45 protein-coding genes, 1 pseudogene and 1 riboswitch are annotated in these 41,923 nt (G+C 39.3%); of the genes and pseudogenes, 28 read left to right on the forward strand and 18 right to left on the reverse strand.

Annotation, left to right across the window (positions count from 1 at the left end; genetic code table 11):
- From hutU to BIV60_RS25655, 3 genes are all read left to right on the forward strand, one after another.
- Window positions 1-957: urocanate hydratase (gene hutU, locus BIV60_RS25645; protein ID WP_071358531.1), on the forward strand; the 957-nt coding region annotated here is incomplete at its 5' end.
- Between the two features lie 27 nt (window positions 958-984).
- Entirely contained in the window at window positions 985-2,283 is a 1,299-nt protein-coding gene (hutI, locus tag BIV60_RS25650; RefSeq protein ID WP_071358532.1) for an imidazolonepropionase, read from the forward strand.
- Window positions 2,255-3,247: an agmatinase family protein gene (locus BIV60_RS25655; RefSeq protein ID WP_071358533.1), complete on the forward strand. Its 993-nt coding sequence runs from the start codon at window positions 2,255-2,257 to the stop codon at window positions 3,245-3,247. Before hutI ends, BIV60_RS25655 begins: the two co-directional genes overlap by 29 nt.
- Window positions 3,248-3,313: 66 nt before the next feature.
- Here BIV60_RS25655 and BIV60_RS25660 read toward each other — a convergent pair whose 3' ends face one another.
- Window positions 3,314-4,222, reverse strand: a complete 909-nt coding sequence (locus tag BIV60_RS25660) for a DMT family transporter (protein WP_141770564.1) — start codon at window positions 4,220-4,222, stop codon at window positions 3,314-3,316.
- Between the two features lie 183 nt (window positions 4,223-4,405).
- Here BIV60_RS25660 and argH point away from each other — a divergent pair, with 183 nt between their 5' ends.
- Complete coding sequence (argH, locus tag BIV60_RS25665; protein ID WP_071358535.1) at window positions 4,406-5,896, forward strand: argininosuccinate lyase; 1,491 nt, start codon at window positions 4,406-4,408, stop codon at window positions 5,894-5,896.
- Between the two features lie 131 nt (window positions 5,897-6,027).
- On the opposite strand, the gene BIV60_RS25670 is transcribed toward argH, so the two are convergent.
- Both BIV60_RS25670 and BIV60_RS25675 read right to left on the reverse strand, forming a co-directional pair.
- Window positions 6,028-6,774, reverse strand: coding sequence for a protein-glutamine gamma-glutamyltransferase (locus BIV60_RS25670; RefSeq protein WP_071358536.1), 747 nt, complete (start codon window positions 6,772-6,774; stop codon window positions 6,028-6,030).
- Window positions 6,775-6,960: 186 nt separating this feature from the next.
- Window positions 6,961-7,941 (reverse strand): CgeB family protein, encoded by a 981-nt coding sequence (locus BIV60_RS25675; RefSeq protein WP_071358537.1) that lies wholly within the window; start codon window positions 7,939-7,941, stop codon window positions 6,961-6,963.
- A gap of 199 nt (window positions 7,942-8,140) precedes the next feature.
- Between BIV60_RS25675 and BIV60_RS31105 the strand changes: the two are divergent.
- Both BIV60_RS31105 and BIV60_RS30700 read left to right on the forward strand, forming a co-directional pair.
- A pseudogene (locus BIV60_RS31105) lies at window positions 8,141-8,503 on the forward strand (polysaccharide deacetylase family protein); the annotation flags it as partial.
- A gap of 33 nt (window positions 8,504-8,536) precedes the next feature.
- Entirely contained in the window at window positions 8,537-8,749 is a 213-nt protein-coding gene (locus tag BIV60_RS30700) for a polysaccharide deacetylase family protein (protein ID WP_256218555.1), read from the forward strand.
- Window positions 8,750-8,813: 64 nt separating this feature from the next.
- On the opposite strand, the gene BIV60_RS25685 is transcribed toward BIV60_RS30700, so the two are convergent.
- The 4 genes from BIV60_RS25685 to BIV60_RS25700 form a co-directional block, all read right to left on the reverse strand.
- Window positions 8,814-9,032 carry a hypothetical protein gene (locus BIV60_RS25685; protein WP_071358539.1) on the reverse strand — a complete coding sequence of 73 codons (219 nt, stop codon included), beginning with the start codon at window positions 9,030-9,032 and terminating at the stop codon, window positions 8,814-8,816.
- 111 nt (window positions 9,033-9,143) lie between these two features.
- A complete protein-coding gene (locus BIV60_RS25690) occupies window positions 9,144-10,235 on the reverse strand; it encodes a glycosyltransferase (RefSeq protein WP_177177402.1) in 1,092 nt (363 codons plus the stop codon).
- Window positions 10,236-10,293: 58 nt separating this feature from the next.
- A complete protein-coding gene (locus BIV60_RS29935) occupies window positions 10,294-10,644 on the reverse strand; it encodes a hypothetical protein (RefSeq protein ID WP_071358541.1) in 351 nt (116 codons plus the stop codon).
- Window positions 10,645-10,776: 132 nt separating this feature from the next.
- Window positions 10,777-11,268, reverse strand: a complete 492-nt coding sequence (locus tag BIV60_RS25700) for a hypothetical protein (protein ID WP_071358542.1) — start codon at window positions 11,266-11,268, stop codon at window positions 10,777-10,779.
- A 360-nt stretch (window positions 11,269-11,628) separates the two neighbouring features.
- On the opposite strand from BIV60_RS25700, the gene BIV60_RS25705 reads away from it, so the two are divergent.
- Window positions 11,629-11,871: a glutaredoxin family protein gene (locus BIV60_RS25705; protein ID WP_071358543.1), complete on the forward strand. Its 243-nt coding sequence runs from the start codon at window positions 11,629-11,631 to the stop codon at window positions 11,869-11,871.
- Between the two features lie 143 nt (window positions 11,872-12,014).
- Window positions 12,015-13,388, forward strand: a complete 1,374-nt coding sequence (locus BIV60_RS25710; RefSeq protein WP_071358544.1) for an MATE family efflux transporter — start codon at window positions 12,015-12,017, stop codon at window positions 13,386-13,388.
- A 98-nt stretch (window positions 13,389-13,486) separates the two neighbouring features.
- Here the strand turns inward: BIV60_RS25710 and BIV60_RS25715 are convergent, their stop codons facing one another.
- From BIV60_RS25715 to BIV60_RS25730, 4 genes are all read right to left on the reverse strand, one after another.
- Window positions 13,487-14,392 carry a DMT family transporter gene (locus BIV60_RS25715; protein WP_371261596.1) on the reverse strand — a complete coding sequence of 302 codons (906 nt, stop codon included), beginning with the start codon at window positions 14,390-14,392 and terminating at the stop codon, window positions 13,487-13,489.
- A 269-nt stretch (window positions 14,393-14,661) separates the two neighbouring features.
- The gene (locus tag BIV60_RS25720) at window positions 14,662-15,396 is read right to left on the reverse strand and encodes a metallophosphoesterase family protein (RefSeq protein ID WP_071358546.1); all 735 of its coding nucleotides are present in this window, start codon (window positions 15,394-15,396) and stop codon (window positions 14,662-14,664) included.
- 148 nt (window positions 15,397-15,544) lie between these two features.
- On the reverse strand, window positions 15,545-15,787 hold the full coding sequence (locus BIV60_RS25725) for a hypothetical protein (protein ID WP_071358547.1): 243 nt from the start codon (window positions 15,785-15,787) through the stop codon (window positions 15,545-15,547).
- Between the two features lie 143 nt (window positions 15,788-15,930).
- Window positions 15,931-16,215 carry a DUF2642 domain-containing protein gene (locus BIV60_RS25730; RefSeq protein WP_071358548.1) on the reverse strand — a complete coding sequence of 95 codons (285 nt, stop codon included), beginning with the start codon at window positions 16,213-16,215 and terminating at the stop codon, window positions 15,931-15,933.
- A 174-nt stretch (window positions 16,216-16,389) separates the two neighbouring features.
- On the opposite strand from BIV60_RS25730, the gene chrA reads away from it, so the two are divergent.
- On the forward strand, window positions 16,390-17,583 hold the full coding sequence (chrA, locus tag BIV60_RS25735; protein ID WP_071358549.1) for a chromate efflux transporter: 1,194 nt from the start codon (window positions 16,390-16,392) through the stop codon (window positions 17,581-17,583).
- A gap of 98 nt (window positions 17,584-17,681) precedes the next feature.
- Here chrA and BIV60_RS25740 read toward each other — a convergent pair whose 3' ends face one another.
- Together BIV60_RS25740 and BIV60_RS25745 are read right to left on the reverse strand one after the other, a co-directional pair.
- Window positions 17,682-18,599 (reverse strand): MBL fold metallo-hydrolase, encoded by a 918-nt coding sequence (locus tag BIV60_RS25740; protein ID WP_071358550.1) that lies wholly within the window; start codon window positions 18,597-18,599, stop codon window positions 17,682-17,684.
- Window positions 18,600-18,749: 150 nt separating this feature from the next.
- Window positions 18,750-19,832, reverse strand: a complete 1,083-nt coding sequence (locus tag BIV60_RS25745) for an AbrB family transcriptional regulator (protein WP_071358551.1) — start codon at window positions 19,830-19,832, stop codon at window positions 18,750-18,752.
- Between the two features lie 342 nt (window positions 19,833-20,174).
- Window positions 20,175-20,218: riboswitch (PreQ1 riboswitch) on the forward strand.
- 51 nt (window positions 20,219-20,269) lie between these two features.
- Here BIV60_RS25745 and queC point away from each other — a divergent pair.
- From queC to BIV60_RS25780, 7 genes are all read left to right on the forward strand, one after another.
- A complete protein-coding gene (gene queC, locus BIV60_RS25750) occupies window positions 20,270-20,929 on the forward strand; it encodes a 7-cyano-7-deazaguanine synthase QueC (RefSeq protein WP_071358552.1) in 660 nt (219 codons plus the stop codon).
- 4 nt (window positions 20,930-20,933) lie between these two features.
- Window positions 20,934-21,416 carry a 6-carboxytetrahydropterin synthase QueD gene (gene queD, locus BIV60_RS25755; RefSeq protein ID WP_071358553.1) on the forward strand — a complete coding sequence of 161 codons (483 nt, stop codon included), beginning with the start codon at window positions 20,934-20,936 and terminating at the stop codon, window positions 21,414-21,416.
- Complete coding sequence (queE, locus tag BIV60_RS25760; protein WP_071358554.1) at window positions 21,409-22,131, forward strand: 7-carboxy-7-deazaguanine synthase QueE; 723 nt, start codon at window positions 21,409-21,411, stop codon at window positions 22,129-22,131. Before queD ends, queE begins: the two co-directional genes overlap by 8 nt.
- Window positions 22,132-22,369: 238 nt before the next feature.
- Entirely contained in the window at window positions 22,370-24,070 is a 1,701-nt protein-coding gene (locus tag BIV60_RS25765) for a pyruvate oxidase (RefSeq protein ID WP_071358555.1), read from the forward strand.
- A gap of 368 nt (window positions 24,071-24,438) precedes the next feature.
- Entirely contained in the window at window positions 24,439-24,630 is a 192-nt protein-coding gene (locus BIV60_RS25770) for a Fur-regulated basic protein FbpA (RefSeq protein WP_071358556.1), read from the forward strand.
- A 314-nt stretch (window positions 24,631-24,944) separates the two neighbouring features.
- A complete protein-coding gene (locus BIV60_RS25775) occupies window positions 24,945-25,238 on the forward strand; it encodes a hypothetical protein (protein ID WP_071358557.1) in 294 nt (97 codons plus the stop codon).
- Window positions 25,239-25,369: 131 nt separating this feature from the next.
- The gene (locus BIV60_RS25780; protein WP_083402466.1) at window positions 25,370-27,019 is read left to right on the forward strand and encodes an AAA family ATPase; all 1,650 of its coding nucleotides are present in this window, start codon (window positions 25,370-25,372) and stop codon (window positions 27,017-27,019) included.
- Between the two features lie 703 nt (window positions 27,020-27,722).
- Here the strand turns inward: BIV60_RS25780 and BIV60_RS25785 are convergent.
- Complete coding sequence (locus BIV60_RS25785) at window positions 27,723-28,238, reverse strand: hypothetical protein (protein ID WP_071358558.1); 516 nt, start codon at window positions 28,236-28,238, stop codon at window positions 27,723-27,725.
- Window positions 28,239-28,452: 214 nt separating this feature from the next.
- On the opposite strand from BIV60_RS25785, the gene BIV60_RS25790 reads away from it, so the two are divergent.
- From BIV60_RS25790 to BIV60_RS25800, 3 genes are all read left to right on the forward strand, one after another.
- Entirely contained in the window at window positions 28,453-28,650 is a 198-nt protein-coding gene (locus BIV60_RS25790; RefSeq protein WP_071358559.1) for a hypothetical protein, read from the forward strand.
- A gap of 691 nt (window positions 28,651-29,341) precedes the next feature.
- A complete protein-coding gene (locus BIV60_RS25795; RefSeq protein WP_141770565.1) occupies window positions 29,342-29,635 on the forward strand; it encodes a hypothetical protein in 294 nt (97 codons plus the stop codon).
- 141 nt (window positions 29,636-29,776) lie between these two features.
- Entirely contained in the window at window positions 29,777-30,439 is a 663-nt protein-coding gene (locus BIV60_RS25800) for a hypothetical protein (RefSeq protein ID WP_071358561.1), read from the forward strand.
- Window positions 30,440-30,660: 221 nt separating this feature from the next.
- Here the strand turns inward: BIV60_RS25800 and BIV60_RS25805 are convergent, their stop codons facing one another.
- A complete protein-coding gene (locus tag BIV60_RS25805; protein ID WP_071358562.1) occupies window positions 30,661-31,542 on the reverse strand; it encodes a PIN domain-containing protein in 882 nt (293 codons plus the stop codon).
- Window positions 31,543-32,202: 660 nt separating this feature from the next.
- Between BIV60_RS25805 and BIV60_RS25815 the strand changes: the two genes are divergently transcribed.
- The 5 genes from BIV60_RS25815 (at window position 32,203) to BIV60_RS25835 (ending at window position 34,851) form a co-directional block, all read left to right on the forward strand.
- Window positions 32,203-32,454 (forward strand): spore germination protein GerPB, encoded by a 252-nt coding sequence (locus BIV60_RS25815; RefSeq protein ID WP_071358564.1) that lies wholly within the window; start codon window positions 32,203-32,205, stop codon window positions 32,452-32,454.
- Window positions 32,455-32,620: 166 nt separating this feature from the next.
- A complete protein-coding gene (locus BIV60_RS25820) occupies window positions 32,621-32,902 on the forward strand; it encodes a hypothetical protein (protein ID WP_141770567.1) in 282 nt (93 codons plus the stop codon).
- Between the two features lie 107 nt (window positions 32,903-33,009).
- Window positions 33,010-34,011, forward strand: coding sequence for an LLM class flavin-dependent oxidoreductase (locus tag BIV60_RS25825; protein ID WP_071358566.1), 1,002 nt, complete (start codon window positions 33,010-33,012; stop codon window positions 34,009-34,011).
- 255 nt (window positions 34,012-34,266) lie between these two features.
- Entirely contained in the window at window positions 34,267-34,542 is a 276-nt protein-coding gene (locus BIV60_RS25830; protein ID WP_071358567.1) for a hypothetical protein, read from the forward strand.
- Between the two features lie 69 nt (window positions 34,543-34,611).
- The gene (locus BIV60_RS25835) at window positions 34,612-34,851 is read left to right on the forward strand and encodes a hypothetical protein (protein ID WP_256218557.1); all 240 of its coding nucleotides are present in this window, start codon (window positions 34,612-34,614) and stop codon (window positions 34,849-34,851) included.
- Window positions 34,852-34,889: 38 nt separating this feature from the next.
- Here the strand turns inward: BIV60_RS25835 and BIV60_RS25840 are convergent, their stop codons facing one another.
- Complete coding sequence (locus tag BIV60_RS25840) at window positions 34,890-35,594, reverse strand: YjjG family noncanonical pyrimidine nucleotidase (protein WP_071358569.1); 705 nt, start codon at window positions 35,592-35,594, stop codon at window positions 34,890-34,892.
- A gap of 225 nt (window positions 35,595-35,819) precedes the next feature.
- Between BIV60_RS25840 and BIV60_RS29940 the strand changes: the two genes are divergently transcribed.
- Window positions 35,820-35,957: a hypothetical protein gene (locus BIV60_RS29940; protein WP_177177403.1), complete on the forward strand. Its 138-nt coding sequence runs from the start codon at window positions 35,820-35,822 to the stop codon at window positions 35,955-35,957.
- Window positions 35,958-36,056: 99 nt separating this feature from the next.
- On the opposite strand, the gene BIV60_RS25845 is transcribed toward BIV60_RS29940, so the two are convergent.
- Entirely contained in the window at window positions 36,057-36,893 is an 837-nt protein-coding gene (locus tag BIV60_RS25845) for an RMD1 family protein (RefSeq protein ID WP_071358570.1), read from the reverse strand.
- Between the two features lie 166 nt (window positions 36,894-37,059).
- Between BIV60_RS25845 and BIV60_RS25850 the strand changes: the two genes are divergently transcribed.
- Window positions 37,060-38,094, forward strand: coding sequence for a threonine aldolase family protein (locus BIV60_RS25850; RefSeq protein ID WP_071358571.1), 1,035 nt, complete (start codon window positions 37,060-37,062; stop codon window positions 38,092-38,094).
- A 234-nt stretch (window positions 38,095-38,328) separates the two neighbouring features.
- Here BIV60_RS25850 and BIV60_RS25860 read toward each other — a convergent pair whose 3' ends face one another.
- The gene (locus BIV60_RS25860) at window positions 38,329-39,108 is read right to left on the reverse strand and encodes a Cof-type HAD-IIB family hydrolase (RefSeq protein ID WP_071358573.1); all 780 of its coding nucleotides are present in this window, start codon (window positions 39,106-39,108) and stop codon (window positions 38,329-38,331) included.
- Between the two features lie 190 nt (window positions 39,109-39,298).
- Between BIV60_RS25860 and BIV60_RS25865 the strand changes: the two genes are divergently transcribed.
- Both BIV60_RS25865 and purU read left to right on the forward strand, forming a co-directional pair.
- Window positions 39,299-40,735 (forward strand): DHA2 family efflux MFS transporter permease subunit, encoded by a 1,437-nt coding sequence (locus BIV60_RS25865; protein ID WP_141770568.1) that lies wholly within the window; start codon window positions 39,299-39,301, stop codon window positions 40,733-40,735.
- Between the two features lie 104 nt (window positions 40,736-40,839).
- A complete protein-coding gene (gene purU, locus BIV60_RS25870; protein ID WP_071358574.1) occupies window positions 40,840-41,739 on the forward strand; it encodes a formyltetrahydrofolate deformylase in 900 nt (299 codons plus the stop codon).
- Window positions 41,740-41,923 lie beyond the last annotated feature (184 nt).

The following is a 41,923-nucleotide window of genomic DNA, read 5'->3' on the forward strand; positions in this document are numbered from 1 at the left end:
ATTGGAAACGCAGCAGAAATTTTACCATTAATGATTGAAAAAGGCTTTAACCCAGATGTATTAACAGACCAAACATCTGCACATGATCCACTCAATGGATATGTACCAGTTGGCTATTCATTAGAAGAAGCTGATAAATTAAGAAACGAAGATCCAACATTATATGTGAAGCTTTCAAAACAAAGCATGGCAACACATGTAAAAGCAATGTTAGAAATGCAACAAAAAGGCGCTGTTACATTTGACTACGGTAACAATATCCGTCAAGTGGCAAAAGACGAGGGCGTTGAAAATGCATTTGATTTCCCTGGATTCGTTCCAGCGTATATCCGTCCATTGTTCTGTGAAGGTAAAGGACCTTTCCGCTGGGCAGCATTATCTGGAGACCCAGAAGATATCCGTAAAATTGACGAAGCATTACTTCGTGTTTACAAAGATGATGAGCACCTTTGCAAATGGGTTAAGATGGCACAAGAAAGAATTGCGTTCCAAGGACTTCCTGCACGTATTTGCTGGTTAGGCTATGGAGAAAGAGCACGTTTTGGTAAAATCATTAACGACATGGTGGCTTCAGGTGAAGTGTCCGCTCCAATCGTTATTGGCCGTGACCACTTAGATGCTGGTTCCGTTGCATCTCCAAACCGTGAAACTGAAAGCATGATGGACGGTTCTGATGCAGTATCTGACTGGCCAATCCTTAATGCAATGATTAACGCAGTTGGAGGTGCAAGCTGGATTTCCTTACACCATGGCGGCGGCGTAGGTATGGGATATTCACAACACTCTGGTATGGTTATCGTTGCTGACGGTACAAAAGAAGCAGAAGCACGCTTAGAGCGCGTATTAACAACTGACCCTGGTATGGGTGTAGTTCGTCACGCTGATGCAGGTTATGAAATTGCAATCAAAACTGCAAAAGAAAAAGGCATCAAAATGCCAATGTTAAAGCAAGACTAAGACCTGACCGAAAGGAATTGAAAACGAATGAGTAAAGCACTTTTTATCAGAAATGCTTCTCAGCTCGTTACCCTACAGGGGAGCTCAACAGCTCCCCTTGTTAAGGGTGCGATGTCTGAGCTTAATATAGTAGAGAACGGTAGTGTTTGGATTGAAGATGGTGTAATCCAAGCGGTTGGAACGGATGAAGAATTGGCTGGTAAATATGCAGCGCGTTTGAAAGAAGCAGAGGTTGTAGATGCAACCGGCAAACTAGTGACACCAGGCCTTGTTGATCCACATACACATGTTGTGTTTGCAGGAAGCCGTGAAAATGAATTTAATATGCGTCTTCAAGGCGCTTCCTATATGGAAATCATGAATGCTGGTGGCGGGATTCATGCGACAACTCGCGCAACACAGGCAGCAAGCCATGAACAGCTTTTTGCGGAAAGCTATGAGCGTTTGAATCAATTTTTACGTCACGGTGTTACGACCGTTGAGGCAAAAAGCGGCTACGGGATGGAATGGGAAACAGAATTAAAGCAGCTTGAAGTAGCAAAAGAATTGAACGAAAAACATGTAATTGATCTTGTGTCGACATTTATGGGCGCACACGCAGTGCCAAAGGAATATAAGGAAAATCCGGAAGAGTTTATTGATTTACTTATTAATGAAATGATTCCAAAAGTGGCTGAGCTCGGGCTTGCGGAATTTAATGATGTTTTCTGTGAGTATGGCGTATTTACACCGGAGCAATCCCGCAGAATTCTTGAAGCAGGTAAGCGACATGGGTTGCTGGCAAAAATTCATGCCGATGAAATTGAGCCATATGAAGGTGCAGAGCTTGCTGCTGAAGTAGGGGCGGTTTCGGCTGACCATTTATTAAAGGCTTCTGAAAAAGGCATGAAGGCTATGGCGGAAAAAGGCGTTGTAGGTGTATTACTTCCAGGAACAGCTTACTTTTTAATGGCCGAGTCTGCAAACGGACGGAAAATGGTTGATCTGGGTGTACCGGTTGCACTTTCAACAGACTGTAACCCAGGTTCATCGCCAACGGTTTCACTTCCTTTCATTATGAGCCTAGGATGCTTGAAAATGGGCATGACTCCAGCAGAAGTAATTACAGCAACGACGATTAATGCGGCCCATGCAATTAATCGTGCAAAAGAAATTGGCAGCTTGGAAGTTGGCAAAAAAGGCGATGTAACAATTTTTAATGTTCCAAACTATATGAAGCTTCAATACTCCTATGGTGTAAACCATGTTGACACTGTTGTGAAAAATGGTGCAGTGGTTGTCAAGGGAGGGCAGCTGCATGAAAAGCTTCTTGTATCCAAAAATTAATCCGACTACTTTTACTTGGGTAAGACCGGAGGGACGTGCTCCGGAAAAGGTTCATGAGTGGATTCAGCCTTTGGCGGCTGATGCTGATCCTGAAAAAAGTAAAGAAGCAGAGATTGTCGTAGTCGGTGTGCCTTTGTCACGGTCATCCATTAGTGCTTCGGGTGCTTCTGAATTTCCAGAAGCCTTCCGACGTGCTTGGAAAGGCTTTGCGACCTACAATCTTGACGAGGATATTGACTTAGCGGAGATGACTGCATTGGACGTGGGGGACGTCCCATTGCATGTCACCGATATTCGCTGCTGCCATGATAATATTATTGAGGCTTCGGAAGCTCTTCACAATCACTTTGTTAATTCAAAGGTTTGTGCAATTGGTGGAGATCATTCGATTACAGCGATGATGGTGAAAGGGCTGCATAAAGCGAAGCCGGGGGAGCGAATTGGGATTCTTCAATTCGATACACATTTTGATTTACGGGATATGAGTGATAACGGACCATCGAACGGGACGCCTATGCGTAATTTAATTGAAAGCGGTGTTGTGAACGGATCGGATATGTACAACATTGGCTTGCATGGATTTTTTAATACTAAGGATTTAAAAGAATACGCAGATGCACACGGCGTTAACTACATCACCCTTCGCAATGCGCGCAAAAAAGGCTTTGAAGCAACTGTTTTAGCATGCTTGGAAGAACTTGCTGCGAAGGTGGATACGATTTATTTGACGGTTGATATGGATTGCTTAGATATTGCCTATGCACCGGGGGTCCCTGCATCAACACCAGGCGGTTTGACGAGCGCCGAATTACTTGAAGGTGTTCTGGCTGCGGGAAAACATCCGAAGGTTAAGGCAATGGACATCGTCTGCCTTGATCCATTAAAGGACTCTTCAGTTCAGCAAACAGTTAAAATGGGAACACACGTATTCCTTACATTCCTAAGCGGAGTTATGTTGAGGTAGTGATGGTGCCTGACACCGTCCGTAGACAAAACAGAAAAATGTCCACCTGAGGTGGACATTTTTCTGTTAAACCATTTTATTCGGTTGATTGAAGATGGTGGGCTTGACGGCAGCGGATGGCATGTTGGCGAGGAAGACTAAGATTCCTCCGAAAATTTGCATTGTTAGTATTCGGTCCCCAAGTATAAAATGGGAGGCGATAATTGCAACAAATGGCTGGATATTCATGAACATCGAAGCCGTTCCGGCACCTACTTTTGCCACACCGCCATTCCACCAAAAGCCTGCCACTCCTTGGGCAATAATACCCGCAGCAATCAATAAAATCCACATCATGGGCGAATGGCTGATTACAGACCCGCTAACAAGGCTTTCCACTCCGGCAGCCGGAATCATCAGGACACTGCCGAGTACAGTGGCATAAACCGTAATAACATAAGAATTCAAGGTTTTCGATAAGCGGCGTATATACAATAGACTAATGGATAAACAGAGCATGGCTACTAAAATATTTAAATCTCCAAAAGATACCGCAAAAGATCCGCTGGCAACACCAATGATAGAAAATACCCCAATCAAACTGATGAGTGCACCCAACGATTTTTTTACGGTTAGTTTCACTTTAAAAATGATCCGTTCCAAAAGAATGGTTGCAATCGGTGACAGTGCAATGATTAACGAAGCATTTGCAGGTGTGGTGTGATGAAGTCCGGTGAAATAAAAGGTTTGGTTTAAAAGTGTACCAAAGATTCCTACACCCATGAGAGTTTTCCATTCGGATGTAGTTGGTTTTCTAATTCCTTTATGAATAAGGGCAACCACAATTAAAAACAGCGAGGTAAAACAAATCCGAACCGTTGATAAAAAAACAGGCGAGAAGCCTCTTAACAAGTAAGCACTAACCGGGTAGTTACAGCCCCATAAAATCGAAACGAGAAACAAGCTGATTAATGCTTTCGATCTATACATAGACATGATGGTGAACACATACCTTTCCACTTTACTTAGGTTATAAACTGCTATTCATTATAGCATGGTATTTCGGGAAGCTAAATAAGATTTTTTTTAAACTTTTGTAATTTATCAAACTGCCAACTTAACCTTTTTTTCATAAAATTAATAGTAGGATAAATCCACTCAATTATGGAGATGAAAAACATGTGCTACCAGGAGGATTTTATAAAGGCAGAAGGAACAGTTTTTCCCGGAAAAACTTATATAGAAGAATTGTTAAAGCCTGTTTTTTATGATCAACGGGATTATTTATTCGATTCAATGTTTGATATTCATCGAGCTCATATTATTATGCTGAAGGAACAACAAATCATTAGCTCTGATGAAGCAAAAAGGATGTTAGAGGGTACGAATATAGTAGCCAAAACAGATCCATCCCTCTTAACCTACAGGGCAGAGTACGAAGATTTATTTTTCATGATGGAGGCGAAAATCGCTGAAGTAATTGGTCCGGAACTAGCGGGGAAAATCCATATAGGCCGGAGCAGGAATGATATGGGAGTGGCGATGTATCGGTTGGTGCTGAGGGAATATTTTTTAAAATTGCTCGACTCCTGTTACCGGTTAAGTGAAATTCTTTTAGGACAGGCCGAGCAGCATGCAGAAACCTATATAACGGGGTACACGCACACACAGCCGGCCCAGCCAACGACACTAGGACACTATTTTTTGGCAATTTATGATGTCCTGCAAAGAGACATCAAACGTCTATTGTCTGCCTATGAAACCGTCAATCGGTCGCCTCTAGGCGCAGCTGCAATGACGACAACTGGATTTCCCATTAGCAGGGTCAGGACATGTGAGCTGTTAGGATTTGAAGGAATTGTCGAAAATTCGTATGATGCGATTGCAGGAGCGGATTATTTGCTTGAAACTTCAGCTGCCATTATGATTTGCATGGTCAATACCGGCCGGTGGATTCAGGATTTCCTCCAGCAAGTAACGAGGGAATATGGAACATTCACGGTTGCGGATCCATACGTGCAGGTGAGCAGTATCATGCCGCAAAAAAGAAATCCGGTTTCGATTGAGCATTCACGAGCGCTTGCCAGCAGCGCTTTTAGCGAGGCTCAGGCGGTCTTGAATATGATTCACAATACACCGTTTGGAGATATCGTCGATACGGAGGACGATTTGCAGCCCCATCTATACCGGGCTTTCAACAAGGCGAACCGTGTGATGAAGCTTTTGCATGCGGTGATTGTCACCCTTAAGGTGAATAAGGGGCATGCGAAGGAAATGGCGGAAAAATCTTGTATTACGATTACGGAATTGGCGGATACGCTTACACGTGACTACGGGATTGGATTTCGTCAGGCACATGAAATTGCGAGCTTCATTGCGAAAAAAACGGCTGAAGAAGAAAAAGAATTGTCGGATTGGAAGGTCGAAGAAGTGAACATAATGCTCCAATCCTTTGTAAATGTAACGCTCACAGAAAAAGCATGGAATAATATCATTTCACCAGTACATTTTGTAAAAATAAGGAGCATTTCCGGGGGACCCAGCCCAAACGAAGTGTTGAGAATGATAGGAGAAAGGAAGAAATGGTTAGTTGCAGAACAAAAGAAATTCGAAAAAATCGTTCAAAAATTAGAAGAAAAAAGGAAATTTCTTTGTGAGTATTCTTTTTAAGCAAACAGAAAAAGCTAGGGCTAGCCTGGCTTTTTTCAACGAGCTTTTAAGGGGAAAATTCGATGTTTATGCAGTTTTGCATAAAAAACAGGAATGTTTTTGCTAAATGAAACGATTCCTGCTTTATGAGATTAATTTTGTAATGTTAATAAAAATAGTGACCGATAAACCGGCCTTGTTATTTGCTGCATGAGATAAGCGGATTGGGTAGGTTCGGGTTTTCTTTTTGTATTCAAGAATTTAATGATTGTGCTGGCATTTCTAATTCCGACACCATGGCCATAATACTTGTCATCACCAAAATAAATGACATTTTCTGCCCGCCAATGGGGCTGTTTTGGATCAAAATCAGGATTATTGAAATGGAGAACATCACCGGGAATGAAGTCATCGCCTTCTTTCGGAAAGACGGGGAGGTCCTCATCAAATTGCCAGTCAAATAAATATAATCGTTTAAAATAAAGATTAAATAATTCCGGTCCTATCGAATAAAGGGTAGCAATGTAAAGGACAATCGCGATCGCAGTCGAACACTCAAAAGCATAAAGCTTCCCGTTTTTTAAAATATCAAGGATTGCAGTAGAGGGTTTTGTGTCGCTCTTTAACAAAAAGCCGCCGTTTGGCAAACGCCGCCAATACTTTTTATTCGGAAATGCATAAGTGAAGGTGGTAAATTTTACTCCACTTTTGTCCAATTGGCTTGCTGCTTTCATTGTGTTGGCCCTAAAGTTTAGTTCAAATATTAATTCATCCATTGACGGATACTCATAGGTGATTGTTTGCTTCACCATCGTTTTCACTATAGCCCGTTGCTCTTTATCCTTAATGATCTTGGAAAGATCCTCAGGTGTGACACTCTGTCCATTTACCATTATCATAAAATATCCCCCTCTCACACAACATCCCTTCCTAAAACATATGAAACTCCAATTCTTAGGGTGCCTGTCACCCAAGAAAGACAAACTAAAGAAAATGTCCACGTAACGTGGACATTTTCTAGGGTATTTGTGTCCGCCTGAAGTGGACAAATTCTACAATTTGTCCACGAACGGTGCCTGTCACTATCATTTGAGTATGCCCTCTTTTATGAGGGTTTTGATGGCTTGTTTGGCGCGTTTTTTGTAGGAGTGGGAGGAGACGGTTTCAATTGCATGCTCGCTGATTTCTTTACATTCTTCAGGATGATTTAAATAGTAGCGGATCAATTCCAGTGTTTCCTCCGGATTTGAAGACACAATGAGGTCCTCACCCGGTGTAAATAATTTTCTCACCGCATCGGTATCGGAGGTGAGTAAAAATCCACCTGAAGCTAATATTTCATAGGTTCTTTGCGTAACTTGTGATTTGTAATTTTGCGGCCCGATAATAATTTGTGCAGAATTATATACCTTATAAGCCTTTTTATATGGTAAATAGCCATGGATCCAATCTTTTGGAATGTCTACCCCGAGAATATCCCCTATTTTGTCCCAGTTTTGACCCCAGAAATCAATGCGAATATTTTCTTCTAATAGTGGTTTGATAAGCGTTCGAAGAGATTGGTTACGATAATGATCCGGGGAATGTTTTAAGACATCCGGATAGCCATTGGCTACGACAGCGATCTTATATTTTAGAGAAGGATTTGAACTAGGATGGTGGACACTCGGTTCATAGCCAAAGTCTAAATGACCTGCGCGAATTCCTAGCTTTTTATAAAACTTAACGAGGGGCTCACTCAATGTAAATACAAAATCTGGTTTCATCCTTAAAATAAGGGGTAAAGAAAAATCTAGTGTGAAGTGAGGGTCTTCAACAGCCCAATAGATATGTGGGATTCCTGAAGCCCTTATCTGCTTCCCAATCAATTCCTGCTTCCAATCGTTGTCATTTTCCTCCCCCCATCCTTCGGAAAAAATAAGATCTGGTTTAAAGTAGGAAATTAAACGGGGAACGGTATTTTCATCTATTTTCCCTGAAACTAAAACTTTATGACCGGCTCTTTTAAAACCGTTGGCTAACCCATACATTAATAATTCATTACTGTCGATAAAAAGAATTCTCAAGTCCGTTACACCGCCTTTTTTTTCTATCAGTATATGTATATTGGACAAACGGGGGACGGCATTTGTGGAAAGTTTAAATGGAATGGGTGAATTTCATCAAACAAATTTCTGCTATTTTCATATAGTAATCTTATCGAGGGTAGAAAGGAACGGTTCGAACCTTCTATTTTCAGTACCTTAAACAGAGGAGGGGAATATAATCGAACATTCAGGTAAAAAACGATACGTAGCATTAACATTTGATGACGGTCCATCGGAATATACTCCTCATATATTAAGGCTTCTAAATTATTACCGGGTAAAAGCAACTTTTTTTATTATAGGAAAGCAAGTCACACAAGCCCGGAAACAAATTTTAAAGCAATTAATTTCAAATGGACACGTTCTTGGAAATCATACTTGGAACCATCCCGACATCACGAATCTTAGCCAAGAGGAAATTATAAAAGAGATAAAAAGCACGAATGAAATTATTAAAAAAGTTACGAATCGGGATGTCGAAATCTTTCGTCCGCCCTATGGAGAGATTACCGATGAGGCCGCAAAGCTTATCTTGGGATTAGGGCTTCAACCTGTACTTTGGAATTTGGATACAATGGATTGGGACCTTTCCATTCAAGAGCCAATTGAAGAACGTGTATCAAGGAAAATTGAAACAAACCATATTATCCTAATGCATGACGGTGGAGGCCGAAGGGAAAAAACGGTCGAGGCTCTTCCGAAAATTATTGAAAATTTTAAAAAACTAAATTATGAATTTTTGACGATTCCTGAATATTTTCAACATGTTTATCACATAAATCTTTAACTCAATTCAAAAATAAAAATGGCTAGAGATTTGCTCTCAGCCATTTTTCATTTTAAAAAACTTCTTACGAAAAGGATAGATAGATAATATAAATAAGAACAACTGCAATGGCGATAATATAGGTAAGAAAAACAGGATTAAGCAGTATAGGATGTCGTCGAATATTATCGTGAATTTCCGAATCAATTTCGCTATTTCTTGTACTGAATGCTCTATGGGTTCTAACTGTATAAAATAACCCGACAACCATGATTAAGGCAATGATCGCTAAAACATAAATCATGATATTCCCACCTTTTTAGCCTATTTTTTGAGAAGGAACAAAATTTTATTCATGAAAGGAGACCAAATATTAAATAAGTTGGGAGGGAAAGATAAATAAAAAAGCACACTTTCACAACGTGTGCTCCGTTTTGGGGTTTTTTACATATTTATCCAAAATTTCCTTGTTTTTTAAAATTAATTCATGCTTAGGGCAGAAGGTTCCAGCGATTTCAATATGATCGAATGCTTTTTGATAATCGCCTAATTGAGCGTAACAAATGCAGAGTTGAAGGTGGGGAATCCAAGTGGAGCAGGCATGATTGGTAATTCCGCCATTGTCAATCGGAGGAAGTTGTGTTGCGAATTGAAACCAATGGACTGCATTTTCAGGGCGATTGATTTTTAAAAAGAAAAATCCTAACTGACAGCAGGACTCGGCACGAGGTGGGCCAAACTTTAATGCATGAAGAGCATGGTTTATGGCATAGTCCATATTTCCCATTTCTGCATAACATTCTGCAATCCTGCCGTGAGCTTGAATTTCATCCTCAATCCAGCGTTTTTCCGTTTGTAAAAATTTATGATAAAACTTGATTGCCTTTTTGTACTGTTGATGGTCATATAATTCATTGGCATAATAATATAAATCCCTTGGGGTAAAAGTGGATCCATTTTTTTGACGCTGTTCGAAAATTTTTAGGTTTCTGTCACTATTTTTATGCATTCTTTTATGCGTAATTGCAATATCGCTGTGAAGCAAATTTCCATGAACCTCAAGATATTCATGTACCGCACCGTGCCATTTGAATTGCTTTTCTCTTTTAACGATTCTCACTTGCCTTAGGCTTACAAGGACATTGCCTGACTCATCAAAGCCGGCAAGATATTTCATGGTAACCGCATCAATGGTAGTGGGCAGGTTTTGTTTTAATTCTTCAAGTTTCCCAATCTCAGCCTCACTAAAAACATCATCGGCATCCATTGTCAGGATATATTCGTTTTGAGCATGGCTAAAAGCAAAATTTCTAGCAGCTGAGAAATCGTCTACCCATTGAAAATGATAGATGTTACAGCCATATTGCTTGGCGATTTCTACTGTTCGATCGGTTGAGCCAGTATCGACAATAATGATTTCATCGACAATATTTTTAACAGAATCCAAACAGCGGTTAAGTGTTTCTTCTTCGTTTTTTACAATCATGCACAAACTAAGGGAAATCATAGGTTTCACCTCCAAAAATCTACCTGTATCTCTTAAAAAGGATGCAGATAGATTCTTCTTAGTTTTCTGGGTCAATATACTTGTTGTATAAAGATCTTACCCATTGAATAGAGTCCGCTGATGTATCAGAATCGGAGGCATATCCATATCCTCCATTTCCTCCAGTAGTGCTGGTAGTACCTGTTGTGCCAGTAACTCCTGTAAGTCCTGTCAATCCAGTTAAACCAGTTAATCCGGTAAGTCCAGTCAATCCAGTCAATCCGGTAAGTCCAGTCATTCCAGTTAATCCCGTTAGTCCTGTTACACCTGTTAATCCGCCAGGACCATTAAGTTCTAATTTTTTAGGCGGAGGGGGTTTTGGCAATTTTCCTCGATGTTTCGGACCTCGTTTAGGTGGCTTTGGTGGCAAATTCATCACCTCCAAGAAATTGATTACTATACACTATTAAATTGTCGGACAAGTTGTTCTAGGTCAAATACTAATAAATGATAATTTTTTTTTATTCATTTGAAAATTAATAAATTAAAAAAGGTTGACTACTCAATCTGTTGAACTCCAAATCGGAAAGAAACCCTTTAATTGGGAAATGATTTTTCTCAAATTCTCTCTTCTTTGTATTAAATAGGTTAAAAGAATTATTAATTCATCCCTGGAAATTTTCCATTCTCCTGGTAATGCCTGGTCAACAATTTCCGCGATTTGTTCATCTGGTATGGAGTCAAGTTTTTCTAATGCTGATTGAAATGGTTGCTTCTGATCGATATAAGGCACAAATTCTTGGTAAACTTGTCCCCATCTGACCTCCATATTATCAATTCTGGAAAATATACTTGTAATATTCCAATTTGACTTTCTGAAGGCATCAGCATGGTCAATCAAAGCAAGAGAGGATGACTGTTTAAACGCTTTTCTACCTAATGGATTTGACATAAATTTGACGACATAGCTATTCCCATCACTGCAACGAAAAAGTTGCGCATGCATTTCGCCAGAACCAATATCTTTGATATGTTCGATAGCATAAATCGTCAATCACATCACCTGCCTTCCTTTAAATAATAGAATTTAGAAGGCTTGACTCTTAAATCCATTAATATAAGATATTATCCTAAACAAGTAATGGTGTAGAATTTTGACCAAATATGAAAAAATATGCGAAAACCATATTAAGAAATATTGTTATATCTAGTCTGACAAAATCGTCCATTTGTACAGAGGTAGAAATCTAAATGGGATGACTCTTACCCACTTCTTCTTTATAATATAAGGGATTAGTTATGACTTAAAATTTCTTGGGAAAGCGCAAAAATAGACATTTCTCGAACTTTTAATCTCGAAAAATGGATTTTTTCGTCGATTTTGAAAATAAATGCTTATTAGGAGAATACCAACATGGATAAAAAAGTTATTGTCTATACAACAAACGATTGTATTGAATGCACGATGGTGAAACAAGTGCTTACACAGGAAGAAATTCGTTTTGAAATTAGGAATATATCGAAGAATACCGAATACCAAAAAGAAGTGGAGAAATTCGGATTCCTAGGTGTACCGGTTACCGTTTTTGAAAATCGTGCTGTTAAAGGGTTTACGAATGAATTGAAGGAAATCATCGAGATGGCTAAGGAAAAGTAATGGCACCATTCGTGGTGTTATTTCGGGCTGGAACATTTGACTCGACAATCGTCCTTTTTTGCAAAGGGGCGATTTTTTTACTTCTTTTTTCCACCAACTAACGGTAAAATAGTCATGGCATTACCAAGAAGGGGAAAATAATTATGAAGCAAACTTTTACGTTAACGGAAAAAACAAAGCAAATCATCATTTTATTGATACCCATTTTAATTACACAGCTTGGCATGTTTTCGATGATATTTTTTAATACGATTATGTCGGGGAGATACAATTCATCTGATCTTGCCGGAGTGGCGATCGGTTCATCGATTTGGAGTCCGATTTTTACCGGGTTAAGCAGTATCCTGCTTGCCGTTTCACCGATCGCGGCACAAAGATATGGTGAAAGGAAAACCAAAGAAGTAGCATCGAGTGTGAAACACGGAATTTATCTATCCGTTATTATCGGTGTGGTAGTCATTGTTCTTGGGGTCCTTTTCCTGGATATCATTCTCGATAAAATGAATCTACAGGCAAGTGTTCGAAAAACAGCCTTTGGCTATTTGGTGGGATTGAGTTATGGAATTATTCCACTATTTCTCTTCAATGTGTTACGGTCCTTTATTTATGCATTAGGAATAACACGTGTAGTGATGGTCATTCTCTTATTATCTCTGCCGATTAATTTCTTTTTGAATTATGTGCTGATTTTTGGTTATTGGGGCTTTCCGGAACTTGGGGGAGCGGGGGCAGGTTATGCAACTTCAATAACATATTGGTTCATTGCCGCAATGACGGTGTTTATTGTAAAAACTCAATTACCATTTTCCTCCTATCAAGTGTTTCATCATTTAAAGGAATTCTCTTGGTCCGAATGCAGGGAAATTTTAAAAATCGGAGTTCCAATGGGGCTTTCCACCTTTTTTGAGACGAGTATGTTTACAGTTGTAACGATTTTGCTTAGTAAATTTAACGTTACTACAATCGCAGCTTATCAATCTGCATTAAACATCGTTTCGTTCCTTTATATGATTCCGATTAGTATTTCAATGGCCCAGACCGTATTAGTTGGATTTGAAGTCGGAGCTGGCCGCTATAAGGATGCGAGGGACTACAGCTGGTTAGGGATTATATTGGCCATTTTGATGGCCGTGGGTACAGGGTTGCTGGTGGTAGCATTCCGCTATGATGTTGCCGGCTTATATTCGAATGAACCTGCCGTGATAAAATTAACTGCTCATTTTCTAATTTTCGCACTATTTTTTCAAATAAGTGATGCCACGCAAGCGACAGCGCAGGCGGCATTAAGGGGCTATAAAGATGTGAATCTTTCCTTTATTATGACCTTGATTGCATATTGGCTCATTTGTCTTCCGGTCGGTTATGTTTTGGCAAATTTTGCAAAGATGGGAGCGGCAGGCTATTGGATCGGTTTAACAATCGGGCTTCTTTCGGCAGGAGTTGCCTTATCGCTTCGTTTAATTTATATTCAAATGCGCAAATATAAAAGTGTCGAAGTTCAGGAAGAACTTGTATAACAGTGAAAAAGCGGTGAATGGGATTCACCGCTTTTTTTATAGCATAAGAATTTATAAATTGCTTTGAGAATGGTCCAGCTCCGGTGCCTGCGCTTTTCTTATGCCGCTTCATTGTATTCTGCAATATTTTGTTTTTGTTTTTGCTGCTGAATCAAAAAGCAAAAGACACCAGCCAGGACAAGAACTCCGCCGAAAATCTGCCATCCGGCAAGACGTTCTCCTAATAACAGCACGGACAAGGCCGTTGCCCCGACTGGTTCTCCCAGGATGCTCATCGAAATGGTAGTTGCATTGACATAGTTTAATAGCCAGTTGAAGATGACATTTGCCAGGTTTGGAATTGTGGCTAATAAAACGAAGATTCCCCATTCGCGTGCATCATAGCCGCCAAGTGGGATGCCAGCCGCAATATTGTAAATCGCTAAAAAAATTGCAGCAATGCCAAATACAGAAAAGCTATAAATCCAATGTGATATTTTTTTCACGATTCTTTGACCAATTAATAAGTACATAACAACCGCAATTACACATAAAAATGAGAGGAAATCCCCTGTAATTGCTTTTTTACTTAAGCCGAAATCTCCCCAGCCAACCATGATGGCTCCAATAACCGCAATGCCCATCATTAAAATTCTTGAAGTGGTGGTTCTTTCTTTAAATAGGAAAAATCCGCCGATCATAGCGATAATCGGCTGTAATGCTAAGATGATCGTTGAGCTGGCAACAGTGGTCAGCTTTAAGGATCCGAACCAGAGTGCATAATGCAGAGCTAAAAATAGCCCTGAAAAAATAAGAAAATACCAATCTTTTTTGGCTATTTTTTTAAATTCTTCACGTTTTCTCCAAGCAAATGGTGTAAGTAAAATACATGCCAGTGCCATCCGATACATACTTAAAATTGTAGCGGGGGCATGGGACCATTTTACAAAAATAGCCGAAAACGAAATGGCGATAATTGAAAAAACTAAAGGAAAAACAATGGATCTAGAGTTGGACTGTTTCACTTTTATCCCCTTATCTATCTATATGATATGAAAATCGTTCATTAAGAAATAATTATAGAACGATATCTATGAATGTTCAATAAAGATTTCTTGAAAGAAAAGCGCAATCGCCTTGATCAGCCCCCGACAAGGCTTTAGGTCCTGGCGGTGAAGTCGTTCTTTGACTTCATCGACAGGAACGAAGCAACCTAGGAAAAAAGCAGTTCATTTTTTCCCTCGAGAGGCTAGGCGCTTGCGCTGGACAATTCTCAAGGACGAAATTTTCTTTCTTATAAATTCAAATGTTGATTCCCATGAAATACCTTTAATATGTAATCAGCATCGGGGACGTTATATTTTTTGTAACCGAGTAAAAACGTTTCATTATCATATGGTACTTCTCTGAAAGACACGTTGGTTGCACCATTTTCCGCTATGATCAGAATGGCATAAGGAGCATAGGGTTTGTGGTTACATCCTAGCGCACCGGGATTCAGGTAAAGACGGTTTTTAGTTTTAAAATGATGGATAACATGATGGTGACCAAAACAAACAATATCCGCTGTCGAGCTGTGGTAAAGCTCATCCAGTTTTTGCTCAGTTGGTTCTTTATCTACTGTTAAAAATTTCTTCGGTTCTTGCAGATGATAGTGTACGCAAAGAAGTTCTTTTTCGTTGTAATTAGTTTGATAGGAGGTGGGAATTCTTTGCATAAATGAGATGAATTTAGGGTCAAGCCGAGCTGCCAGCCATTTATGATGTTCCCTTTCTGCACCACTGCTATAGATATCTCTCCCGGCAATGACATCCAGAATCGCTTCATCGTGATTCCCCATGACATAGGAAATATCCTTTCGTGAACGTAGCAGATCCAAAACCTCATTGGTTTCATAGCCAATTCCGATTAAATCACCTAAACAAAAAATGTGTTCGATTTGAGGATCCCGATCAATATCATCCAAAACCGCTTGTAAAGCAGATACGTTCCCATGAATATCCGAAAAAATTGCAATTTTTTTATCCATATCCATACACTCCAAATTCCGAAGATAAACCTATTCTACCCAAAAACGGTGACAGGCACCATCGATGGACAAAATGGCGAGAATGTCCGTGTGGGATGGACAATGTGTTAAGATTAAGATGGTCTTTTTTAATCTTGATGAATACTGATTACTCTCCATCATCGCTTCCGTCATCCATATCACCATCGGAATTTTTATCGTTGAACAATTTTTGAATGGTCTCCATAATTGTTGGCGGCCGGTCCTCATCAACCAGATGTTCAGGTCTATCTTCCAAAAAGGTTGGAATAGTGAAAGAGTGAATCACATGCTCGCGATTTTTTATCCAAATAACAAAAATAAAACAGATGACAAAAAGTATAAAAATGGTGATGCAGAGAATTTTAAGCATTTGGCATCCCCCTTTTTATACAAATTTATGAAACTTGTCTTTTTATATTCATTTCCAAAATAAGATCTGTAATAAAATGATTTAGAGCTTGGAAGTCACATTTCCAAGCTCTTTTGTCTATTTTTATGTGGTTTTTTTTGGAATTAGTTACTTTCGTGATGGTGCTCATCTTCATGTTCAATCTGAGATTCCAATGGATTAAAGCCAAATGGTCCTCTTGGCACCATCATTTCCACTCGAAAAATGGCCACGATGGTTTCGATGCGAATGGTCAATTCTATCGGAGTCCCTCTACCCCTGCTATGCAAAATTACAACATCCGAACCTACAGCTTTTAACCGACCATTAAAACTTCCTTGAAGAGTAGTAATCTCAACTTCCTTCTTTAATAACTCATTGGCAATTTGATGAAAATTAAAATCTGTCATATCATCAACCTCCTCCTTCCGCTTTACAGTAAATGCAGAACAAGAAAAAAGGTGTATGGGTGAACGGAGGGGGGCTGGTGGTGTCAATTTAAAAATATAGCTTGAATTTTGTATGGGGAATGGTGTAAATATGAATTAAATGATTACGATGACGGATAAAGGGTTTGGGGGGAAATGATGAGCCAAGTCAGTAAAAATAAAGTCCTATTAATATTAGAAGTTTTTTTTGTTTCATTAAAGCTAGGGGTGACTTCGTTTGGTGGTCCGATAGCTCATTTGGGTTATTTCCATGAGGAATATGTACGTAAACGAAAATGGATGGATGAACGCAGCTTTGTCGATCTAGTGGCGTTATGCCAGTTCCTTCCCGGTCCGGCAAGCAGTCAGGCAGGGATGGGGATTGGAATGATGAGAGCGGGGATATTAGGCGGGGTGGCCGCTTTTCTCGGATTTACCCTTCCTTCAATGATTGCACTTACGATACTTGCGCTTCTCCTAAAAGGGGTAAACATTCATGATGCAGGTTGGGTCCATGGACTGAAAATTGTTGCGGTTGTTGTGGTGGCACAGGCAATCATCGGCATGGCGAGGACGCTTACACCGGACCTTAAACGCAAAGGGTTGGCATTAGGTGCATTGGTTGCGACACTACTCATTCCGACTACCTTTACACAGATTGGGATTATCCTGATTTCTGCTTTCATCGGGTTTTTATTTTTCAAGCATACAGACACTCAAGTGGACTTTCCTATCCCTGTACCTATTTCACGAAAGCTCGCAATCGTGTGCCTTACATTTTTCTTCGGTTTATTAATTGTTTTACCTATTCTTCGGGAAGTGAAAGTATTTAATTTGCTCGCATTATTTGACAGCTTTTATCGTTCAGGTGCACTTGTTTTTGGCGGGGGACATGTGGTTCTGCCGTTGTTGGAAAAGGAATTTGTTCCGCAAGGCGTGATTACAAAAGAAAGCTTTCTGGCCGGTTACGGTGCAGCGCAGGCAGTGCCCGGACCGCTATTTACGTTTGCAGCCTATTTAGGGGCAGTGATGAATGGCTGGAAGGGAGCAGTTTTAGCAACTGTAGCAATATTTTTACCGGCATTTTTATTAATCATCGGAACGCTGCCGTTTTGGGATTTGCTTCGCCGAAATCCGAAGCTAAAGGGGGCCATGCTCGCGGTAAATGGTGCGGTAGTCGGGATTCTAATTTCCGCTTTTTACACCCCAATCTGGACAAGTGCGATTCAATCAGCAAAAGATTTTGCACTTGGGTCCATTTTATTCAGTTTGCTCGTCATTTTAAAATTGCCGCCGTGGATGATTGTGATAATTGGAATAATAGGGGGAACGATTCTGTCGTTTTTTTAGTAATTGAAAGGGAAATATTTAACGTAAAAATATTATGTAAACTCAATACAGGTTTAATCAGGGCTGATTTCCTTTTGAAAAATCAGCCCTTCCTTCTGTTAAGAATCGAAAATCGTTTCTCCTATTAACATTACCCTTAACTGTTCAGAAGGCATTTCGCTTATTTCCCAAGTTTTCAATAATCTCTCCAATGCTTCCGGTCCGGTGTCATCCGCTAAACGATAGGCACCGTAATGCATCGGAATAAATCTTTTTGCCTTTAACTCGAGATACGCTTTTACGCTGTCCTCAGGTGAAATATGGGAAACGGCCATAAACCACTCCGGTTCATAGGCACCGATCGGCATCAGGACGGTATTAATGTCAAATCTGCAGCCTATTTCCGTAAATCCGCGAAAATAACCGGTATCCCCGACAAAATAATGTGTTTCATGCTCATTTTGAAAAATCCAGCCGCCCCAATGGGATGTATTAATATCGGATAGAGTCCTCCGCGTCCAATGTTGAGCTGGAACAAAATGGAGGGTAAGTCCCATGAACTCAGTGCTTTCCCACCAATTCATCTCTTTTACACGCTGGAATCCTTTTTTGCAAAAGCTTGCCCCTAAACCAATCGGTACGAAATAATTCGGATTACCTTTTAATTTTTTCAAAGTTGGAAAATCCAAGTGATCATAATGACCATGGGAAATGACGACGATATCGATTTCCGGCATATCTTCGAGGGCAATTCCCGGAGCAGTGAGCCGCTTTTGCACCCCCATTCGTTTCGCCCATACTGGATCAGTTAAGATATTAACCCCATTCATTTGAATCAAAAACGTCGAATGACCAATCCAAGTAAAGGAGGTCCTGCTTTTATTCTCCATTAACTCTTTTATTTGCTTGGTAGGGGATTGCGGAATTTGAGTGGTTAAATCCTTTATTTTGCTTCGCCGTTCTTTCATCCATCGTATCATATCGTTAAACGATTTTTTATTCTGGACATCGTCCATATTGGTATATGTTTTTTTCATGAAATCACCTGTAAAAGTGCATTATTTAGTTAGATTATAGCAATAAATAGGTGATTTCATCAAAAATAAACAATTAGGAATCTGTAAAAATATTATGTAAACTCAATCGAAAAAAAAGTCATAAAAGGAATTCCTTTTATGACGCACGCTTTACGTTGTTATGGTTTCTTTTTTCAAACCAATTTTAAAAATCAAACGTAGAAGCGGGGGAACCACAAAATAGATAAAGAACAACCTGAATAATTGAAAACCGGTGACCATCGATAAATCTGCCTGAACCTCATGGGCAAGGATTCCCATTTGATCCATCCCGCCTGGAGCAACACTTAAAAAGCTGGTCGAAGCTGTAATATGTTCTTGAGAAACAAGCAGGAGGCTCAGTCCCAATGAACCAAGAATCATTACCATTCCGCTAATCAAAGCAAGCGTAATTACTCTTGCTTTGTGCTGTAATTTTTCAGGTTTTAATAACAACCCGATATAACCGCCTATCATAAACTGTGACAAGTCAAGAATCGTGACTGGAAGTGCTGGCCCGTGCAGCCCGGAGATATTCACAATCGCTGTTCCTAAAATCGGTCCCAGCAAAAAGGGGGTGGGGAATTTTAGCCTTTTGGCGAGAATCGCACAAATGACACATATGATGGCCAGCCAAATTATGGATGTATTGGGTGTTTGCACGGTATGTAACAAGCTCTCTGAAGAGACTTTCCCAGTGCCCTGAAAAATTGGTCCAAAAACGAGAAACGGTACGAAGAAAATAATCATCATCAGCCTGGCTACTTGAAGGAAGGTGACAGTTGTAAGGTCGATTCCTTTCACTTCCTCGGCAAAAATAATCATTTGTGACAACCCGCCGGGAATACTTCCAGTCAAAACAGTCGGATAGTCAACTCCTGTTAGTTTCGAAACAACAAAAGCAATTCCGGCACAAAACAGAACAAGTAAAACCGTCATCATCAACATGGTTGGTAATTGTTTTAAGATTTGTATAAGAGCATTTTTTGAAAAAGATAAACCAATGGAATAACCAACAATAATTAGACCTGCATTGCGGAACCAGCTTGGCCAATACAATTGAATTTTTCCCAATCGGGCACCTATTAAAATCGAAGCCATCGGTCCGAGCAGCCATGGTATTGGAGTATGTAAAACCGTGAACAAGATTCCGCCAATAAAGGCAATGGTTATTGACAGCAAAAACCCATACCTTTTGTCATCTGTTTTTATCATTAAATGAAACCCTTCTGTCTATTATTGAATTAAAGTGAGCAGTAACATGATAACATAGGAACGTTGATTTCATGCACTAAAAAGCTAGCGGGATATCTTTGGAATGAAATAATCAGCTAAAATTAAGTTTTTAAACTCATGATCTGCTTTAACATCGTCGAAAAATACAATGGCAGCATCCGTTTTAACAGCAAAAAAGGCGATGAAACTACCGTCATCGTCCGTTTCCCCTATCATTTTAAATAAAAGGCTTGTCTAATCCAAAATTTTCGGTAGTGACATCCGCACTAAAAAATAGTAATATAATTTGGTGAATAATTAATATATACAACTCCGCAAATGGCGGTAGAGGTTCTAGCACCCCTCTTTAAAAAAACTAAGGAAAACAGGTCTTCTTTAGTGGATCTGTTTTTTCTATTTAAAGGAGAGTATTCAACATGAAGAAGGATAAAGCAGTTGTTGTTTTTAGTGGTGGTCAGGATAGTACCACATGTTTATTCTGGGCGTTAGAGCGTTTTGAAGAAGTCATTGCTGTAACGTTTAATTATAATCAAAGGCACAAGTTTGAAATCGAGTGTGCCAAAAATATTGCCAATGAACTTAGTGTAAAACATCATATTTTAGATATGTCATTATTAAACCAATTGGCTCCGAACGCATTGACAAGGGACGATATTGAAGTGAAAGAGGGAGAAGATGGGGGACTTCCGAACACATTTGTTCCCGGTCGAAATCTTTTATTCCTATCCTTTGCAGGTGTTTTGGCAAGTCAAGTCGGAGCGAAACACATCGTAACTGGAGTGTGCGAAACGGATTTCAGCGGTTACCCGGATTGTCGTGATGTATTTATCAAATCATTAAATGTAACACTGAACCTATCTATGGATCAGCAATTCGTCATTCATACCCCATTAATGTGGATTGATAAAGCAGAAACATGGCAGCTGGCCGATGAACTCGGAGCATTGGATTTTGTCAGAGAAAAAACGTTAACCTGCTATAACGGCATCATCGCCGACGGCTGTGGCGAATGCCCGGCATGTAAATTAAGAAAAAGTGGCCTAGATCAATATTTAAGCACAAGAAAGGAGTTATAATCACATGTATGGTTTTCGAATCGTGGATAAACTCCAAAAACTCAACGAAGATATCCAGCCAAATCAATTAAAATATCATTCTAAAAGGGTTCTGGTAAGCAAGGAATTTACCTTTGATGCAGCACATCACCTTCATAATTATGAAGGGAAATGTAAAAACCTCCATGGCCACACATATAGAGTGATTTTTGGATTAAGCGGTTTCGTTGACGAACGCGGTTTAATGATAGATTTTGGCGATATTAAAGAAATTTGGAAAAATGAAATTGAAATTTTCCTTGATCACCGCTACTTAAATGAAACTCTGCCGCTGATGAATACGACAGCGGAAAACATGGTTGTGTGGATCTATGAAAAAATGGCGGAGGCGCTTTTAAAGGAAGAAAGACAGCAAGACTATCACGGTGCAAGAGTGGAATTTGTGAAACTCTATGAAACACCAACGAGCTATGCGGAAGCAAGACGGGAGTGGATGGAGCTTGACTAAACTACCCGTAATGGAAATTTTTGGGCCAACCATTCAGGGCGAGGGAGCTGTAATTGGTCAGAAAACGATGTTTGTCAGAACAGCCGGCTGCGACTATTCCTGCAGCTGGTGTGATTCGGCCTTTACCTGGGATGGATCTGGAAAAAATGATATTCAGATGATGGAACCGGAAGAGATATGGAAGGAACTTAAAGCAATCGGCGGTGATTGTTTTTCATTTGTTACGATTTCAGGCGGAAACCCGGCATTATTGAAAAACTTGGATTCATTGATTCAGATTTTTAAAGAGAATGGAATTAAAATTGGACTGGAAACCCAAGGAAGCAAGTGGCAGGATTGGTTTATGGAGATTGATGAACTTACCATTTCTCCTAAACCTCCAAGCTCGAAAATGGTGACGGACTTTGCCATATTAGACGGGATAATTGAGAAACTGAATGGGTCACCAAACAATGTAAGTTTAAAAGTCGTGATTTTTGATGATCTTGACTATGAATATGCCAAAAACGTCCACCTGCGCTACCCAGATATCCCATTCTTCTTATCTGTGGGAAATGATGACATCAACACATCCGACAATCATTCACTACTTATGCATCTTCTGAAAAAATATGAACTACTCGTCGATAAAGTAATGCTAGACCCAGACCTTAATAACGTAAAAGTTCTGCCACAATTGCATACCCTGCTATGGGGGAATAAAAGAGGAGTTTAAAAAAATCTGCCGTTTTGAGGCAGATTTTTTATTTTCTACTCTGATGGCAATCCTTATTTGGTTTCAAAAATTTTCACTTGATTTCACCCATTCCTAATTTCACTAAAATACTTGCCACTTCCAGACATTTAATTTTCAACCCACTTCATAAATCAGCCAATTCCCGACTTTAGAGAATGGAAATAATGGAAAAGAACCACACTACTAGTATCAATATTAATGAAAAGAGGTATTTTCCATGTTTAAACCAACCGCAGGTGAGAAGTTAGTCGAACTCTTGATTGAATGGGGGGTCGACCATATTTATGGGATGCCGGGAGATTCGATTAACTCCATCATTGAGCCATTACGGAAAGCCAAAGACAAAATTAAATTTATTCAAGTAAGGCATGAGGAAGCAGGAGCCCTGGCAGCTGCGGCCTATGCAAAACTAACCGGAAAAATCGGCGTTTGTACCGCGATAGCCGGTCCGGGAGCCATTCATCTTTTAAACGGCCTCTACGATGCAAAACTTGACCGGGTTCCGGTTCTAGCCATCACCGGCCAGGTCGAATCAGATCTGATTGGAACTGATTTTTTTCAAGAAGTCAATCTGGAAAGAATGTTTGACGATGTGGCTGTCTATAATCAGCGAATCATGTCCGCGGATCAGCTTCCGGCTGTTGTGAATCAGGCCATCCGCACCGCCTATGCCAAAAAAGGAGTAGCGGTACTGACAGTTCCGGATGATATTCCCCGCTTTGAAGTTGGAAAGGAAGCTCGCATCACAACAAGTTTTATAGTAAAGCAAGAAATCCATCCACTTAGCGAAGATTTGCAAAAAGCAAAGGAAATCATTGAAACGGCCGAAAAGCCCATTATTCTTGCAGGGAAGGGACTGCACGGCCATCGCGAAACATTGTTAGCTTTCGCTGAAAAAATCGCCGCCCCAATCATCTTAACCTTACCGGGAAAAGGGGTTATCCCCGACAAGCATCCTTATTGTTTAGGCGGGCTCGGCTTAATTGGCACAAAAGCGGCTTATGAAGCGATACACGAAGCAGATTTACTGATCATGCTCGGTACATCCTTCCCATTCACAGGGTTCTTACCGGGAAAAATAAAAACCATCCAAATCGATATCGACCCATACCAAATTGGAAAACGCTATCCGGTTGATATTGGCTTAGCCGGTGATGTAGGGATTTCCCTCAAATGGCTATCTAAAAATCTAAATGTAAAAACAGACCGTGATTTTTTAGAAAAAAGCCAAGAAACCATGAAAAAATGGTGGGACCGGTTGGAACGGCAAGAAGAGAACGGCTCCGTTCCGCTTAAGCCGCAGCGTGTAATCCGCGCACTTCAAGAAGTAACGAAAGATGATGCGATTTTATCCGTTGATGTGGGGAATGTCACCGTTTGGATGGCCCGCCATTTTCATATGACCAATCAAAAATTTATCATATCCAGCTGGCTGGCAACGCTTGGCTGCGGGCTTCCGGGAGCGATTGCTGGTAGTATAGCATATCCAGAAAAACAAGTGATTGCCGTTTGTGGTGACGGCGGGTTTGGCATGATGATGGCTGATTTTGTCACAGCCGTAAAATATCAAATGCCAATGGTTGTAGTGGTGTTGAATAACCATAAAATAGCAATGATTAAGTTTGAACAAGAGGTAATGGGGAACATAGAATATGAGACTGACCTGACGAATCCTAATTTTGCTCAATATGCAAATGCCTGCGGTGGGATGGGCTATCGTGTGGAACAACCGGATGAACTACTCCCCGCGTTACAGCAAGCCGTACAGCAAAATAAACCATGTATTGTCGATGTAGTTGTCGATGCAGACGAAGCACCATTGCCTGCAAAAATCACCTTCGCACAAGCTGCAGGATATACGAAGCATATGGTAAAAGTGTTATTTGAAGAAGGAAAGCTGGATTTACCACCGTTATAATCGACTGTGTAGGGACCGGTGTTTCATTAACATCGGTTCTTTTTAGCAGTACAGCCTAATATTACCAAAAAAATATTTTTCTTTCTTTTATTAAAGGAATTTAACAATTCCTTTAAGGAAGGGTCCATCTGTCACATATCGACAACTCCCTGCTCCCTTCTCCCTTATAATGGCAAATGGAGAAGGGAGTTGATTTTTGTTCAGCCATTAGCTTTGAATCATGGTCTAATCCTACAATCGCTTTTTGACAGGATTTTTTCTACCTCTTTAACAATTCTGGGTCATATTCGCAACATTTCCAGCTAAATCAATTCGAATTCTATAACGTAAACTGCCGAAAAACCAGTTGATAATTGGAGGTTTTACAAATGAAAAATATCCTTCGAAAAGCAGGACAGGAAAAACGGCAATTCCTGATTGATGAATTATTGAAGTTTGGAATTTATAAGAAGAATAACAAACATCTTTATGAATGGAATTTATGCGAACTTGAAAAAGAATACCAATATATAGTCTCAAATGGTTTAGCTGCAAACAAAAACGATCTTGTACCAGGGTAATACTTAAAAAGCTCCAATCCCGTAGTGGATATGGAGCTTTAACATTATAATTTTTGCAAAAAAATATCCGGCACCAAGGCCGGACCAACAAAAAATATGTTAAAAGGGAGAAAATGAAGAAGAATTTCATTCATTTCTTGTAATTCATTCTACTTCCAAAAAATGAACAAAATATGAAAAAAAGATGAAAGTTGTTTTAAAATGGAGAATTTTTTATCCTGAATTGAATTTTGAAAATTACCAAAAATCAATTAATAATATCATCACCTGTCCTATGCAGACTGCATATTTTGGAGTAAAGGTGGTGATAAAACATGTCGTTTACACTTGCAGATTGGCTGCTTTATACAATGTGGGGCGTTTTTGGACTTATGATCATTGATTTTCTTATCGGATTTTTCCAATCGTTTTGGAAAGGTTCCTTTACTCCTTCCATTGTAACAAATTATTTAAAAGATATTCTTTATCTCGTATTGCCATTAAATATCCTTATCTCAATGTTCTCCATCGATCCAACCGGCTGGATCCTAGTGACTTTCTATTTCATCGGCGGGCTTGGAGTCATCCTCAAATATTTAATGGACATCAAAGGAAAATTCAGTAAGTAATTGTGGAACATTCCTGTGAAACAAGAAAAATCGGGTGGTGCCTGGCATCACCCGATTTTTCTCGACAATAGGCAACTTAAAGGCTTATTCTTCATAAAATATTCTAAATCTTCTGTAAAGGATATGAGACGATGAGGAATTATCGGTGGATTAAGTGGCGTAAAATTATCCTCTGGGTCGCTGCCCTCGTCCTGATCACAGTGTTGATTTGGAGTGGAGGGCCGACAGCCTGGAATATTGCGATTAGTATTCTCAGTTTATTGCTGCAGCTGTTGTTTGCCATGTTATTTATGATTATTCAATTCGTTGCTCTGTTCTGGTTTTTGGCTCGGGGACGGACGTATTGGATTCTGCCCGGGGAAACAGGGGCAACTTGGGATGATTACCGCGGCAACCCTGAGATTGTTGAGAATGCCAAACGGATTGTTACCCTCCTTAAAGGCGTCAAAGAGTTCAAGGAAATGGGCGGTGAGGCGATCCGTGGGCTGCTGCTCTGCGGACCACCCGGTACCGGCAAATCCTATTTAGCACAAGTTATTGCAAACGAAGCGCAGGTTCCTTTTGCCTATGCATCGGCGCCAAGCTTTCAAAACATGTTCTTTGGCGTTGGCAACCTAAAGGTGATGGGCATCTATCGTAAAGCTCGCAAACTCTCAAAGGTATATGGCGCCTGCATCATTTTTATTGATGAAATTGACGCCATCGGAATGAGCCGTCAAGCAGGAGGGGCCGGGGGCGGAATGATGGGTGGTTTAATGGGGATGGGCGGATCCGGGCTCCTCAACGAACTCCTCCTGCAAATGGACCCCCCCAATATTGATAATTCAAAAATAACAAAACTGCTTCGCTCCCTTGGGCTCCGGCGCAAGAAAGCCGATCGTCCTGCAGTATTGACCATAGGAGCGACTAACCTCCCAGACGTCCTTGATCAAGCGCTCCTTCGCCCCGGCCGTTTTGACCGTAAGCTTTGGGTCGATTCCCCAGATTTTGATGGCCGGGTGGACGTCTTTGAATACTATCTTCAAAAGGTCAAGAAAGATCCCAGCATTACTGCCGAAAAAGCGGCACTTGACACCATTGGGTATAGTCCAGCACAAATAAAGCATATCGTGAATGAATCCGTCGTCATTGCCCATCAACGCGGGGCCATGCTTGCGAGTTATGATGACTTCCGAGCAGCCATGGAAACCTATGAGTGGGGGCTGAAACAACCGCTTAGGTCCATGAGTGACGACGAAAAGCGAAATGTCGCGTACCATGAAGCGGGTCATGCTGTTGCACAATATTTATTAAAGGCCCATGAACGGGTTTGGAAGGTGACCATTATTCGCCGGGGCGGGGCATTGGGCCTTGCGGCAACTAAACCGACGCATGAACGGTATAATCGAAGCGATGATGAAATTCTCGCGGAAATCCAAGTTTGTCTCGCTGCCAGGGCCGTTGAAGAAGAGTTTCTTGGAAAAAAATTAAACGGAGTGACCTCGGATTTGCAACAGGCAACATTATTGGCTGGTGCTTATCTCGGTGCAGTGGGAATGGGCGACGAGCTGTTTAGCTTTCTTGCCTTAGGGTCACAAGCCGAGGGGCTTAAGGCGCTTCGGACAAAAATTAATGAATTGCTAAAGGAGCAAATGCTTGAAGCAAAGAAATTGGTTCGCCAACACGCTGATTTCGTCCATATGATCGCGGCGGAACTGCTCAAACAAGGGGATTTAACCGGCGAGGAGATTGAGCAAATTTATATTGGGCTATATGGCCATGGCCGTCCGCAGCCGGCATAGGAAAAAAAGTTCTTATTTTAATTTATTTCAAAAAAACACCTTCGCAAAAAATTTCTAATGAGCGAAGGTGTTTTTTCTTTTTATATTGCCACACTTGACCTTTAACATAGTTTTTTTGCAAAAAAATATCCGGCATATTAGCCGGATCATCAAAAAATATATTAAAAGGGGGGTTATGAAAAGGAATGTTTCCGTTCCATGTCTATATCTTAACCCCGAAAAATGAATAAAATATGAACAAACTTTTAAGGTTCATGTAATTTAGGATCTAATCAATTTCAGTAAGTTCAGATACATGGACAAGCAGAAAATTGTACTTATAACTTTCGTCTTGGATTTCACAAAAATCGGAGGAATATTGATGGTACAGAATATACTTCTTCCCTTGATACAGAACACGTTTATTTTTCAAAATGAACAACACCTTTCTAAAGTTTAAGCGGTTAAACATTACACAATATGTAGAAATACTGTTGAATATGACAAATTTCTACGACTTTTTGACTGAACATCGTCATAATCTGTAATTAAGTAACCTAAGGAAAAAAGGTGCAAACGGCCGACATCACGATCATTCTAAATAGCATCATCATGATTACCCCTTCCAATTTGAAAAACGTTATAAAAATAGCATAGAGTAATTTTGTTAAGATATTATTTTGTTCATGTAAATTTTCGATTAATATATGCTTTCTTAAAAAAGCTACTTTAATTTCTCATAGTGTTCAAAAAATACTTTGAAGAGCTGCTCATCACCGCCGCGATCAGGATGGAGGCATTTGAGCAATTTTTTAAATTCCTTTTTTAATAATGATTTATCAACGGAGTCATCCAGACCAAATAAGGAATTATATGAAAGTGGAGGGGCTGAGGCAAGAGCATACTCTGCTTGTAACATCTTTTTTAGGGAACGAACCTTAGCTTGTTCTATCCGGACGGAAGTTCTAAGCTGTTCGATTTCTTGTTTTAATTTCTGGTTATCATGGAAGGTTTTTTCCCATTGCTGAAAATCGACTCCAAATCGCTTCGTGTTTTCTTCGATTTTCTTTTTAATGATAAATGCTGCTAAATCACCGGGATTTACAAGATAGTCGATTTTAATATTTTTGGCTCTTCTCGCTGTGATTTTTCCCTCTAGAATCCACTGGATCACCATTAATTCACTATCCGTGATTCCTTCTTGTTTTAAGTATTTTGTTACTTCTTTTACATTTAACATAAGACCAACTCATCAATCATTTTCAGATTTTACACGCTAATTTTAATCTACCATACTGAAAAGATTACATGTTTACCAGATTATTTAATTTATATTAAATATTTTTTTCAAAATCAACACCATTTCATTTAGACAAAGGAAGAGCTTATTCCTGCATCGAATAAAAAATATATAATATATTGATTAATTTCTTAAAATATAAGGAGGACGATCAATGATTCCTACCATTTTAATACCTGGAATTCAAGGTACAAAACTTGTGAATACGAACACCCTCAATTTTGCATCGGTATATGAACTCTGTCCTACCTATAAAGACGCCATTGTATTTAAAAACGGAGCGGAATTTAATTTATTTAATCCTGATCATTGTCAATCTAATATATCGGACAGGATGATTATTGTCAGATAAATTGCATGGGGGTCTGCATACCAAATCTTGCATCCCTCACTGCACCCTAAAAAAGAGTTAATAAAAGGTCTTATCTTTAAAAAAGATTGATTATAAAAAACTCTTTAAACAATGATTTCATATTCAATAGATAAAAAAACGACCAACTTTTTGATGGTCATTTTCTACAACTCAAGCACCCGTTATTTGAACAAGACGTAGATCGGATACATAAACATTATTTTAATGATAAACAATACAACTATGAGCAAGGCAATTAAAACATAACACACTTCCAATCGTCATGGCTAACTACAACTGGAAAATTTAAAGCCTTGCTCGAATCAATACCCATTCACCATGTAATAATTAGTGCATATAATTAATTGGGTATATAGTCATATCTGAACCGCTCTTGTTGCGGTTTTTTTCTTGCAACAAAAAAGTACTCACATCTATTGACCACTCTTCTTTTCTTCCTTTTCCATGTCAGCACGGATAAGTTCCGCAAAATGCTCAAATATCCTCATTTCTTCGAATCAAATAAAACGATTGCTATTAATGTTGGTTGTAGTGTTCGCACCGTTCAAAATACTGTCAAGAAAGCGGAACAGCTAAACATCTTTGTCGTGTCTCCTCAAAAGAAATGGACGAGTTGACAGGAAAATTCCGTCAAACTACAAACCTTATTCAATTGTTGGCTTTTGCTCCTTTGAAAAAAGTCAAAAAGGTCATTGTTGAGGCGATTAGAGAGGTTAAAAATAAGGCTCAAATCGTCGCTGAAGAGGTTTCTAATGTAATTGCACCTAAGAAGGAAAACAACCTTCAAAAAAGCACGTATATTCCTAAAAATGGAGGTCAAAACAAGCCTAGAAACGGCTATCAAAAGTCTGTTAGATTTGAGATCATCCCTGACCATATAAGAGAGGATTTTGTCGCACCAGTACCACAAACGACCGCAACCAAGGAAAGCATCCTTGCAAGGTTGAGGAGTGCTGGGTATTAGAGGAGGTAAATAATGCTTTCAAGGAAAATAAAAAAGAGCACCTGAATCAGCCACTCATTCATCTTTAGGTTTTATGGTTAATGCTAATAGAAGGGAAATAACTCCTTTTTGCAGAAATATAAAACGAAAGGAGTTTTGTTAATGCAGTTTGATCTTTTGGATAATGGTATTGATTCACTTAAAGCATCTGGGGACATACTTTTGGATTATTATCTTGATTATGAATTTGAAAGGCACCAAATAAAAGATGCAGTTTTTCACTTTATGCACGGTGTTGAAATAGTAAGTAAATATTTATTAAGCCAGAAAAATGAGGAATTACTATTTAAAAAATTAATTGAGTATCAAGAAGCAAAAAAGAAAATGGAAGACAATAATTTATCTAGTGTATTTGATGCAAATCCTGAAATAAGAACAATTGACGTCATGACTGCATTAAAACGACTAGATAGCCAAACAAAAGTAAAAATTGATGGGGAGTTATACGATTCATTAGATCAAATTAGACTATTCCGAAATCAACTAACCCACTATACAGTTAACTTAGATGATGGAGAATTTGTTTCTTTAGTAACTCTCATAAGGAGAACGTTTGAACAAATATTAACTTTGTTCGAAAAAAATATTCCTCAATTTAAGAATAGGTTTAAGGAATTAGCTAGAGAGGAGCCTGTAACGGAATACGATGAGTATCTTGATAGGTTAGAGACTTTAGCTTTAATGGCATATGAAGATGCAAGGTTAGACTATGAGGCTGACAGGGATGATATATTAGAAAGTCAAGCTATGAGGGATAAAGATTAAGCACTCTAAAGGGGCTGTTGACAAATAATGATTTCAAGCAAAAAGAAGACGAGACTATACAATATATAGCGTTCGTCTTCTTTTTTAATACTTTATTTTGTATCTTAGAGTATGGCGATTTAGTTTGGTAGATTATTACAGATAATCTTCATATGTTTCACCAGTATCCCAAGTGTGCTTACATGTAGGGCAAATCATATGGTAACTCCCTTGCGGTCTAGTTAGTTCTGTAACAATATTCCTGCAATCACCATTTTGTGAACCTCTCCTTCACACTTTGGACATTTCTCAAAATATTTATCACTTAAATATATGGAGCTATTCTGTGCATAAAATTCAAGGTTATAATGCTCTTTAGGATCAACCTCTTTTAGTAGTCTCTCTAAATTATTGTAGTACACCATTCCAATTTCGTCAGCATATGGCTGTAAGTTAGGGTGTAATCTTGAATCATCACCTTTTTTGCAGAAGTCATTTTTGTTGACTGTTATAAAGTAGACCTTCTCAAAGGTGCCTTTATGATTTTTAATAAAATCATAAGCTGTAAAGAAGATTACTGCGTCTGCCATTTCATTTTTGTTAGTTTTATCTTTTAGATTTTCGTCATCAGGACCAAAAAAAGGGGCTCTTTTATTAAGGCTCATTTCTACAACTATGGAATCAACATCGTGGTTCCTTTTAGGTATTGTAGTTAAATGTGGATCCTCAATATGCTCACTTAAATTTCTAGCTCTTATTCCAAAATTGTAACGGTAATTTCTAGCTGCCATTTTTACTAGAAGATCTATTTGGGCATTGAATGATACTTTTTCCTTTTCACCTTCCATATAATTCGAAAGGATTCTATGTCTTTCAATTTCTTTAACAGCATTTCTATGGTACTCAGCATCTTTGTTAGTCTTATGCTTTTCCCACTCATACTTTACTTGTTCGGGAACGATAAGTTTTATTCTCCCCATTAATAGACAACTAATGAATTTATTATAGACTGTTGTTGGAATAACATCGGGTTGAAATAGATAAATTAATAAATTTGTGTCTAATACTACTCCGTATGGTCGATCTAATAAATAACTTGAATCTGGTGAATCTTTCATCTGCATTAACATTCACACCTCACGTATTGGTAATACCTGTATATTCGGCGAGGCATCTCTATATTCCTTCTTGAACTATCCTGTCCCTATAGTTTAAGTACAAACCTTCACAATCTTTATAATATTCCTAAAGTCAATGTATAATGTAACCATCGATAAATACAGGAGGAGAACTCATGAACCAAGAGATTGTGTACAGTGAGGAATTGGACTATATCGAGTGTAAGGGTTGCGGTTGGGACTCGGATATTGGGTTATGTACATGTGAGGAAGAACAGTAATTCAATTTAATGACAATCATTAGCCACCCCTCAAAAGGATGGCTTTATTCATTTGCATCGAGAAGGATCGTGTCTCATGAAATGAAATCTAATTTTGTTGTAGAGGCTCTCAGGAACACTGATATTGTTTTGAGAAATCGAAATAAGATTCCATTTCGGGAAAAAAGTGTGTTCCAAAGTGGGAGCGTGGTCGCGCTGGGGAGAGCCAAAATCATTTGGGAGGTAGGGGGGATGTCCTTCCCCGTATTAAACAATAACTAGCACTAAACAGCTTCAAGTGTCTCCAGAGTGGCGTATGTTCTTAGTTTATACTTGTTCTCCTAAAGCACACCCGTTAAAGGCATAAGAACTGTACCGCCTCATATAATCATAAGGGGTGATTAATGTGAATTTTAAAACTAAATTAGAAATTAAATTGAATTTTTTAAAAATCACCGAAATAGTCAATACTGGAGTTTTGCAAATCGGTAGTTCTGGTCCTATTAAACGGCAAGCAATGTTGCCTGAATGGTATCAAATACATCCACCAGTGGCACCAGGTGCGGGGGTAATATTAGCACCAGCTGTCCCTTTACAATCAGCTGTACGTGCTCCTTTACAAGCACCTGTACTAGAAAAAGATAGTATGAATAAATAGCAAAAGGCTTAAGGGTTTTGTCTCTTTCTATTGGAAAGGATTTCTCATTGAGCCTCAATCGGTTTTTAAGTGTTGGTGGGCATGATAAAAAGACCCCACAGGCTGACCAAAGCTCACAAGGGAGCCTCTCATTAATTATTTGCCAATCATGAAGGCAATTTGTTGCTTGTTCGGAAGTGCAACGTCCATTTCAAGGAAGCTAGCCACACCGATAGCGTATTCAGACGATGGGACCGTTCCGATTGAAAGTGCGGCGATATACAAACAGTCTGTTTTAACCTTGACAGTAAGGAAAAAATGGAGTCAAGTAGCCATGCATCCTTTGTTCTTAAATGACGGAAGAGTGCAAACTCTCATTTCACGATTCTTTTTAAATAATACTTCTGTAAATTCTACTGGTACTCCCTGGTGGTCGGTTATAGATGGCTCGGTCAATCAATTAAAATGATTGGATGCCGAATATTCCTGGTGATGGGGATAAGCATATAAGTTTGTTTTCATAATTTTGATTGATACTATTGTAGTATCATCTTTAACTTGAAAGGACAAAAAGTTATGGCAAACATTCATATACCCTTATCTGTATTAAATTTAGCACCAATCCGTGCGGGACAAACGCCGAAACAAGCTATTGATTCAATGGTAGATCTGGCACAAGCGGTTGAAAAAATGGGCTATCAACGCTATTGGATTGCAGAACATCATAATTCACCGACACTCGTCAGTTCTGCAACCGCTCTTTTAATCAAACATACATTAGAACATACTAACACCATCCGCGTCGGCTCCGGAGGCATTATGCTTCCAAATCATTCTCCGCTCGTCGTCGCAGAACAATTCGGAACGATGGAAACGCTGTATCCAAATCGGGTTGAACTTGGCCTGGGGCGTGCCCCTGGTACAGATATGATGACAGCAAATGCCCTTAGACGATCAAAAAATGATTCTGTCTATACATTTCCGGAAGACGTGCAGGCATTGCTTACCTATTTTGGATCAGAGGAACAGCAAGGCTATGTAAGAGCCTATCCGGGAGTTGGAACCAATATCCCGATTTATATTCTTGGTTCATCCACAGATTCCGCCTATTTAGCTGCAAGTCTGGGGCTGCCTTATGTATTTGCTTCCCATTTTGCACCGACCTTTATGGAAGAAGCAATTTCAATCTATCGACAACGGTTCCAGCCATCTGAATACCTCGACCAACCATATATGATGGTATGTTTAAATCTAATTGCTGCGGAAACAGATGGAGAGGCTGAATGGCTGTCGACAACGATGCATCAATTTTTCCTAAATATTGTCCGTAATACAAGAAATCCATTACAGCCTCCAGTAGACAACATGGACGAGATTTGGACGCCAATGGAGAAAGAAATGGCTGCTCAGCGGACAAATGTGGCATTACTAGGCAGCAAAGAAACCGTTCGCCAGCAGTTGATGAGTTTCCAAGAAAAATATGATGTGCAGGAGATTATGGCGGTTTCTTATATTTTTGATCCTGAAAAACAGAAACGGTCATATGAAATTTTAAAAGAAATTGTTGATGAAAAATAAGAAAAGCGGAAGCGCCTTGCTCAGCCTCAGGCATAGCACAAGCCAATCCGGCCGAAAGGTTGTTCTTTAACCTTTTGGACGGATTGGCTTGTGACCTCGAGGGGCTAGGACGCTTGCGCTGGACAATTCTCGAAGCTGAATTTTCCTTCTTATCTCATAAAGAAAAAACGGCACTTTTTCTGTGTCGTTTATTTTTTGCGTATTCAACTATAAAATCATATAATGAGGACACTTGCTTGAAAGGAAGAGAACGAAATGGATCTTACACTTAATAAACTGCAACAATTGCATCAATCCGTTCAAAAATTGGAAACCGTTCTTCAGGAAGTTTGGACGAATGTGGATGACCTTGAAGAGGACCCTGGTTTCAAGGATTTAAAGAAGAACGCAAAACAATCCCAAAATGGTCTTATGGAGAGACTTATTGAATTTAATCAATTTCTGGAGGAGATTCCTGAAGACGGAACAGCGGCAGTTGATTTTGAAGATGCCATTTCAGAATTGATGGATTGGATTAAAGAATATAAATAAATTAGGGAATAAGCCAGTGAAAAAGGTAAACTCTATACATAGAAAAGAATGTTAGAAGGAGAATACCTTGTGAATCAATATGAATATGAAATAACTGAAATGATTATCGATGATGATTTTACAAGTGAAGAATATGTAACCGTAGAATTTTCTTACGACCAAAAAGAGTATTGTATTACATACAAAAAATCTGACCTCGAGCTAATTAACATCTGGGTTTTTGAAAATGGCACATCCCTTCCAGCAAAAATAACCGAAGAGATGATTGAATCCATTCGGGAAGATGTTCGAGAAAAAATTCAAAAATAAAGGGATAAAACTGGTGATTTTATCCCTTTATCCTTTGATTATTTAGTAAGAACGCCTAAATCCAAAACTTTATACAATTCATCGAGTTTCTGAATTTGATAGGTTGGCAGTATATCCGTTTGATTGGATTGTAAATTTGGGTTAAACCAGCATGTATCAATTCCGGCATTTTTGCCGCCTTTCATATCAGAACTTAATGAATCGCCAATGATTAGACAATTCTCAGTTGAAAAGTTTGGAATTCTTGAAAAAACATAATCGAAAAATCCTTTAAGAGGCTTTTGGAATCCGGTTTCCTCTGAGACAAAAAGATCCTGGAAAAACGGATATAGACCCGAATCACTTAGGCGTTTATGCTGGGTCTCGGAGACACCATTTGTTACAATATATAAATCAAAATGATTTTTTAGCTCGGATATTAATTCCAATGCTCCTGGCATAAGTTGATGACTTTCTGCCAACAAACTGCGGTATTTCTTTTCCAGTAAAGCACCATCTTTTTCAAGGCCGTATTCCTTAAAAAGAAGTGAAAAACGAGAATTCAAAACGCCATCAAGAGTGAGTTTCCCTTCTTCAAAACCCATCCACAATCCAGTATTTATTTTTCTATAACGGTATTCTACCTCGGTTGTAAGAGGAAAATCCTGTTCCTCGAAAAGCTTCCGTAATGCGAATTTTTCCGCTGCATCAAAATCCAATAATGTGTCATCCACATCAAATAATAAAGTTCGATATTTTTTCATAGTAATTTCTCCGTTTAGATAATTTAGAAAATTCTGCTCGTTCCTCTTAACCTATATTAATAAAACTCTATCAAGTGGATTTAGGAATGTCAATGAAAAATGGGGTCTGTGCCCTATGGTTTTCTCCATTAAAGTAAGGAAGACCCCAACGGTGAATACGTCCATAAAAAATAGTTCAAATTAAGAGGGAACAGATATGAATAAAAGTAATGGAGGAATATTTTTATGAAAAAGAGTGAGAGAATATCGGTAAAGATTGTTTCAAATGAGGCTGTTGTTGGTAAACCTTATCTTGATATTGACCGGGTGATTCTTGAAGGTAAATCAGGTCATTCATATAATGATGCAAACAAGCGGAAATAAGAATAACTTGAATTAATAAATGAAGGTTTTATCGGCTTCCATTCAAAAAAATCTTGAGGAGTGCCCGGATTGATGATTTGAACGGAGGCATGTTTCTATTTACGGTATCCACCCATTAATTTGTAAAATCGTCAGCCCAATTTCAATCACAATTAGAATGACAATAATCCATTCCACGAATAGCCCCCTAATCGAGTGACTAATTGTAGAAAAACCATCCATAATATTGTACAAAATCTCCGTTTTGCTTTTCAAAATTTTATAGCGGTCATTTAATTCGAAGAACTCCATCATCTTATCGTAAAATTCATTCGCAGTGATACTGGACCAAGTAATATCAGGCTTATCCAAAATCATGATATAGGCAAGGGTGTTGTACTCATGGCGGACGATTTTCGCTGTCGTTCTGGCTAGCTCCTTATTACCGATTCTTAGCTTTCCTTTTTCAAGCCGGTCAATCATGTTCTCAAGCTTGTCGTGAATTTGTCCAAGCTGTTCTTCCGTTTTTTCAAGTGCTGCCGATTTGGCAAGAACTGTAGAAATTAACTCGGGGTAGAAACTCTCATATTCCGGCACCACTACATATTCGTCGGTCAACTTAACGGTTTCGGTTTCCCAAACGTGCAGGCTGTAATCATCCGTATATTTGTATGCATCAATGAGATTAATATCCGGTTCAAAGGAATGAACAAAATGAAAGAAAAGCTGGATTTCATTGGCGTCCAGATGATTGATGAAAACGACGCTGCCAAATGAAAATACCAGAACCATTTTCGCCTCCTCGACTTCATGTCCAAGGATGAATGTAAGAATATCTCCCTTCAAAATCAAAGGCTCTTCCCAGGTGAATTTTTTCGGAATGCCGCAATGAATGGCGATTTTGTTTAAATCAATTTCATTCGTAATAGCAAATGCTTTAAAGGTAAAGGCCTTCATTTAGATCACTCTTTTCGGTGAAATGGTCATGCTTTTTTATCATTCTATTCATTAAAAAATCAAATTTGACCATTTCTTTTTAAGCAAAGAATTTTCTGATGAAGCGATGTTTATATTTTTTCAATGAGTTGGTACAATGTGATTAAATAAAAAAGGGGGAGAACAGATGTACAGCTTTAAAAATGATTATAGTGAAGGGGCACATCCGAGAATTTTGAATGCGTTCCTAGAATCTAATTTCGAGCAGGAAGATGGATATGGGGAGGATCAATATAGTCGAAAAGCGGCAGGTCTTATTAAAGAAAAAATCGGTACGGCAGAAGTAGATGTTCACCTATTATCAGGCGGGACGCAGACAAATTTGATTGCGATTTCAGCTTTCTTGCGGCCGCATGAGGCAGCGATTGCCGTAAGTTCCGGGCATATTTTAGGGCATGAAACGGGAGCAATCGAAGCGACCGGGCACAAAATCATTTCAGTGGATGCTAGCGATGGAAAAATCACCCCATCTCACTTAAGAGCAGTACTGGACGCTCATCCCGATGAACATATGGTGAAACCAAAGCTTGTGTACATATCGAATTCTACTGAAATCGGGACAATCTATAAGAAAAACGACTTAGTGCAATTGCGGGAATTCTGTGATAAAAACCATCTTATTTTATACATGGATGGCGCAAGACTGGGGTCCGCCCTTTGCGCTGGCGAAAATGATCTCGAATTAAGAGATTTGCCTGCAATTGTTGATGCCTTTTATATCGGCGGAACGAAGAATGGAGCTCTCCTGGGTGAGGCTTTAGTAATTTGCCGTGATTCTCTTAAAGAAGATTTCAGATATCATATGAAACAAAAAGGTGCCTTGCTTGCAAAAGGCAGACTTTTAGGTATACAGTTTTTGGAATTATTCCGGGATAATTTGTTCTTTGAATTGGCAATGCATGCGAACAAAATGGCAGAATTGCTCAAGGAAGAAATGTGCGAGGCAAAAATTTCATTTCTGACCGATTCTCCTACGAACCAAATCTTCCCGATCCTGCCCAATTCGGTGATTTCTGATCTTGAAAAGAAGTATGGATTTCATATTTGGGAAAAGGTGGATGCAGATCACACCGCCATTCGATTGGTAACATCTTGGGCAACAAAAGAAGAGGTTGTTTTGGGATTTATTGAGGATTTTAAAAAGATTATACAAAAAAAGTGAAATCGTATATGTTTTAATGAAAGGTCTTGGGGGAATGCTCACGTTCAAGTCAAATCGGCTGGAGGACAAAGTTTTCGAGATTTCAGGAAAACTGTCTCTCCAGAGCGGTTGGAGGGACAAAATCTACGAGGGTACAAAAAAAACTGTCTCACCCAAGCGGCTTGAGGGACAGAATTTCTGTGATTTCTAGAAAAGCAATCCTTCCAGAGCAGCCTCACCCGGAAGGACTGAGTTTTAAATTAAGCCAAGACGCTTCAAGCCAAAGTGTACTCCATCTTCTTCGGCTGATAAAGTTACCATATTCGCAGCCTGCTTTACTTCATCGCGGGCGGATCCCATCGCAACACCCATTCCCACTAGAGAAAGCATCTCAATATCATTTAATCCATCCCCGAACGCAATCGCTTCGTCCGGAGCAATTCCGAGCTTTTCTAATAATTTTGTCACCCCTACAGATTTGTTGGATTTAGACAAATTCACATCACAGGTTCTTGCACCCGATGTCCATCTTCTAAAATCTAATTCCGGAATCTTCATTTGATAAGTTACCTCATCCTCTAAATCACAATGGAGGAATAATTGATAAATATCTTGTTCCATCCAAAATTGAGGGGGTGCAAGTTCTAGCTTCAATGAATCATGCATGTATGCTTCTTGAACGAATGGATGACTTAAGTCTGAAACCGTAAAATGCGTACCCGCTAAAAAAGTAAGCGGATGCTGATAATCATGAGACATTAAAAGAACTCTTTCTAAAACCTCTTTCTCAATGGCATTCTTGTATATTTCTTTCCCTTCATGATAGGCGTTGGCCCCATTAAAAAAGACCATCGAGTCCACACCTGTATCCTGAATAATAGAATTTGAAAAATAGGGAGCTCTTCCTGTAGCAATGACCACTTTGATATTTTTATCTCTTAATTTCTGGATGGCATCAAATGTTGCAGAACTAATAGTTTTGCCGTGGGGAAGAATCGTTCCATCGATATCTAAGATGACAACCTTGTAATTCATATAATACTCTCCTTACAGTGCTAAATCTTGTAACCTATAGAATAGTATAACATGTTTTGAAAAAGCAACTTCGCAGTTCGTCCAGGCTGATTTTTCTGGAGCAATTAATTGGAATTTAAGGGGAAAATCGGGTAACCTGTAAAAGTACTTTTTTCATGAGAACAAATTTAAATAAATGGGGGATGGATGAATGGCGATATCAGATCATAAACAATCCACGATTGTGGCTCTTTTGCTCGCAGGAACGTTTATTGCGATCTTAAATCAAACTTTGATGATTACAGCAATTCCTCCTGTTATGGATGAAATGAATGTAACTGCCAATAGTGCACAATGGTTGACAACGGTTTTTATGCTGGTGAACGGAATTATGATTCCAGTCAGTGCATTTTTATTGGAGAGATTTACGACAAGACAACTTTTTATATCGGCCATGAGTATTTTTGCTGTGGGGACCTTTGTTGGGGGATTGGCACCCAATTTTGAAATGCTTTTGTTCGCGAGAGTCATTCAGTCTATTGGAGCGGGAGTCATGCTGCCCCTTATGCAAACGGTATTTTTAATGATTTTTCCGGTCAACCGCCGTGGGTCTGCTATGGGTTTGGTCGGACTTGTTATTTCCTTTGCACCGGCAATTGGCCCAGCCTTGTCCGGATGGGTAACCTCGCATTTTTCCTGGAGAGTACTGTTTTTTATCATTTTACCAATTGCCCTAATTGATATTTTTATTGCCTTTATTGCGTTAAAAAATGTAACCGAAATCTCCAAACCAAAGGTCGATGTGATTTCGATTATTTTTTCATCGCTCGGCTTTGGCGGTCTCCTTTATGGCTTTACCTCCGCCGGAAATAACGGCTGGACCAACGCAATTACCATTCTAACACTTGCCATTGGGGCAATTTCATTGGTTCTATTTATCTCCAGACAGCTGCGCTTAAAACATCCGATGCTTGAATTTGGGGTGTTTAAGTATTCCATTTTTCCGTTTGCTATCATCATTGGAATGATTGGTTTCATGGGTTTAATTGGCGCGGAGACGATCATCCCGTTGTTTATGCAGAACATGCGTGGATTTTCCGCTTTCGAAGCCGGCCTTGCCCTTTTACCTGGGGCGTTGGTGAGCGGATTTAGTGCTCCGATTGTCGGAAGAATTTTTGATAAAATTGGGGCAAGATGGTTAGTGATGATTGGTTTAACCATCATGACAGGAGCTTCGTTTGCTTTTACTCGTTTAGGACCTTCGTCGACGATGACCTATATTACCGTCCTATATGGAATCAGGATGCTGGGTCTGTCGATGGTGATGATGCCGGTTGCCACATCTGCCTTGAACCAATTGCCAAAACGATTAATTCCCCACGGAGCCGCTATGGATAATACCATGAAAATGATCGCAGCCTCGGTGGGGACTGCGATTCTTGTTACGGTCATGACGACAACAGCGGAAACAGCAAAACAGCGCACGGAGATTGCACACCCGGATATGTATGGTGCGAATGTAGCTTTTATGGTGGTTTCGATTCTTTCGCTTATCGCGCTTATCCTTTCCTTTTTTGTAAAAAATAACCGACAGCCAGAAGGGGAAATGGGAGGAAAGAACAAAGTAAGTGTTAAAATGCAGGAATAATACTTGAATAGGCCAACGAAATTAAGTATGAATATTCTTAACAATCACAACAAGCTGATGTATAATAATCTTCATTAATAAAATAGGAAGGTTTTAAAAAAATCATGAACTCAAATTTCAAAGAACAAATCGAACAATTTAAACTACGGAACCAAAACCGTGGCCGGTTGCTTGTTAGCTGTCCCGACCAACCGGGGATTGTTTCTGCCATCTCGCAATTTTTATTTTCTTATAATGCGAATATTATTGAATCTAGCCAGTACTCAACCAATCCAGAGGGTGGTGAATTTTTCATCCGGATTGAGTTTGAGTGCCCCTTATTAAAAGAAAAAGCAAATGAAATGAAAGAACAATTTATTGAGATTGCTAACAAGTTTTCAATGAAATGGAAGTTAACACCTGTTTTTAATGTGAAAAAAACGGCAATCTTTGTCTCAAAAGAACTGCATTGTCTCTTGGAGCTTATATGGGAGTTGCAAGCAGGAGATTTAATGACCGATATCGCTCTTGTGATCAGTAATCATGAAGCGGCACGTGATGTCGTCGAAGGTCTTAATATTCCATTCTATTATATTCCAGCCAACAAAGAGATTCGGGAACAGGTAGAAAAAGATCAGCTTAAGCTTTTAAAAGACTATGATGTCGATCTCATCATTCTCGCCCGTTACATGCAAATTTTAACACCGAATTTTGTGGCGGCTAACCCGAATAAAATTATTAACATCCATCATTCGTTCTTGCCTGCTTTTATTGGCGCAAGACCATATGAACGGGCATATGACCGTGGTGTTAAATTGATTGGGGCTACTTCACACTATGTAACCAATGATTTGGATGAAGGGCCGATTATTGAACAAGATATTGCCAGAGTCGACCATCGGGCAAATGTCGAAGCCTTGAAGAAAATCGGTCGGACTATTGAACGAAGTGTCTTGGCTCGCGCTGTAAAATGGCACTTGGAAGACCGAATCATTGTTCATCAAAATAAAACCATTGTTTTTTAACACATAAACTCCCCTCACTCTTCAGTTAGGGGAGTTGTTTTTTATAAAAAAATTCTAGTATGGAATGGTCTGTCCTTTCGGATATCTCTCTTTTTTTCAAAAAAATATTTTATCGACGATAATAATGCAGTATGATTAGATAAGGCTCTTTTCGTAAACTTTGTTGCTTTTGGACCATAATAAG

Origin of the sequence: Bacillus sp. MUM 116 (assembly GCF_001866655.1) — a bacterium.
Taxonomy (GTDB): Bacteria; Bacillota; Bacilli; order Bacillales; family Cytobacillaceae; genus Neobacillus.

Excerpts from the sequence above, each read along its gene's own strand:
- hutI (WP_071358532.1), top strand. The coding sequence starts at position 985 with ATGAGTAAAGCACTTTTTATCAGAAATGCTTCTCAGCTCGTTACCCTA.
- BIV60_RS25655 (WP_071358533.1), top strand. The coding sequence starts at position 2,255 with ATGAAAAGCTTCTTGTATCCAAAAATTAATCCGACTACTTTTACTTGG.
- BIV60_RS25660 (WP_141770564.1), bottom strand. The coding sequence starts at position 4,222 with ATGTCTATGTATAGATCGAAAGCATTAATCAGCTTGTTTCTCGTTTCG.
- argH (WP_071358535.1), top strand. The coding sequence starts at position 4,406 with ATGTGCTACCAGGAGGATTTTATAAAGGCAGAAGGAACAGTTTTTCCC.
- BIV60_RS25670 (WP_071358536.1), bottom strand. The coding sequence starts at position 6,774 with ATGATAATGGTAAATGGACAGAGTGTCACACCTGAGGATCTTTCCAAG.
- BIV60_RS30700 (WP_256218555.1), top strand. The coding sequence starts at position 8,537 with ATGGATTGGGACCTTTCCATTCAAGAGCCAATTGAAGAACGTGTATCA.
- BIV60_RS25685 (WP_071358539.1), bottom strand. The coding sequence starts at position 9,032 with ATGATTTATGTTTTAGCGATCATTGCCTTAATCATGGTTGTCGGGTTA.
- BIV60_RS25690 (WP_177177402.1), bottom strand. The coding sequence starts at position 10,235 with ATGATTTCCCTTAGTTTGTGCATGATTGTAAAAAACGAAGAAGAAACA.
- BIV60_RS25705 (WP_071358543.1), top strand. The coding sequence starts at position 11,629 with ATGGATAAAAAAGTTATTGTCTATACAACAAACGATTGTATTGAATGC.
- BIV60_RS25710 (WP_071358544.1), top strand. The coding sequence starts at position 12,015 with ATGAAGCAAACTTTTACGTTAACGGAAAAAACAAAGCAAATCATCATT.
- BIV60_RS25720 (WP_071358546.1), bottom strand. The coding sequence starts at position 15,396 with ATGGATAAAAAAATTGCAATTTTTTCGGATATTCATGGGAACGTATCT.
- BIV60_RS25725 (WP_071358547.1), bottom strand. The coding sequence starts at position 15,787 with ATGCTTAAAATTCTCTGCATCACCATTTTTATACTTTTTGTCATCTGT.
- BIV60_RS25730 (WP_071358548.1), bottom strand. The coding sequence starts at position 16,215 with ATGACAGATTTTAATTTTCATCAAATTGCCAATGAGTTATTAAAGAAG.
- chrA (WP_071358549.1), top strand. The coding sequence starts at position 16,390 with ATGATGAGCCAAGTCAGTAAAAATAAAGTCCTATTAATATTAGAAGTT.
- BIV60_RS25740 (WP_071358550.1), bottom strand. The coding sequence starts at position 18,599 with ATGAAAAAAACATATACCAATATGGACGATGTCCAGAATAAAAAATCG.
- BIV60_RS25745 (WP_071358551.1), bottom strand. The coding sequence starts at position 19,832 with ATGATAAAAACAGATGACAAAAGGTATGGGTTTTTGCTGTCAATAACC.
- queC (WP_071358552.1), top strand. The coding sequence starts at position 20,270 with ATGAAGAAGGATAAAGCAGTTGTTGTTTTTAGTGGTGGTCAGGATAGT.
- queD (WP_071358553.1), top strand. The coding sequence starts at position 20,934 with ATGTATGGTTTTCGAATCGTGGATAAACTCCAAAAACTCAACGAAGAT.
- BIV60_RS25765 (WP_071358555.1), top strand. The coding sequence starts at position 22,370 with ATGTTTAAACCAACCGCAGGTGAGAAGTTAGTCGAACTCTTGATTGAA.
- BIV60_RS25770 (WP_071358556.1), top strand. The coding sequence starts at position 24,439 with ATGAAAAATATCCTTCGAAAAGCAGGACAGGAAAAACGGCAATTCCTG.
- BIV60_RS25775 (WP_071358557.1), top strand. The coding sequence starts at position 24,945 with ATGTCGTTTACACTTGCAGATTGGCTGCTTTATACAATGTGGGGCGTT.
- BIV60_RS25780 (WP_083402466.1), top strand. The coding sequence starts at position 25,370 with ATGAGGAATTATCGGTGGATTAAGTGGCGTAAAATTATCCTCTGGGTC.
- BIV60_RS25785 (WP_071358558.1), bottom strand. The coding sequence starts at position 28,238 with ATGTTAAATGTAAAAGAAGTAACAAAATACTTAAAACAAGAAGGAATC.
- BIV60_RS25790 (WP_071358559.1), top strand. The coding sequence starts at position 28,453 with ATGATTCCTACCATTTTAATACCTGGAATTCAAGGTACAAAACTTGTG.
- BIV60_RS25800 (WP_071358561.1), top strand. The coding sequence starts at position 29,777 with ATGCAGTTTGATCTTTTGGATAATGGTATTGATTCACTTAAAGCATCT.
- BIV60_RS25805 (WP_071358562.1), bottom strand. The coding sequence starts at position 31,542 with ATGCAGATGAAAGATTCACCAGATTCAAGTTATTTATTAGATCGACCA.
- BIV60_RS25825 (WP_071358566.1), top strand. The coding sequence starts at position 33,010 with ATGGCAAACATTCATATACCCTTATCTGTATTAAATTTAGCACCAATC.
- BIV60_RS25830 (WP_071358567.1), top strand. The coding sequence starts at position 34,267 with ATGGATCTTACACTTAATAAACTGCAACAATTGCATCAATCCGTTCAA.
- BIV60_RS25840 (WP_071358569.1), bottom strand. The coding sequence starts at position 35,594 with ATGAAAAAATATCGAACTTTATTATTTGATGTGGATGACACATTATTG.
- BIV60_RS29940 (WP_177177403.1), top strand. The coding sequence starts at position 35,820 with ATGAAAAAGAGTGAGAGAATATCGGTAAAGATTGTTTCAAATGAGGCT.
- BIV60_RS25845 (WP_071358570.1), bottom strand. The coding sequence starts at position 36,893 with ATGAAGGCCTTTACCTTTAAAGCATTTGCTATTACGAATGAAATTGAT.
- BIV60_RS25850 (WP_071358571.1), top strand. The coding sequence starts at position 37,060 with ATGTACAGCTTTAAAAATGATTATAGTGAAGGGGCACATCCGAGAATT.
- BIV60_RS25860 (WP_071358573.1), bottom strand. The coding sequence starts at position 39,108 with ATGAATTACAAGGTTGTCATCTTAGATATCGATGGAACGATTCTTCCC.
- BIV60_RS25865 (WP_141770568.1), top strand. The coding sequence starts at position 39,299 with ATGGCGATATCAGATCATAAACAATCCACGATTGTGGCTCTTTTGCTC.
- purU (WP_071358574.1), top strand. The coding sequence starts at position 40,840 with ATGAACTCAAATTTCAAAGAACAAATCGAACAATTTAAACTACGGAAC.